The following is a 57,671-nucleotide window of genomic DNA, read 5'->3' as shown; positions in this document are numbered from 1 at the left end:
CGGGGACAGGCCAATGCCCGGGACGATATTGGACGGATCCAGAGCAACCTGCTCAATCTGCGCGAAGAAGTTGCGCGGATTGCGGTTGAGGACGAAGTATCCGACGTCCACCAGCGGGTAGTCCTTCTTGGACCAGGTCTTGGTGAGGTCGAATGGGTTGAAGCGGTAGTCCTCAGCCTCTGCTACCGGCATGATCTGGACCTTGACGTCCCAGACCGGGTAGTTGCCTTCTTCAATGGCGTTGTAGAGGTCCTCGCGGTGGTAGTCAGCGTTCTGGCCGGCGATCTCGCCTGCCTCAGCGTCGGTGAAGTTCTCCACGCCCTGACGGGTCTTGAAGTGATACTTGACCCAGAAAGCGTCGCCCTGCTCGTTGACCCACTGGAAGGTGTGGGAACCATAGCCGTTCTGGTGACGGGTGGTCTTCGGGGTACCGCGGTCACCCATGAGGTAGGTCACCTGGTGGGTGGTCTCCGGGTTACGGGTCCAGAAGTCCCACTGCATATCAGCATCACGCAGGCCGTTGGTGCCCAGACGCTTCTGGGAGTGGATGAAGTCCGGGAACTTGATGCCGTCGCGGATAAAGAACACCGGGGTGTTGTTGCCCACGATGTCGTAGTTGCCCTCTTCGGTGTAGAAGCGGAGTGCAAAGCCGTGGACGTCACGCCAGGTATCCGGGGAGCCCTGCTCACCGGCAACGGTGGAAAAGCGGCCCATCATCGGGGTCACGGTGCCCTTCTGGAAGAGCTTGGCCTTGGTGTATGCGGATACGTCTTCAGTAACGTGCAGCTCACCAAAGGCGCCGTGACCCTTGGCGTGCGGGGTACGCTCCGGCACGCGCTCGCGGTTGAAGTGTGCGAGCTTCTCAATAAGGTGGATGTCATTGAGCACAACTGGGCCGTTCTGGCCCACGGTGATGCTGGTGTTCTCGGTAGCAACCGGCTGACCGGACGGGCGGGTAGTGTTCGGGCCCCCCGGGGCACGCTGGCCCTTGTCCAGAACCTTGTCTGCTGCGGACTCGTTCGAAGCGTCAGTCATTAGGAAAATGCCTCCTGGATTCGCTGATAATTTGGGGTTCATTATCAATCTCGGACGTTTCATAGCCTACCGGCGAAAAATGACCCCCGCAACAGTTTTTAGAATTCCGGCTGGAGCTCACAGCGATAGGTAAGGTGGCCTACCGCTACTGGTAAGTTGTGGGAGGTGAAAGTCCACTCCGAGCGCGATGATGCGCGCGTTACCGACCTCGCCCTCAAGGCGGGACGCGGCGACCGCGCAGCTCTCACGGAGTTCATCAAATCCACCCAAGATGACGTGTGGCGCCTACTTGCTCACCTCGGCGGGGCGGATATCGCAGACGACCTCACCCAAGAGACCTACCTGCGCGTCATCAGCGCGCTTCCCCGCTTTGCCGCGCGTTCCTCCGCGCGCACATGGCTCCTGTCCCTCGCGCGCCGCGTGTGGGTGGATAATATTCGCCACGACATGGCCCGGCCCCGCAAGTCCGCCACCGAGTATGAAGATGCCGCAGCGCTCGCACCCGCCCCGGAGAACGCCAGCACGTGGAGCGAGTGGATCGACGCCCGCTCGCTTATCGACGCCCTCCCGGAGGACCGCCGCGAAGCCCTCATCCTTACCCAAGTGCTGGGCTATACCTATGAGGAGGCCGCTAAGATCGCCGGTGTGCGCGTAGGCACCATTCGCTCTAGGGTGGCCCGCGCTCGAAAAGACCTTATCGATCATCGCGGGTAATCGTTATTGACCCGTTATAATCCGCGGCGCTGAGCATGGGCACCTGCGCAGACATCGGTAACTTTTCAGGGCTGTCACACGCATCACACAGTGCGAACACCGTTTCAGCTGGCAAATACCTGTCGACCACGCCTAATGTTTCACGAGGCACACGTGACAAATCGATAGTCGAACCGGGCCCGCGAAGCTTTCCCAATTGCTCGCACCACACCTTGGGTCGTGATGGCATACCCCCGGCGCGTGTGAGATTGAGAGACCTCTTAACTTTATGTGGAAACGCGCAGTGGCCATTTCCATGGCCTTTATCGGCGTCGTCGTCGGCGCCGGCTTTGCATCCGGCCAGGAAGCGATGCAGTACTTTGTAGCCTTTGGCAACTGGGGCCTGTGGGGCGTTGTGCTTGCTGCCGCCCTCATGCTGATTACCGGTATTTCGATCCTGCAGCTGGGTTCCTACTTCCAGGCCGATGAACACACTGCCGTCTACGACAAGATCAGTGGCCCCATTATTTCCCGCGTTCTGGACTACGGCACTCTAGCAACGCTGTTCTCCATCGGCTTCGTCATGTTCGCCGGTGGCGGCTCCACCATTAGCCAGCAGTTCGAGGGCGTGCCGATTTGGGTCGGCGGCGCAGTGATGCTCGCACTGGTGCTCCTCGTCGGCCTGCTCGACGTGGACAAGGTAACCTCCGTCATCGGCGCGATTACGCCTTTCATTATTATCTTCGTCGTCCTCGCTACCGGCTACACCATCATCACTACGGACGTGGACTGGTCCTCGATCAATACCTACGCCGTGGACAACGTTGAAACCCCCATCCACAACTGGTGGCTCGCCGCGCTGAACTACACCGGCCTCAACGTGATGTGTGCAGTGTCCATGTCCATCGTTATTGGCGGCAATATTTTGGATAACCGCGCCGTGGGCATCGGCGGCTTCTTCGGCGGCATCATTTACTTGATCCTGCTGACCCTTCTCGTAGTCTCGCTGTACATGGTGGCACCTGAGGTCAACGGCCAGGACCTCCCGGTCCTCACGCTGATCAACAACGTGAACCCAGTCTTGGGTTACTTCATGACCTTCATCATCTACGGCATGGTCTTTAACACCGCGATCGGCATGTTCTATGCCATGGGTAAGCGCCTGACCCGTAAGAAGCCAAAGCTCTTCTACCCCGTCTACGCCGGCGCTTGTGTCGTGGGCTTCATCCTCTCCTTCATCGGCTTCAAGCAGCTGGTTTCCAGCGTCTACCCGATTCTGGGTTGGATTGGTCTGCTCATGATTGCCGTCATGGTCATCACCTGGATTACCCAGCGCGACAAGATCACCTCCGAGTCTGACCGTCGTGTGCGCGCCCGCACCTTGGTCAAGCGCCGCCTGGACCCGCGCGAGCACTTCACCAAGAAGAATGAGCGCGAGCTGCGCAAGCTTGCTGCAGCCTCCAATATGGAGACCGAGGAGTTCGTCGACACGGTTGCTGAGGAAATCCATGAAGAGCTTGAGGCAGACGATGAGATTGAATACGACCGCGAGGACCCGGAACCGTCCGTAACCTTCGTGGAGCACACCAAGCCTGAGGTTCCGAAGGACTAGCGCTTCTCGAATTAAGCAGACCGCTCAGCGAGCAGCTGCCCGACGCTGAAACAGGAAAAGTCCGCCGCCAGAGTGATATCTGGGGCGGACTTTTTCTCTGCGGGACACCGTGTGGCGCGTTGAAGCACCACACATGTCGTGCTACTCGCGCTAGACCAGCAGCTCCGCAATCTGAATGGTGTTAAGGGCTGCGCCCTTGCGGAGGTTATCGCCGGACACGACAAAGACAAGGCCCTTGTTGTCCGCGATGGTCTGGTCCTGGCGGATGCGGCCGACCAAGGACAGGTCGATGCCGGCGGCAGCGAGCGGCGTCGGAACGTCTACTACCTTGACGCCCGCGGCATTCGACAGCGCCTCGCGGGCCCGCTCCGGGGTAATCGACTGCTCAAACTCCGCATGCACCACCATGGTGTGGCCAGTAAAGACTGGGATACGCACGCAGGTGCCGGATACCTTGAGCTCTGGCAGGCCCAGAATCTTGCGGGACTCGTTACGCAGCTTCTGCTCCTCATCGGTCTCCTCCGTACCATCGTCCACGAGGTTGCCGGCCAGCGGCACCGCGTTGTAGGCAATCGGGGCAACGTAGGGGCCGAGCTCGTCCGGCTCAACCTCGAGAACGGAGCCATCGTGCGTCAGCTCCACGTTGCGATCACCAATGGACGCCACCTGCTTTACCAGCGTCTCCACGCCTGCCAGACCGGAACCAGATACCGCTTGGTAGGAGGCGACACGCAGGGTGGTGAGCCCGGCGACGTCGTGAAGCGCCTTGGTGACCGGCATAATCGCCATCGTGGTGCAATTGGGGTTCGCAATGATGCCCTTCGTCACCGCGTTCTTGTCCTGCGGGTTCACCTCAGAAACGATGAGGGGGACGTCTGGGTCCTTTCGCCACGCGGAGGAGTTATCCACCACGGTGGCACCCGCCTCAGCGAAGAGCGGTGCGTACTGCGTGGAGGTGGAACCGCCAGCGGAGAACAGCGCGATATCAATACCGGCGAGGCTTTCGACAGTCTGCTCTGCTAAGTCTTCCACTACGACCTTCTCCTCGCGGAAGGTGAGCTCTTGTCCTGCCGAGCGCGCAGAGGCGAAGAAGCGAACCGTGTCAGCCGGGAAGTTGCGCTCTTCCAGAATGGACCGCATCACGTGGCCAACCTGTCCGGTGGCGCCAACTACTGCAACAGTGGTCATGACCTTAACTCCTTAAACTCTAGCGTCCAGTACCAGCATAAACGGTGGCTTCTTCATCGCCACCAAGCTGGAACTTCTCGTGCAGGGCCACAGCGGCCTTCTCCAGGTCTGCCTCGCGCGTCAGCACGGAGATACGGATTTCGGACGTGGAAATGAGCTCCATGTTCACGCCTGCGTCACGCAGCGCCTCGGTAAAGTCCGCGGTCACACCTGGATGGGACTTCATGCCTGCGCCAACGAGGGAGACCTTGCCCACTTGGTCGTCGTACAGCACATTGGTCCAGTGGCCCTCCTCCTTGAGCTTAGCCAGCAGCTCCATCGCGCGCGGCCCATCGGCACGCGGGCAGGTAAAGGTGATATCGGTAGTACCAGACTCCAGGGAGGAGACGTTCTGCAGAACCATGTCGATGTTAATCTCCGCGTCCGCAATAACGCGGAAGACCTTGGCGGCCTCCCCCGGGCGGTCCGGGATACCGAGGACGGTAACCTTGGCCTCAGAGTTATCAGTAGCGATGCCGGTAAGTACTGCTTCTTCCACGGGGATATCCTCCATTGAACCGGCAATAAGTGTGCCGGGGTCGGTTGAATAAGACGAGCGAACTCGCAGGGGTACATTAAACGCGCGGGCGTATTCGACGCTGCGCAGAACCAAAATCTTGGAGCCTACTGCGGCCAGCTCCAGCATCTCCTCAAAGGAGAGCTTCTCTAGCTTCTGGGCATTAGGCACAATGCGGGGGTCGGCGGTGTAGACACCATCAACGTCCGAGTAAATCTCGCACACATCGGCCTTGAGTGCTGCGGCGAGAGCGACCGCGGTGGTATCTGAGCCACCGCGACCCAGGGTGGTGACGTCACGGGATTCTTTATTGACTCCCTGGAATCCAGCAACAATACAAATCTTGCCGTTATCGAGCGCTTCCGTAAGGCGGCCCGGGGTGACGTCGACGATCCGGGCATTACCGTGGCGCTCAGTGGTGAGCACGCCGGCTTGGGAGCCGGTGAAGGATTGAGCCTGCGCACCGAGAGACTCCACCGCCATAGCAACGAGCGCGTTAGAGATGCGCTCACCGGCAGTCAACAGCATGTCCATTTCGCGCTGCGGCGGAACAGGGTTGATCTGGGCGGCGAGGTCAAGGAGCTCATCGGTGGTGTCTCCCATGGCGGAGCACACGACGACCACGTCGTTGCCCTGCTTTTTCGTCGCCACAATTCGCTCCGCGACGGCGCGGATGCGCTCAGCGCTTTCGAGGGAGGATCCCCCGTATTTCTGTACGACTAGGGCCACTGACGGTCCCACCTTTCGTTTTCGCGAGGGCCAATACCTGTCCACCGCCCAATACCTATAGATCGGCAGTCAACTCTTTTTAGAGTACCGCTCTTCCGGCCCGACCGAAACACTGGGCACGCATTAATTCCAGGTAGGGTGGACTCGATGTTTTCTAACGTGGTTGCCGTTGCTTTTGCACTGGCCTCGGCACTGGTCATTGCCTGGGGCACAGTCATACGCCACCGTATCGTTTTGGACGCCAGCTCCACCAGCGTGATGCGCACCGCACTGCGAACCCCTCTCTGGTGGATAGGCACGGCCGCTGCCGTCATCGCCTACGCACTGCAGCTCCTTGCGCTTCACTTCGGCACGTTGCTCATCGTGCAGCCCATCCTCGTCCTTTCCCTCATGTTCACGCTGCCACTCGCGGCCTGGTATTCACGCCGCCGCATGCCCGCTCGTGAGGTTGTGTGGTGTGTGGCATTAACCATTGCTGTGGGCATTCTGGTTGTGTACGGCCGCCCCACTGCTGGCTTGACGACGCCCACGTGGTCCCAATGGTGGCCCGCCTTCGCCGTCGGCGCTCTAGCCCTAGCTGCACTGTTCGTGGCTGCCTTCAACCGCCCCGAAGAGTCAGCTCTGGCGCTAGGCACGGCCTGCGGCATTCTGTATGGCTATGTCGCACTTGTGGCGAAGGCCGTGGTGGACATCTTTGGCAACGAAGGTCCCGTGGCAGCGCTGGGGAGTTGGGAGCTCTATGCGCTGATCGGTCTCGCCGCCGGCGGTACGGTGATCCAGCAATATTCCTTCCACGCCGGCGCTTTGGCGCATTCCTTGCCGGCCATGACCATCATGGAACCAATCGTGGCCTTTGGCTTGGGCTATTGGGTGTTGGGCGAGAAGTTCCAGGTGGAATCCGCAGTGGGGTGGAGCGTTATGGGCGGATCACTCGTCATCATGATCGTCTCCACCATCGTGCTTTCCCGCCTCCCAGTGAACACGGGTACAACGAAGCGCACCGACCAAGCGCCGCGCTAAATGGCCCATTCAAAGACGACGATCATGTAGGCAGAGAACCACGCCGACCACAGCACCCATACTGCAATGCCAGACCAGGCGACGCGGGCAGGAAGCTTTTTGAACGCACGGATTACCCACGGCACAAACAGGAGCGCTGCCGGCAGAAGAAGTCGCGGGCGGGAGTGCAAAATTCCGTCTGAGAGCAACACGTTCGCCATGAGCGCTGCACTAAACCACCACGCCACCGGGTTAGCCTTGCCCCATGACGCCACAAGCAGCACCACAGCTCCGAGGATGACCAAGACGGTCAACAGGTAGCCCACATCGTTGTTCTTCGTCAGGGTGTCCCACACGAACGTCACGGTGGCGGCGCCACCATCAAAGGTCGAGTTCCAATACTTCGTCTGAATCCCGAAATAGCCCCCAACATCTGCCAGGTAACCTTTCGTCCATAGGAGATATCCCGGAAGTGGAAGTGCTGCAACACCAAGGCTCAGCCATGCCCGCCACTCCCGCCGGCCATATATCAGCACCCACAGACCAAACACCGCGAGGAAATCCACCGCAGTCAGGCGCGTAAACGACAGCGCGAAGCCCGCAGCACCAGCCCACCACCATGCGCGCTGATCTAGGGCCACCAACCCCCAGACCACGAGAGCACCGAAAAGCGCCTCGGTATACGGCATAGCGAACACAATGGACATCGGTGCGCTCGTCACCACAATCGCCGCGGCGAGCTGCCCGATGTGGCCTGCACCAAGTCGGCGCGCAAGCACCATAACGCCAGCGGCCATTACCGCAGTGAGTGCGGTGTTGAGAATCAGTGCGGCAAGCCCCAAGTTGAGCCCCGTCCAGCCCACCACGCGCAAGAGCATGGGAAAGCCGGGGAAGAAAGCCATCGTCTTTTCATACACTGGGCCGTCCGCGCTGATATCGGCGTCAAAATAGCCAACGCGTGCAATCTCGAGGTAATACTTGGCATCCCACGCCAAGAGTTGGTCCCACAGCTCACGGTCGTTCACCGAGCTCAAAAGACTCAGCATCCCAATGCGCACCGCTGCCCCTATAACGGCGATGGCAACGGCGCGCACAATGAACGTGCCGAGGGGCTGTGGGGAGGCGTCGTTTAGCGCGGCACCACCCGCAGGGGTGTCGGCAGTATCTGGAGACTTCGGCTCGGTTTTCTTTGAAAGCACGTGGGACATCTTAGCCACCCTCACATGTATCTCAGCATATGAAATTGCTTGCCACAGAATGGGAAGCGTTGTATTGTGGCTCACATGACTTTGCGGCACACCCTTCTCCTTAGTAGCCGCGGCGGGATTTAGGTTCGTGACTCCACGGCCAGCGCCCCGTCGCGGAGCGTAGTGATGCTGACACTGCAGCTGGCCGTCCCCACCACACAGCCACCACCTTTCAAGGAAGAGAACACCTTATGTCCCCCAACGATTCTTTCATCTCCGCTCCGCGTGACATCACTACCCCGAACGGCCCGCGCAACGACAACCAGCCAGCCTGGAATAAGCAGCGCGGCTCCTCCATGCCAGTAAACCGCTACCAGAGCTTTGCTCAGGAAGTAGAACCCGTCACACTGACCGACCGTACTTGGCCGGATAAGACGATCACCGTCGCTCCTCAGTGGTGCGCGGTGGATCTGCGTGACGGCAATCAGGCTCTCATCGATCCGATGAGCCCGGAACGCAAGCACCGCATGTTCGACCTGCTGGTCAAGATGGGCTACAAGGAAATTGAGGTGGGCTTCCCCTCCGCGTCCCAGACGGATTTCAACTTTGTGCGCGAAATCATCGAAGGCGACAAGATCCCCGATGACGTCACCATTCAGGTCCTGGTGCAGGCGCGTGAGCACCTCATCCGCCGAACCTTTGAGGCCTGCGAGGGCGCCAAGAACGTCATAGTTCACTTCTACAACTCGACGTCGAAGCTGCAGCGGCGCGTGGTCTTCCGCAAGGACCGCCCGGCCATCAAGAAGCTGGCAACGGATGCTGCAGAGCTCATCAAGTCCATTGCTCAGGATTACCCGGACACCAATTGGCGGTGGGAGTATTCGCCAGAGTCCTTTACTGGCACCGAGCTGGATTTTGCAGTCGAAGTCTGCAATGCGGTCGTCGACATTATGGAGGCAACCCCGGACAACCCCATGATCATCAACCTGCCGTCCACGGTGGAGATGATTAGCCCGAACGTCTACGCCGACCAGATCGAGTGGATGCACCGCAACTTTGCCAAGCGTGATTCCATCATCATGTCCCTGCACCCACACAATGACCGTGGCGAAGGTGTCGCTGCTGCGGAGCTGGGCTACATGGCCGGTGCGGACCGCATTGAGGGCTGCCTGTTTGGCAATGGTGAGCGCACCGGCAACGTCGACCTCATCACTTTGGGCCTGAACATGCTGACCCAGGGCGTAGATCCACAGATCGATTTCTCCGACCTGCCTAAGATTCGTGAGACGGTGGAATACTGCAACCAGCTGCGCGTCCCCGAGCGTCACCCCTACGGCGGCGAGTTGGTCTTCACGGCATTCTCCGGCTCCCACCAGGACGCCATCAACAAGGGCCTGGACGCCCTGGCCCAGGTTGTGCGCCCCGGCGCGAACAACACCGACGTGTCCTGGGAAGAACTGCGTGAGACCACCTGGGAGGTTCCGTACCTGCCCATCGACCCGAAGGATGTGGGCCGCGATTACCAGGCCGTTATCCGCGTGAACTCGCAATCCGGCAAGGGCGGCGTTGCCTACATCATGAAAACCGACCACGGCATCAACATGCCGCGCGCCATGCAGGCAGAGTTCTCCTCCGTTGTCCAGGCCGTCACTGACGCCGAAGGTGGCGAGGTCAACTCCAAGAACATGTGGGATATCTTTGCCGCCGAGTTCCTCGACCGCACTACCCCGCTGGAACTGGAATCCTTCCACGTTGATAACTCAACGACGGAATCGGAAGACGCCAAGGTGACTGCCTCGATTATCTACAACGGTGAGAAGCACGTCGTCTCCGGTAGCGGCAACGGCCCCATCGCCGCTTATGCCAATGCGCTGGAAAACGTTGGCATCGACTTTGAAGTCATTGACTACTCCCAGCAGTCCCGTACTGCCGGTGACGATGCTGAGGCTGCCTGCTACATCGCCGCAGAGGTCAACGGCACCCAGGTATGGGGCGCTGGCATCGCCGGCTCCACTACCCGTGCCTCCATCAACGCAATCACCTCAGCAATTAATCGCGCCGCCTAGTTCACCCTAAACCAGGCGCACGGTTGAGCCCACGTCCACAACCGCAACTAGTACACACCAATTTCAGCCAGCACCCCCAAAGCCCGTCACACTACCCCACATATCGCGGATTGCGTAACGGGCGTTTTGCCCTTACCACCTTCGCAATCCCCGCACCTAAGCGCATTGTATATACACCCAAACGAGAAAAACGCATGTACACCCGTCAACAATGCAAGATTTTTTGCTAGGTTACTGGGGGAAACATTATGCTGGACACACTAGCTTGTAGCCGCACAATGGGCACTGTAGTCTAAGCACATAGCACGATGGTGCTGCAAACTTTTTTACTATTCTTAAAAGTGAAACTCTCAGGCTAAAGCTCAGTTCGCTCTACCACGCCGATGTACTCTCTTACATCGGCCACGGTGATAGACCTGAGCCAGCCACAAAGGCGAACAATATGACGGTCACCAACTATGTGGTCCCCCACGAGGGCTTTGGTGATCCTCGCCGCCTTAGCGTCAACAACGTTGACCCGGACCTCTTTCTCAGCCTTCTGGATGAAGAAGACGATAATCAGCAGCTCACCGTGACTCTGTGTGGCCACTCCAGCTCCGGTTTCCGCGTTCGCCACGAAGACACTGTGGTGGGAATGATCTCCGCCGAGCAATCGAAAGAATATAGCGAGCTCGATTGGGTAATGAGCTCGGGCTTGAGCCCCCAAGTTACGGCAACGGTGGGCCTTAGCCAGGACGGCGACGACGAAACGACCCCTGTCTTCGAAGTCCTTCTCCCCGAACCAGGTTTGTGCGTTCCCGGCAATAACCCTCCGGCTGAACGCTGGGGACTGCTGGAGGGCGATACTGCCCTGCACATCACCGATTTCGATGCCGCACACGAGGCCCTTCCGGACCAGTCCGCTCACCTGCTCATACGTGTCGATAACAAGCGCGGCCTTGTCCATCGCCACATTGAACTCTCCTTAGATAACGTTCTCATCGCCACGATTCCCCGCGGGGAGGCTAAGTGGTTGGCCGATTCCATCGCCGCTGTTAACGACGACAGTCTTGTCGCCGTGTCGCGCGCGTACTACTCGGTGGAGGGTGACGCACCAACACTTACGATCTTCGCCGGCCACGATGCCCCCACGGGCATTCCCGCTTTGCGCACCGCGGGCATCATCGCGGCAGCTACCACCGCTGGTACTGCCGCGGCTCTGGTTCACTCTGAAGCGCACGGCGCAACGTCCCCCGCCCCGCTCATTGGCGCATCTGCGGCTTCGGATTCTGCTTCCATTTCACTCAGCTCCCTTGATGGTGCCCCACCGAAGGCAGGATTTGGCGCCAAGGTCGCTGGTGCCAGCACCGGATTAAAGCTCGCTTGCGCCGCCAGCGTTGCAGTCATCATTGGCGGCACCGCGAATTTTGCCGCTTCAGTAGTGTCACTCAGCTCTTCCAATGAACTCGTCACTGGCTCTGCCTTGGAGACCTACGAGGACCCGTTTATTAGCCCGCGTGCGGCCGGCGCACAGGACGCCGACGAAGCGGAAGCTACCAACGCTTCTGATGCCTCGGAGTCGCAAGAAAAATACGTCACCCAGGACATGAAGCAAGAACGCGTCTGGGATGCGCCTTCTCCCCTGTTTGACGACGAACCGGACGCTCTGGACGGCTCTAGCGATGCTGGCCCCGCCGCAGCGCTGGCTGACGAAGCCCCTAGTGAGAGCACTGCTACTTCTGGCCGCGCCGACAAAAACCATGAGGCCACTGCGTCACCCAATCAACTGCGACGCGGCGACGCAGCACCTACGCACCGTCCCTCGCCCAGCAACCGCACCCGCTCAACGTCGAATTTTGATTCTTCGCCGCTACGCCCAGCGGAACGCGACACTACCGCTCGTGGCGCGACACCGTCACGCCAGGTTAAGCCGAAACCGCGTCCCACAACTCCGATGGCCACCCCAACGACGCAGAACACAGTCACGCCGCCGCGAACTAAGCACCAGGCTGAGCCCACTCCTGCGAAGCCACCGGCGGAACGTCCGACCTATCTTCCGGACCCGCACCCCAGCTACGAGCCGCGCACACCACGACCCACCCCATCCGACCCTATCGGACAGGATCGTGCAGCCGTCGGCGAAGATAGCTCCCCTATTGGCCAGGATCGCTCCGCAACGGACTACGACCGTGCAGTAGCCGACCAGGAGCGCTCGCCCCGGATTGAAGACCTCATTATCGTTCCCTTCCTGCCGTTCCTTCCGCCTGAGCTATTGGAACCACTACCAGGCACCACGACCGACATCCCGCAAGAACCGACCCCTGAGTCGGAAACGGAAAGCGCGGCACCTCAAGAACCTACTGACCCCGCTCCCGTGACGGAGACAGAACCTTCCGCGACTTCCGAGGCAGAACTTGAACCGGAGGAAGAGCTTGAACCGGAGGCCGAGCTCGAACCAAAGGACGAACTCGCAGCAGAAGACGAGCCGAGCGTGGAACCAAGCGCGTCGCCGAGCGCAGAGCCAAGCGTGGAGCCACTCCCAGAACCGGAAGCGACCGACCCCACCGCGTCCCCTGAACAACAAGATGAATGGGATGAACGGGACGAACGAGAAGAGAACAAGCACAACTCGCACATCCCTCCGGGCCAGCTCAAGAAGATGGAGCGGGAAAACGGGCCAGCACCGGCGCTGCGCAATCGCTAAGAGTGTGCCCTTCCCTGGTTCCTCGGGGCGGGGTACTAAACTGTGAACAATGACGACGACACCCAGCCCCACCGAGCCCACAGCGCAACACAGCGCTGAGGCAGAAGCAGCTGTGACGTCGCCAAGCACAGGCGCCCCCAAGCCCGGCCCACGCCCCGCCACCACCGACACGTCCTCGTCCCCAAAGGACACCAGCGGGGCAAACAACTCCCAGAACACGCGGAATTCCAAACACACTGATTCCAAGCATGCTAGGGACACCGCGCGCGAGGAAGCCCTCGCGGCGTTCCCCTACGTGGCGCTCACCATCCAGACCACCGGCATTCATCCCTCGACGGGCCGCTTGCTCACCGTCGATGCGCTAACGCTGAATGACTCAGGAGACGTCGGCCAAGAATTTCACGCCGTCATCAACCCCGATGGTGACCCAGGCCCGCGTCACCTGCATGGCCTAAGCCCGGAGGAGATCAAGGCTGGCCAAGCCTTTTCCTCCTTGCTCAAGCCGCTGGACAGGCTCATCGATGGCCGCACACTCATCGTCCACGACACCACCTACACCTGGGGATTCATCGTGGCAGAGGCTCGCCGCGCCATGACCGCGGCTGCCCGCCAGAACCGCGCACGCAATCGGAACCGCAACAACAAAGGACGTCGCCGTCGCGTCAAGGTAGGCCACGTGCCGGCCCCGGTCAGCATTATCGATACGCTTGCCACCGCCCGCCGCCAGGGCGTGTGGGGCACCGACATTCGCCTCGCCGCCGTCGCCCGCGATACGGGCCTCGACGCACCTTCCCCCAAGGCCACCGTCGAGCGTGCCCAACGCACGGAAAAGGACACCTCCCGTGAGGCCACCCGCCTCCTCGTAGAGCTCTACCGCGCCCAGCGTGAAGGTACGCTGAGCACAGCCTCCCCGGAGGACCTGCGCGCAGACCGCTTCGGACTGCAGCGCTCTCATGTACGTGTCGATGCCGCCGAGGCTCCCCGCCAGCACCACAACCCCGGCCCATACGTTCCGGGCAAAGAGCTCATCCGCGGCATGGAAATCGTGGTTGCTCCAGAAATCACCGAGGACCCCGACACCATCATCGCGGCACTTACCCGTGAGGAGCTTAACTACTCTGAAAAGCTCACGCGGGAAACCTCCCTGGTGGTCTGCAATATCACCACGGATCTCGTGGGCAAGCCTATGCACGCTCACCGCAAGGACATCCCGCTGATGTCCGATACTGCTTTCCTCGCTGCGCTTGAGCGCATTGAGGACGCTCAGGGACCAGAAGAAACAGACAAGACCAGCGGCTCCAGCGCAGGTAACGGTGGGAATCACGGCAACCATGGCGGTGGCTCTGGCGGGCAGAACAACCGCAACCGCTCCTCCCACAACAAGAATCGCCGCCGCTCTCGCCGGAAATCCTCCCACCACGGTCAAGGCTCAAAGAACAACGCCAACCAGGGCCAGAACCACAAGAACACACAGGACGATTCCGGCAACAACGGATCCCCGAATAAGAACAACGCCAAGGGCGGCTCCAACAAGGGCAGTAACAACAACGGACGTCGGCGCCGGCGCCGCGGTGGACGCGGTCGGCGCGGCAACGGCAACCAGCACCAGCAGAACCAGCAAAACTCGGGACACAACCGCTCCCGCACCACAGATAACTAGCCTCCCCGACTACCCTGGGGAACATGAATTTTAACTTCCGAAACGCGCTGAGCTCGGCGCGTACCGCGGTGGCTACGACTGCCGCCTCGCTGGCCACCACCGCCTCGCGCGCCACTGGCCGCGGCGCCGGCGGAATGATTGGCGGCCTCATCGCAGGTGCCATCGACCCCACCATCATGCAGAACCTGGCCAAGAAGCGCCCGGCCGTCCTGGTGACCGGCACGAACGGTAAATCCACCACGACCCGCATGTTGGCAGCGGCCGTGCGCACTGAGCACAGCGTGGCGACCAACGACGGCGGCGACAACATGGACGCCGGCATTATCTCCGCGCTTCTTGCGGGAAAGGAAGCCTCCCACCTCGTCCTTGAGGTTGACGAACTCCATGTCCCTCACGTCGCCGATAACCTCGACCCCACCGCGCTGGTCTTGCTCAACCTCTCCCGCGACCAGCTGGACCGCGTGGGCGAAATCAACAAGATTGAGCGCGCCCTGCGCGGTGCGGTGGAGGCTCACCCGGACATGCTCGTCATCGCAAACTGCGATGACGTCCTCATGACCTCGGTGGCTTATGACGCGAAGAACGTCATCTGGGTCTCCGCCGGTGCTGGCTGGATGGGCGAGTCCGTGACCTGCCCGCGCACCGGTGGCCACATTGTGCGTGATGGCGAGGACTGGCACGCGGTCAAGCCGCTTGCCGACGGCCGCGCGTTCCGCCGCCCCACCCCCACCTGGGCCGTGACGGAGGAGGGTTTGGTGAGCCCGGGGGGTGTCGATAAGCTGCGCCTTTCCCTCCCCGGCCGTGCCAACCGTGGAAACGCCGCCCAAGCCGTCGCTGCTGCGGTGGAAGCCTTCGGCGTCGACCGCCAGAAGGCCATCGCCGCCGCTGAGGGCGTGGATGATGTGGCCGGGCGCTACTCCACCATCACGCTGGGCAAGCGCACGATTCGCCTGCTGTTGGCCAAGAACCCGGCCGGCTGGCAGGAGGCACTGTCCATGGTGGACCGCGACGCCGATGGCCTGGTCATCGCCACCAATGGCCACGTGGCCGACGGCATCGATATGTCCTGGCTGTGGGACGTGCGCTTTGAGGACTTCGAGGACATCCCGGTCAAAGCCTCCGGTGAGCGCGGGACGGACCTCGCGGTGCGCCTGGTCTATGCGGACATTTCGCATGAGCTTATCGACGACCCCCTCACCGCCATTCAGTCCTGCCCCGAAGGCCACATCGAGGTGCTGGCCAACTACACCGCCTTCCGCGACCTCAAGAAGGCACTCACCGCCGCAGTAAAGGAGCACTCCAATGACTAGCCTGCAGATAGGCCTCATCCTGCCGGACGTGCTGGGCACCTACGGCGATGATGGCAACGCACTCGTATTGCGCCAGCGCGCCCGCATGCGCGGCTACGAAGCAGAAATTGTGCCCATCAAGTTGGGTGAGCCGGTGCCGGATTCGCTCGACATCTACACCCTGGGCGGTGGTGAGGACACCGCGCAGATCCTCGCAGCTGAGCACCTCATTGCTGACGGCGGGCTTACCCGCGCGGCTGCTGCTGGCCGCCCCATCATGGCTATTTGTGCAGGTCTGCAGGTGCTAGGCGAATCTTTCCGGGCATCTGGCCGCGTCGTGGACGGCGTGGGGCTTCTCGACGCCACCACCGCCTCCCTGTCCGAGCGCGCCATCGGCGAAGTGGCCTCCGAGCCCACCAAGGCGGGCATCACCGCCGAGCTCACCGAGCCACTCACCGGTTTTGAGAACCACATGGGCGCGACGATCTTGGGCCCGGCCGCCCAGCCTTTGGGCACCCTAACTCGCGGCACCGGCAATGCTGACACCGCTGCCACCTACGACTTGTCCGACACTACTGCCCAGCGCGCCGCCGAGGGCGCCGTTCAGGGCAGCGTCATCGCCACCTACATGCACGGCCCAGTACTCGCCCGCAATCCACAGCTGGCAGATCTCCTGCTGGCCAAAGCCATGGGCGTTGCCCTCAGTGAGCTCGTACCGCTCGACATCCCCGCCATCGAGCGCCTGCGCACCGAGCGCTTCAACGCCTCCGAGCCGCCGCGCTCGCAGCGCTAAACCGTTAGGCGGCCGCTCAAAGCACGCGAAAGCGTCAGCTCATCAACGAACTCGAGGTCGCCTCCCAACGGCATACCTGAAGCCAATCGCGTGATCTTCAGCCCGGGGAAATCCCGGAGAAGGCGAACGAGATAAGCGGCAGTAGCCTCGCCCTCAGTGTTCGGGTCAGTAGCGAGGATGACCTCGGTGATTTCCGGGGTGTCGTCGTACAGCGGCTCTTCCGGAGTGGAATCCGCAAGCTCGCGGTCCGGCAGCACGCCGCCGAGGCGCTGCAGCAACTGCGAGATATTGAGGTCCTTCGGCCCCACATTCGCCAGCGGGTCCAGCGCACCGCCGAGCACGTGATAGCGACCCTCATACTCGCCAGTGCGCTCGATAACCTGAATGTCCTTCGGTTCTTCCACCACACAGATGGTGGAAGCATCGCGTTGTGAGTTGATACAGATGCGGCACACTTCTTCGCGGGAAATATTGCAGCAGATTCGGCAGAAGGTCACGCCATCGCGCACAGCGCCGAGGGCTTTCTGCAGCCGGTCGATGTCCTCCGGATCCTGATGCAGCACGTGGAAAGCGATGCGCTGTGCTGATTTCGGCCCGATTCCGGGCAGGCGCGAGAACTCATCAATGAGATCCTGCAGTGGTCCTTCAAACACGCGATGCTCCCCTTACTTCATAATCCCGAACCCAGAGTGGGCACGGGTACACAAAAGGCCGCCTTGCTCTCCCCACAAAGGAGAGCAACAACGGCCTTTTAGTGTATCGCGCGACTTACTGGTTGCCGCCGAAGACATCCTGGATGGACGGACCATCGTAGTTCTGCTGGGACTGGCCCATGCCCTGAGACAGCGGGCCGATCTTCTCCTGTGCAAGACGGCCGGCAGCAGCGTGAGCCTCCTTGAAGGCACCCACGATGAGGTCCTGCAGAGTCTCAATGTCTTCTGGGTCCACCACGGACTTATCAATGGTGATGTCCTGCAGCTCAGCGCCACCGGTCATGGTGACCTTCACCAGGCCATTACCTGCGGTGCCCTCCACGGTGGCGGCCAGGATTTCTTCCTGTGCCTTCTGCAGTTCAGCCTGGACACGGGCAGCCTGCGCCAGGATGTCGTTCATGTCGTTGGCCTGCTGCATCGGGTCGTTCTCAGTCATGCTAAAAGTCCTTTCACACGGTTATTTTCACTACGCGACAAGTGTACAGATGCCGCGCTATAGTCGCCGCGCCCCTAGCTCTTGTGCGAGAAGCTCCATGGCAACTTCCGTGGCGTTGCGATGATCCATCTCGCCGGCGTTTTGCGCGGCTTCCATCATGTCGCGTTCCTCGTCAGCGCGCGAGTACTCCGGCTGCGGTTCAGGAGCCTGCTGCGGAGCTTGCTGCGACGGCGTTTCAGGCCTGTGCCCTGCACTTTCCGGCGCTCCATCCGCTCCCGCCGGCGGCGCGTATTCCTCCGGTGGCGCCTCGTACTCACCCTCATCCGGACCTGGCTCCGGCGGCAACGGAACACCGTTTCCGAACTGCGGAACCTTGGCAAACTCCTCATCGCGTTGGGCTGCTACCTGACTCGCTTGAGCAATGCGTGTTCGCCATTGGCTGCCACGGGCCTCCCTCTTTGGGGGCACTGTCGCACCGCGCTGAGGTGTCTCCTGTCGCTGCGGTGTCGGCTCTTGCTGCCGCGGCGTCGGCTGGGTTTGCTCCGCCGTGTCAGACGACGACGGTTCCTGTCCCCCGATGCGGCGCGGTGCGCCCCACGTGTCAGTGGTGGCCGGCTGCTCACTCGCTTCCGCTTGGCCAGAATCAGAGGTTTCGGTGGAGCTAGGCGTCTCCGAACTCTCTGCCTCCTCTTCAGGCTCGGAAGCCTCACGCTGGGGTTGGTTGGGGTTCCACTGAGTACGCTGGACGGGTTTCTCCACAGTGAAGCCGTGGGCCTTGGGGTCAGTACCAATGACACACTCCACCTTGAGCTCGCGGTTGAGCTCCTCCTTGAGGACCGCGACGATGACCTCGTTGGTACCCGGCGAATTGATGCGCTCTGCCAGAGCACCCGTGGTGTGGCCAAGGACGAGGGTGTCGTCGCGCACGCCCAGGACGCGAGCTTCAGCAAGCATAATTTCCGCGACCTTGTTGCGGTGGCCAATGGTGGCACGCAGGTCAGACCAGCGAGAGCGGATGTCACTAGCTGGATCCTGCTGTGCGGTGTCCTGTTGCTGAGCTTGCTGCGGCTGCGTCTGCTGAGGCTGCACTGGCTCACGCTCGGGCTGCTGTACCGGTTGCTGCTCAGCACGCGGCTTCTCGGGGGTGGATTGAGCTGGTGCCTGGTGTGCTTGGTGCTCCTGTGCGGGACCTTGCTGTGGCTGCTGCTGTTCTTGCTGTGGCGGCGACTGCTCGCGCTGTGGCTGTTGCTGTTCCTGCTGCTGAGCGTTCTGCTTCGCTGCCTGGCGGCTGCGGCGCTGCGCAATGATGGCGGCAGCAGCGGCGGCGGGGTCCTGGGCACTGGATACTGCAGACTGCGGGCGCTGGGTCGCTGCAGCGCCCGGGCCTTGGCCCTGAGCTCCGGACTGGCCACCAGTAGCGGGGGCACCGGAGGATGCGCCCAAAGCTGGTTGCGTGGCTGCAGGAACCTGACCGGCAGCGGCGGCGGGTGCTGTGCCCACGATGAGGTGGGCACAGAGAATCTCCAGAAGCAAGCGCGGAGAGGTAGCTCCGCGCAGTGAGGACACGCGTTCATTAACGGTCTCTGCCAAGTAGGCCAACTGCGGGCCGGAGAAACGTTGCGCTTGGGCAGTGAGGATCTCCCCGCGGTCGGTCGGCGCGGACACGAGCCCCTCCTCCAAGGCGGAAGGCACGGCCTGGATGATCATGAGGTCACGCAGGCGATCGAGCAGGTCAATGGCGAAGCGGCGCGGCTCGTGGCCGGCTTCAATGACATCATCGACCAACCTGAACAACCCGGCCTTGTCCTGGTTGGCCAAGGCTTCCACGGTGTTATCGAGCAAGCCAAGGTCCGTCACGCCGAGTAGCGGACGTGCGACGTCGTAGGTCAGGCCATCGGGGCCCGCACCCGCAAGGAGCTGATCCAAAATGGACAAGGTATCACGCGGAGAACCGCCACCAGCCTGGATCACCATAGGGTAGACGGTGTCATCCACGTGGACATTTTCTGAAGCTACGGTACGTTCCAACAGGCCCTTCATAGCCGGCGGAGTCAGCAGGCGGAAAGGATAGTGGTGGGTACGCGAACGGATGGTGCCGATAATCTTTTCCGGCTCCGTCGTGGCGAAGATGAAGATAACATGCTCCGGCGGTTCCTCAACCACCTTCAGCAAGGCATTGGCGCCGGAGGCGGAAATCATGTGCGCCTCATCGATGATGAAGATGCGATAGCGCGATTCGGCTGGTGCATAGTAGGCGCGATCGCGCAGTTCACGCATATCCTCCACACCATTGTGGGAGGCCGCGTCAAGCTCTGTCACGTCCAGGTTGCCGGGGCCGCCAGGGGCTAGGGAAACACAGGAATCGCACACGCCACACGGAGTGGATGTGGGGCCCTGCTCGCAGTTGAGTGAACGGGCCATGATGCGCGCCGACGAGGTCTTTCCGCAGCCACGCGGGCCGGAAAAGAGGTACGCATGGTTAATGCGCCCCGCGTCGAGGGCGGCGGACAACGGCGTGGTGACCTGCTCTTGGCCTACCACTTCCGCGAACGTTGCTGGACGATATTTCCGGTAAAGAGCCACGGTTAGTCAGTCTAGCGCCTTGCCCGGACACGCGGATCACGCATGGAAGACCCACGAGTGGAGGCGATGATTCAGCTCTCTGAGCGCTTCCAGTCCAACAGATCGATGCCCTGCTCCGCCACTGCATGCTGCAGGGCCGGTACACCTTCATCAACCGCGAAGGCATATTCGGCATCAGTCAGCATGAGCAGCTGACACACCAACGTCAGGCGCTTGTCCTCCGCGACTTGTGGGGTCTGCCCGCCCCACAGGTAAGGAGCGATGAGCATGCCGTGGCGCACAGACAGGTGCGCGAAGCGCTCATCGTTCTCACCAAAGAGATTCGGTAACAGGAGGCCCGGCTGCGCCGGCAGCACACCGGCGGCTTTTGTCAGGAGGCTGGACGCGGCACTCACGGCGGCAGCCACCTCCGCTTGGCCGATGCGAGCAACTGCGAGAAGCTCACAGCGCACATCGATACCCTGCTCCGCGTGGGCCAACCCCGTATCCACGTCGGCGAAGTCGCAGGTGACGGCGAGCGATTGATCGTCGTCAAGCACGGCTAAGCCCACACGGTGTCCCTCAATGTTTTTGAATTCGAGGTCAACCGGAATGACGTCATCGAGCCAATAGGCCGTCTCGTCAGCGTTGATGGCCTTATGCCCCCAGCTTCTCCACGGCAGCAAGCAGGACACAGGTAGCCACGCCATCCATCGCGGCCTCTACCTCTTCCTGCGGCGGCAGGGACGGGGCAAGGCGGATGTTGTGGTCCTTGGCATCCTCACCATAGGGGAAGGCGGAGCCTGCCTGGGTCAGGAGAATGCCGGCGTCACGGGCCAGCTCCCACACGCGGGTCGCGGTGCCCTCCATCACGTTGAGGGAGATGAAGTAGCCGCCCTTGGGGTGGGTCCAGTCTGCGATCTCATGGTGGGTGAGGTTCTTATCCAGGATGCGCAGTACGGACTCAAACTTCGGTGCCAACAGTGCAGCGTGACGGCGCATCACCGCACGCACGCCCTCGGCGGAGCCAAAGTACTCGTAGTGCGCCAGCTGGTTGATCTTGTTCGGGCCAATGCCGCGAATACCTGCGTGCTCGAGGTACCACTCAAGGTTGTCCTCGGAGGAGCCGAAGAAGCTCACGCCAGAACCGGCGAAGGTGATCTTCGACGAAGAGGACATGGCCCAGAAGCGGTCCGGGTTTCCTTCCTGCTCCGCAATCTCCAGAATCGGCAGAACCTCTGGGAAGTCCTCGGTGAGAGTGTGCACGGCGTAGGCGTTGTCCCACACGATGCGGAAGTCTGATGCACCCGTCTCCATCGCAGCGAGGCGGCGGGTCTTTTCCTCGGAGATAACAGCACCCGTTGGGTTGGAGAACATCGGAACAACCCACATGCCCTTGACCTGTGGGTCCTTCGCCAGCTCTTCAACGGCGTCAATATCCGGGCCGTCCTCCTCCATCGGCACCGACAGAAGCTCAAAACCAAAGGACTCCGTAATGGTGAAATGGCGGTCATACCCCGGAGTCGGGCAGATCCACTTGATGGTCTCTTCCTTGCTCCACGGCTGCTCAGAGCTGTTGTTGCCAAACGTGTAGGACAGGTGGATCAGGTCATACATGATGTTGAGCGAGGAAGAATCCGCAGCAACAAGCAGTTCCGGATCCATATTGGTGAGCTCACCCCAGAGGTCACGCAGCTCCTTGATGCCCTTCTGGTTGCCGTAGTTGCGCAGGTCATTGCCAGCAGCGTCGGTGTAGTGGCCACGACCTGGCAGCACCAGCAAATCGTTGGACAGGTCCAGCTGTGCCTTGGACGGCTTACCGCGGGTCAAATCGAGGTTGAGACCCTCGGCCTTGAGTGCCTCGTAATCCTTGCGTACTTCAGCAGCAAGCTCCTTGAGCTCGGATGCGTCGAGATTGGAAAGCGACATCCCTCTTCCTTCCGGGACATGTGGCGGACAGATGGCACCTATAGTAACTGCCGCACGCTTCCCCCGTGTGCAAGGCCACATAAAAAAGGGGACCCCGCGCACCCGCCAGAGCCTCCTGACCCTTGCTGCATTCCTGCCCTGGGGGAGTTCAGAGGATGGACGCCACGCGGAATCCTGCGCTCTAGCCTAGCGTGCCGTGCTTGCCGACGCCAAACCGCACCCTCGCCTCCCAGCTCCCACTCTGACTCCCAGCCTGGCTTCCCCCTCTACCGTCTCTCATTCCCAAGTTCTTCGCTCTGACCTGGCGATTTTGCTTCATTAGGGGGCTCATGTAATGTTTTCCAGCGGAGGATTCGACTAGCGGCCTATGTCACACGCCTGGAACGCGTGCGGGAGTCACATCCCTCAGGGGTTCAAATCCCCTATCCTCCGCCACTGGGAAGTCCCGGTTCACCAGCATCGCGCTGTGAACCGGGATTTCTCGCATTCTGCGTCTCTCACTTGCGCCCGTAGTCGGTGTTGACCGCCCGTCAATCCGGGCCTGGCCGGTTCGAGGGCGGGCGAGGCTTGAGCCTTTTGGGCAAAGGAACCAAAGTAAAGGCACCATTTGCGGGGCCTAGGCCGGAAAACCCCAGGTGATTGCATGCGGAGCTTTGCATAAGGTGCCAGTGCTTTGGTTCCTTTGCGGCTGGGCACTCGAGCTGGGCGCCTTCACCGAACGCCCACAGTCGCACACTCCTAATCGAACTTGGGGGCCTCGACACCGTCTTCCTTGAGCCACTCCACGTGCGGCGGGGTGTTCATTCCCCACTCTGTGCGGGCAAGCAGAAAAGCCTCTTCCACCTCGTCCTCGTCAAAGCCGCCATCGCGGAGATACTGGCGGAAGCCGTGGGGACCAGGTTCTTTGATCCACAGCCAGACGTAGTCTTCCAGCGTGTGGTCGCCCAAGATGTCTTCCATACCTTCTGGCAACAACTCACGCTCGGCGCGCACGCGTTTCTCCAAGTCAGCGTCGAAGAAGTCGTAGAGGTAATCCAGGCCGTCTTCCAGCTGGGCGTACTCATAGGCATCCATTGATTCGCTCCTCTCGCCACCATTCTGAGTCACGGATCAGCACTCCCCTCAACTGTGTTTCTTTGCGCCGAGGGACATTCGGTCGACGTCGGCAAGCACTTCGTCCACAATCATGGGGTTGAATTCCCTATCGCGGCGCAGGCGCAGCAACTCTTGCTGGGCGCCGGCGAGTGCGGTCCTCCGTGCCGCGAGGGCCACCTCGCGGGCTTCAATAGCCATGCGCAGACGAGTTGTAGCGTCCTCACCGTCCTCATCCTCACCGAGGCGGTCCTCAAACCATTGAGCAATGTTCGCCGCAGTGTCGGGGTCCAGTTCCTCATACTTCGTGCGCATCGCCGCGATGCCGGCTTTACGCGCACGGGAGGTAATGGTGGCGCGCATTTTGTCCGTGGCTGCCTGCGAATATGTGGTGAGGTCGAGCTGACGCATGAGCCACGGCAGCAGCAGGCCGGGAATCACCATGGTCATGAGCAGCACCACGAGGGCAATAACGGTCAACTCGTTGTAGAAACTCAAGCCACTCGGAACGGACAGAACCAGCGCAAGAGTTACCAAACCGCGCATGCCGGACCACGTCATAAGCAGCACTTCTTGCAGGCGGAGTGGCGCCAATCGTGGCTTCCCGCGGCGCTTGTTAATGCGATAGAAGGCATACATCCACACCAAACGCACGAGAAAGGCGACAAAGGACAGGATGACGCCGACGATGACCGCATGCCAGAGATCCGCGCCCACGGCGTCAATGGCACTGAACACAGTCAAACCAATGAGGCCAAAGGCCACACCCGTGAAAAGAAGCTCGACGGTCTCCCAGAATGACTGGCCGGAGAGGCGATCTTCGGCTTGAATCGGCGCGCGGGAATGCAGTTCTACCGCGGCAATCACCACAGCAATAACACCGGAGGCACCGAGTTCCTCCGCAGCGATATACACGGCAAAAGGAATCACCCACGTCAACGCGTTACGAGCAACAACCTCATGAACCGCGCCGACAAACCACGAAGACACCCTGCCCACCAAGAGGCCAAGGATGGCGGCTACCGCCGCGGAATAGAGGAAACGAGTCACCGCTTCCCCGGCATGCATCTCACCCGAGCTCTTCACGGCTTCCAAGGCAAGATGGAAGGCCACGATGGAAGCAGCATCATTGAACAGGCCTTCAATCTGCAGCACGGAAATGATACGCCGCGGAATACCGGCAGGTTCTGCCACTGCCTCCACAGCCACCGGGTCTGGCGGGGCAATCGCAGCGCCGATGAGGATGGCTGCAGCCAGTCCCAAGCCTGGCATGAAAGCACGAGCAGTAAACCCCACCGCTAGGGTCGTGGCCACCACGAGCAGCACGGACAGTGCCAGAATGGTCATCCACTGTTCACGAATGACGCCCCACGATGTTCTCCTTGCCAGCGCCCACAACAATGGCGGCAAGAAGATGGGAAGAATGAGGTCAGCGGGCACGGAGAATTCAAATGTGCCATTCGAGAATGTGGCGTACACCGAGACCGCCACCGCCGTAAGGATAGTCAGAAGCGCCGGCCAGGGAAGTCCTATTTTGTCCCCCACCGCCATAACAATGACGGTCAACAGCATCAGGCCAATGAGAATGAACAAAACTTCCATACTGTGCTTCTTTCCCCGTTTAGAATTTTTCAGTTCTCAGACTACCGCTATGCAGCTGACTAGGGAGCGGAGCTACACAGTGCCATCCCAGACGAAAGGCTCGCGCGATAGCTTCTCCGGCTGAAACTGTTGGCACAGCTCCTGCACGGAAGAGGCCTCATATCCTAAGGACCGAGCCAAGAGCTTGACGACGTCCCCCACATCCCTCCTGTGCCCCTCGAGAAGCTGACGCAGGGTCACTGCCCCATCGCGCTTGGAAAGGCGCACTCCCTCGGAGTTGAGCACGAGCGGCACGTGGACGAACTCTGGCTCCGGAAAGCCCAGAAGATGTGCGAGATAGGCCTGGCGTGGGGCAGAGGAGAGGAGATCATCGCCGCGCACCACCTGATCCACGCCTTGGAAGGCATCGTCAACGACAACCGCCAGGTTATAGGCCCAATCCATGCCCTGGTTCGGGTCAGCTGGCGGCTGGCCGCCGCGGCGCAAGATGAAGTCATCTACCTCACCGGTGTACTCGCCCACCACGGCATCGTGGATGGTGTACGTTGCCGCCTCAGCGCGCAGGCGAATCGCGGGAACGCGGTTCTGGGCGGCGAGTTCGGCTCGTTTGGTGGCCCGTTCATCGTCGCTAAGCGCCCGGCACGTCCCCGGATATTGACCCGGAATTGCATGCGGTGCGCGGGAGGCTTCCTGGATGTCCTTACGGGAGCAGTAGCACTCGTAGCTGGGCAGCTGCGAAAGCGCCTCCTCGTAGGCGGCATAGCGATCCTGCTGGTAGATGACCTCCCCGTCCCAATCCAGTCCCAACGTTGCGAGATCCTCCAGCTGGCGCCTAGCCGATTCCCGCGAGGAACGCTGCGTATCAATGTCTTCCACGCGAACGAGGAAGCGCCGTCCGCTGCTTCGCGCATAGAGCCAGGCGAGGAGCGCCGTGCGGAGGTTGCCTAGGTGCAAATCACCAGACGGGCTCGGAGCATAGCGGCCGGCGGGAGAAAGAGAATCCATGCAGTCCAGTCTAGGGGCCGCGCGGAGGCGAGTCCTCCACTAGAATCGCCCCCATGGCTTCTGACGCGACCTATCCCCTGCTTGATTCCGCCGACGCCGAGCGCATGCTGGCCTATGCGCGCTCCCAGAGCTCTGGTCTAACACTGCCCACTACGGAGTCAGCGCACATTGACGCGCAAATTAACCGGGTCATCGCGAAGGATTCTTTCCTAGGCAGCATCGAGGATGCGCGTCCCGCTGCTCTCTACCTGGAAGCCCGCGAGACTCTCCGCCAGGCCGCAGGCACCATCGAAGATGCCAACGACTCGTTCGCTATTGCCTCCATCGGCGTGCTGACCGGCCAGCCAGATCTGGTGGCTACCGGCTACGCCCGTGTGGCACGCGCCTGGCTGGATAATGGTTTTAAGGAAGAAGCAGAGAAGTTCGCCGCCAAGGCCGCTGCTGCGGGGGATCGCTCCGTGCTCGATGAGATTGCTGCCGCGCAGACCGCTGCTAGCCACAAGGACTTTTCTGAGGCCGTCACTGCATCAATGTCCCAGCCCGTTGCCGATTCTTCGGCTGTGTCTGCTGCCTCTGGTGGGGATAGCAGCCCGTCCACACTTGCTGAACTGCGCACGCGCCTCGACGCGGCCAAGAACGGCGATGCGAAAGCTCACGCCGCTGAGTTTGTCACCATCAATGACGCGGTGACCTCCGGGAATTTTGATGGATCGGGAACATCGTTTGTGGATGTCCTCACGGTCATCCTTGAATCCGCTGTCGGTGCTCTCTGGGCATCAAACTCGCAGGACGACTGTTCCCGTGTAGCCGCGCAGTCCTTCGCCATCCTGTCGAATGCCCGCCGCGAAGAGGAATACCAGCAGATGCCACCGGCGATGCTGGCGCGCTTCTACAGCGATGCCGCAGCCAACTCAAGCGGGGACACAGCCCAGCGCCTGGCATGTTTGGAGGCAGCCGAGCGGGAGTACGCCCGCATCGGGGATGTCGACAACGAGCTGCAAGCCATCCTCAAGCGGGTAAACCTGCATGTTCTCCCCAATGACCCCCAAGAGGCCTATGACATTCTGGCCTCCCGTTATGTGGATTCTACGAAGCTGAAGAGCCTACCGGTGGCCGCTAAATGGACGGTGCTCTACTCCGAGAGCTTGCGCACGCAGGCCGAGGACATGTTCAAGTCCACGCAGGTTCTGCTTGATTTCTTGGAGAAGCACACCGCCTCCGCAGCCACGACCCCGACCGAGCAAAGCGCCCTAGCGGAAGTAGCCGAACTCCTCGGTGACCGCTATGCCGCCGGCAACGTAGCAGAACGCGCGCGGAACATGTACCACTTCGCCTACAACCTCTTCGACGCCGCCGGCAATACGCGCGCACTAGAGGAGCTGCGTAAGAAAGCCTAAGCCCCACCGAACCACTGACGGTTCACCGGCAGCCACAACAGCACGATAACCACGGCCGAGGCGATGGACACCGGCATGACCGAGCTTACGGGGATGAGCAACACTAGCACTGCGCTGATAGCGGTAAGCGCGATGCGCGCTGACTGCTGTGCATGCAGCACGTAGGTGGTCAGCACACAGACGAACAGCACCAGAACGCCCAACAGCACACCCAGCTCGGTCGACAGCTGTTCCGTGCGAGTCACTGCTTCCGGACTGTTCTCAAAGGCCACGAGCTTGCAGATATTAAACACCGCATAGGAGCAGATGAGCAGCTCAATGACTGCTGCGACTTTCAACGGCCATGGCGCCCACTGGGCCTTCATATCCGCTGCTCGGCGCGATTCCCGGGCAGCATCCGTGACGTGCCCATAGCGATAGTCCTGCGCGGCATTCGGGCCAGCCGGCGTGGGCGCTGGGGCGGGATGCTGGTGCCCCGGCTGCAAAGGCCCAGGCTGCGGGGTACCGAAGGTCATGAGACGTCCTGCGTAAACACGCCACGACGGCTCAACTGCCACCGGATGGGGTCGAGCACGCGGTAGGGCGCAATGCCGCTGCGCGCCAGCTGACGGCCCGTCGGTGCTTCACCGAGAGCAGACACGACGAAGAAGCTTCCCTCACGCGGCGCCGCGGAGTACAGCTTGTTGATGAGATCGTTCGCGCCCAGGAAGCGCAGCAGAGACTCGGCTTCCTGGTGGACCATGTAGCGGTCCGAGTCGTTGAAATTCCAGCCAGTATCGCGCCGGAAGGCCGCACCACGGTTGGACATGAGCTTCTTCCACCGCACATCATCAACCTGTTCAAGCTTCTGCACGGTATCGAACTTGGAAATAGTCACAGCCAGTGGCGGCGGGGTATCCGTATCGAGAAGATCAAGAAGGTTATCCAGCACGCTCAGCGAATCCGCGCCCAATTCACCAATGTTGGGGATAAGACCGTGGATGAAATCCTGAATCTGCTTTACGCGCAGCGGATCGAAAAGGAAAATGACGAGGTCTGCGTGGGAAAAGAACGCGAGATTCTCGCGATCAGCCTCGTTCTCCGGCGGGTTTTCCAGGTCTTCGCCCGCCACATCGCGGAAGACCAGGTAGTTCATGCGCGGTTGTCCCTGCTCATCCGGCCATACACCCAGCTCGTAAATGAGTGGGTCACGCTGGTAGGCATCCGTCGCCACAGCGCTCGGCGTGGGATCCATGGCGCGCATCTCCTCGAAGAGAGGCTTTTCATAGACCTCCGCGTAGCGCTCGCGCGTCGACTCATCCGCTGGCTGCACGGATCTATCGTGCTTGTGGGCCAACTGCTTGAGCTGCTTAATCATCACCGCCGTGTACAGCGACTTGCCGGAGTTTCGGGCACCGGCCATAGCTACGCAATGCGTAACCGCATCGGTCCACCCCTCCGGCAATTCTCGGTTCGTGTACGGGCTCACTGTCACGCCCGCCTCTAGCGGCTTGAACGTCCATGGGCAACGTGCCTGGGTCATGAGTTCCTCTCCTTCAGCATGGCAGTGACTCGGTCGGTGAGCTCGGAAAGCTCGGTATTGGCGCCGCTGTCGAGCTGCTTGACGACGTCCTCATCAATCACCGCATACGCCACCTGGCGTGGCGTGCCATTGATGTGGGCGAGCTCCAGCTCTTGGCGGCCAATAGCACTCGTGATGAGTACGACGGTAGGCACGCCGGTATCCAGCATGGACGCTACCGGGGAGTCGGTAACGTAAATAGCCAGCGACGTCGTGGACACGATGTTCGGCCCGTGCCACGGGCGCTGCCCCACGCGCTCCGCACCGTTTTCAATGACCCCACTGATGAAGCGAGTCAGCTCATCCACCTTGTGGGTCTGGATGCTGTCTTGACCATCGGTGGCGCGGAAGCGCTTGAAAGCATCCGAGAGCGCATCGATGTACTTGGCGGCTGCCTCGACAATCTTTGGTGTGACGTTCACTTGCATGGACGCAGAACCATCGACGATGACAGTGACATCATCCAGACCAGAAACATCGAGCTCGGCGCGCCGCATCTTGGAACGCACCTCACGGGCGGAATCTGTAATACCAGCGCCTTCGGTCGTGCCGAAGGCGTCAAGGCGGTAGCTGCCGGACTCCGGTGTGACTTCGGCGAGGCGCTCGGGGGAGTCCTCGGCAGCGTCGATAAGCACGCGCGGGAAAGTCACCGAATCGCCCGCGTTGCTCACCGTGAGGCGCACCTCACTGCGCTGGCCAAAGGTGCCGCCGCGCTTGGGCTGCACCACGATGGTGGCGCGCTCCGGAAGGGAGTGAACCATCAGGGACAAGTCGTGCACGCGGACAGCATCGACGCCTTCACCGACGATGGCCAACTCCATCGATGCACCACCGCTGCCCATCTCGAAGGCTTCGACGCGCAGGATGCCGTCTGAGCCGATGCGGCGGGACTCGCCGTCCCGCAATGTGTATTTAGCCATGACGCTTCTTACCTTCTTTAATCTTGCCTAGTCGTGTGTTGCCTAACATCCATCGCTTCACAGCCCCGGGCCTCTGCCCTGACCCTGTCCGCGGTTCTGCCAACCTGGTTGGTGCGGTTGGTGCCGCACGGAGCGCTCTGTGAGGAGCTGCGCCACGGCATCGAGCACCGTGGCGACGCGGCCAGTGGCATAACGCTCGCAGTTTTCAAGGTGGAACGCATTCGCAAAATGATCAGCGGTGAGGTGCGCGACGTGTTCAAGGTCGCGGTTCTCCCACGGCCGCAGTGCATCCTCAGCCAACAGAGTGAAATCCCGGGGGAAATAAAAGACCCACGAAGCAATAATCGCTGACATGAGTAGCTTGTCCAGCCCGTCACCCAACGTGGATTTGTCCAGGTACGCCAACTGGATGGAGCGGCCGCGATGGGTATCGAGGTACTCAATCCACCAGCGCGCATCAAAGGTGATGAGCTTCTGGTATTCCTCAGCACTCAAGGCTGGGACGGTCGCGTTCGACCCAAGCTGCGTGCCCGGAGTGACTGTTGCCGTGGCTGGTTCAGGAGCGGGCTCTGCCGGGGTAAAGCTGGGGGCTGCGCTTGTCGACGTCTCCCTATCCGGCCCCGCACTTGCCGACACCATAACCGCGCCAGCTGCCCCAGCTGCGAAAGGATTATCCGATGCTGCGTTCAGTGGTAGCCCATCATCGCTCGGCGAGAGCTGCTCCTCCAGGGGGCGCGAGGCTGCAAGAGGATTCGGCGGAAATGGCGCGGCGGGATCGCCGCCACCAGCAAAAGGCGAGGAACCGAAAGAAGGTGCCCCAAACGGTGCTGCCTCTTGCGCCGCCGGGGCTTCTGGCTCCGCTGCGGTTGCTTCCGTCTCATCAGACGTTCGTTCGTAGGCGCTGACATCAGGGAGGGCCTCACCCAGCACAAACACCACTGGGTTTCCGGAAATGGCGGTGTCTGCCAAGCGCTGCTTTTCGCTCGGTGGGACCACGATCATGGTGGACGTGCTCAATGGGAATTCATTGATAGCTGCGGCCCGTTCAAAAGTAGAGAATCCAAAACCGTCCTCTCCCACCTCGCGGGCAGTGGCGGCAATCCACAATGCTGCTTGATTATCAGGCGCCACGAGGATGACCAGCCCGTTCCGAGAGTTAAGCACCGTGGCCATTGCCGATACCAACTCACGGTTGAACGTGGAATCTGGGTTCGGGGTTACGGACTTAAACGGCGCCGGAAGTTTCTCCGGCTGGCGGAATTCCCCGTCGAGGAACTCGTCGAGCAAAACATCTGAATGCAGCGGACCGCGCGCCGCGATTCCTTCCGGAATCTGCACCTTATCCACCTCATAGATGGAAAAAGGAGCAGGTACATCAGGGGAATAGAGCACCGTAGAGGGAGCCGGCGGATTACCGGTTCGCGTCACGGTCGTGTAAGTGAACACATTGCCGCCGCGCCCAGTGGCATCGAGACCCGCCGGGACTGACACCATGGTTACCCACTTATCCGCTTCCGGAGTCAGCGCGAAAACTGCTGTGCGGCGAACAAGCTCAGCTCGCTGCTGCGCGGAAGGAAAATCCGGGATGGCAGTGCCGTTGTTGAGCGAGGTGGGCACGAAAGACACCAGCTCCGCGAGCTCCTCTTGAGTAAGGTCACCAACTTTCTGGCCCACTCCCCAACCGCCAGCACGGCCTTTGGCGCGGGAGAAAGATGCATAGCTAAATGCGCCGCCCATCGCTACTGGCCTCCTTGGAAGAACTGGTCCTGACCATAATTCTGGCCATAGCTCTGGTCGTAGTACTGCCCGGGCTGCGGCTCGGTGTACTGCTCAGAATACTGCGGGACATCATTCGGGCCAGCGGCGTAGAACATCAAGCGGTTCGCCACATCTCCTTCCACGACCACGGCCTTATCTGATGCGCTCAACGTGGGCGATGCCTCGCTATAGCTCTCAGCGAATCCACTGAAGGCATCATCACCGCCGAAGCTGTCGAAGGAAGAATCAACGTAGGTATCGAACCCTTCCACAGCAAACAAACGAATGAATCCACCGCGCTGTGCATACTGACCGAGCGACACAGTGAAGTCTGGGTACTGCCCACGTGAAGGGCCCAAGCCTTGTGCCACGTGGGTCGTGCTCTGCAGGTTGGTTTCCACAATGCCGAGTGCCTCACCGTCTTCCGGGAAGAGTGGCAGGCGGTCAGCTCGGTACACGACCTGGCAAGAGAACTGACGCTTATCGCCATTGCCCAGGCTCCACAGGTAGACCTTGACCTGGCCTTGGTAGACATCGACGTCAAAGTCATACGTCACGGGGCGCAGCCCCTCATACTGAATGACGCGCTCCTCGCCCTCAGTGCGCTTACCAGCAAACACCGCATAGGGCTTGAGGCGTACGGTATCTCCGTGCTGGTCGAGGTGCAGGCGGATCCCTCCTTGGAGGTCATAATCCTCTTCACGAATCTGGTCATGTTCGCGGTTTGTAGAGTATTCCACCGCGGTAGCGCCCTTCGGCCAATCGAACGTAATGAGCTGACTATCCACACGCTCGATGAGACGGAACTGGTCATCTTCAATGGACTGCACGCGCTGCAACACCTTGGATTCGCCTACCCAGGCATCGGCGTCGTTGAAGTTCACCGGGGTGATGTACACCTCGTACCAGTCCGGTGGCCACGTCATAGTGACGGTCTGGAAAGAACCCGCTTCAGAAATGCCGCGAGTCTCAGTGAATGCGCTCGATAGCGCACTTTCGACGTACGTCTTTGGTACCGCTGAGGTAGTCAGATCTGCTGGTGGAGCAGTGGGAGTGAGATAGATATTCACCTCACCTGACTTCGGTGAATACCAATCCACCTCAATGGAATCATGGCCGTACTCGCTGCGGCGTTCACAGCGCGACAGCTCCAGCTTTTCCAACTCACTGGCCAGCTTCACGGAGCGCTGCACCGCAACCTCATCCTGGCTCTGCTCGGTAGCACCATGGAACTCTGCTTGGCCCAGCAGGGAGATGACGATGGTTTGACCGGATTCTTGGACCGGGATGGTGGCCTTGCGGCCCGAGCTGTCCACGTCCTGCTCAAATCGCGGGGAAAGCAGCTCCTTCTCGCTATCACGGCAGGCATAGACCATGGCGCTGGAATGGCCTGGCAGCAGGTCCCAGGAGACTTGGATGGCCCCCTTGATGGTTGAGACTCGCACGTTGACCGGTGGGAAGACCACAGCGGTATCACCCATGAAGACCGGCTGGCTATTAACCAGTTCACGCAGATCCGTACCTTTATAAGCCCACACGGCGTAGTGCCGCAGTCCTGCTTCTCCCGGGTTGTTATCGCGGTAAGCAGTGCCCTTGGTGTACACAAGAGTATCGCCAGCGTCAGGGGAGGCAACCATCTCGGAATCATCAGCCACCACGCGATAGAACACGACCTCGTTCGGCTCATGCTCAAGCTCCGGCCACCACAGGCGTACCGGGTGGCGCTGGTCGGATTCTTCTTCTGGCTCCGGTTCTACGCCATAACCAAATTCATCACCGGACTCATCCTCGGCCGCGATGGTCTCTGGTACTTCAACCGCAAACTCAATGCCCGGTGCCACCCAGTTGGGGTCTTGGCGGTATTGGTACTCTGCCCGGATACCGAAGCCCGGGATGGTGATGTAGTCCTCTTCGTTGACCTGGGTCTTCTGCTCTTCTTCCGCTTGGAGCTCTGCCCACTCGGCCAAGAAGTCGCGCGGCGCTGAAGCAGCCGGTGCTTCCGACCCCGGCTGCACGTGAGGCTGCGTCTGCTGAACGGCAGCGGCCTGCTGCTCGTGCTGTTGACGCCGTGCTTGCTCTGCCGCTGCGCGTTCGTTGGCTGATTGCTGCGCAACCTTGTGTTCGGTCGCGCGTTCCTGTGCCACCGCTGCGTTGAGGGATTCCGCACTCAGCTCCGGGTGATCTACTTCCTCACCGTTAAATGCAGCGGCAATCTGCTCGGCAAACTGCCTAAACGGGGCGGAGACAGCCTCACGGACATCGTCAGCACTCACACGCTTCAGCTCATGCAATGTTGTGAGCTCGCTAAACGGAACATCCTTGATTGAGGGTTTCGGGGTGTGTGTCATCAACGTTCCTTAGATCAATCTTCCCTAGAAGGTTTCATCGAGGTCCGACAAGTCCGGAGTCCCCGGCTGACCAAACACGGGGTTAGCATTCGAGCCCTGCTGCCACGGCGCACTCTCCTGGGTACCACGGGAGTCGCTTGGCGCATCGGTCTGTGCTGGCGCTCCGAAGCCCATGTGGCTGGTGTCATCCAGCTCATCGAGGGACAAGTCCGCGGTGTTGTCATAGGTATGCGCACCAGGGACGGAATCGGGGATGAGGTACTTGAAATCAGTGATCTTTCCGTACTGCACCACCGTGACCGACCGGGAAAGCTGACTGGTCAGTGCGGTTTGACTATCCACTTCCACAATGCGAGTGCGGGAGCCGTCAATCTCGGTGTAGCCCTCAGCGCCGCCAGCACTGGTCAACGCATTGGGACTGAAGGCCTGCAAAGCGCCCTTTTCCTGATTCATGCCGGCGAGGAACTCGCTCGTGCTCTGGCTCCGGGCGCCCCCTTCCTCACGGAAGGTGACGTGGCCCAAGTACTGCTGCAAGCTGCGCGACATGCGCGGGTCCGTAATGACCTTCTGCCACTCTTGCTGCTTCAAGTCGCGGTCCTTCATATAAGGGTGATCAAGGTTGCGCGAGAGATTATCCAACGCAGTACTCGAACCGAGACCAGCCATTCCCCACATCTCATTGAGCGCCACGGCCGTGTGGCCAGTACGGTTGCGCTCAAAGGTGTTATTCATGTCATCCAACATGGACTTCAGCGATCGGTGCGCCCACTCCGTTTGGAAAATATGGGAACGAATCTCATCCGTCATGCGCACAGCATCGTCACGGTTGAGCACGGCCTGGGCAATACGAGCGTTCTCCGGCAGTCCGGACTGCGGAGTACGCAGGTGATCGCTCGAGGTTTCCTTGCGGCCGAATGGGGCGTAGATAGCACGGCCCAACAAGGCCGACCAGCTCAAGAACTGGTTGTAGGCATTGGAAATGCGCGCGATTTCCGCCGAAGATGTTGCCAGGTTCTGCGCTGCAATCTCTTGGTTTCGAGCAAGAAGCTTGCGGCGCTGTACATAGTCAAAAATATCGCGCTGGGCCTTGGTGAACACCGCCCACGAGCACAAGAGGAAAAGCAGAATCGCCACAATGACGCCCACCACATACCACGGCCAGTCGAACCACTGCAGGTACTCACCGAGCGGCAGATCCTGGTTGTAGCGGCCAGCCACCATGTAGGTCAGAAGCGCAAGGAACACGAAGAGGACAATCCACATCGTGCGTAGCTTGCCGGTTAGAGCTTTGTTTTCTGCGTTGAAGTCGCGTGCCTGGAAGCTGTTGGCCAGCTCCTGTAGCTCGCGGGCCATAGCGTGTGCCTCACGGTATTTCTGCTGAGCATGGCCCAACTTATCCCACAGTCCCTGGCCTACCTTCCATGCGAAGGTGGTGCTGTTCTTCGCACGCCAGGAAGCAAACTCATGCTTCTTGCGGCTGACAGCCTCATTACGGGTCTGCTGACTCGTGTACTCGATGTCGGCGGCGAAGCGCTCTGCACCTACCGGGTCGAAGGGAGCCACCGTTGCCTGCGACTCATGCGTGTACCCCAAGGTACTGGTCATGAGCGGATGGAAACCATAGAAGGAAGCGCTGACATCCTGCACGGACTGGCCACCGTACTGCACGATGTACATGTTGCCCTGGTTATTGCGAAGACCCTGGGTATCAATACTCTCGCGCCAGGAACCATCAACCAGTCCGAGCGCATAATCGTGATAGGCCTCCCAAGTGTGGGACAGCTGCGGCTCTTGGCCCAGCGAAAAGTGCTGTTCCTGTGCCACGCGCATCGTGTGTTCGCTGGCTTGGCGCAGTTCATCAACGCTGGTGGCACCGCTCCCCTTGCCGGAGTGCCCTGCCAGCACAACCTCGACACTGGAATTCTCGCCGTACAGCATCTTCTGGAGGAACGTGGCGGCGTTCTTGTTCATGGCACCGCGCTGGCCCTCGACCCAGTCCTGGGGCTTGCCGACGACCGTTGACCAGTACAGACGCAGATTATCTTTGAGCGCTGCCCAGCCACTGACCTTGTGGGACTGTAGTTCCTCATAGGCGGTAGGCGCGCTCACCAGTGGGGAGATCTGCTGGTCAATGAACATCTTGGCGCACTGATCCGTGAGTTGCTCAGGGTTTGCGTAGTGCACAGCACGGGAAATGTTGTTGACCTGCGGCTGCGGAAGACGCTGAGTGGGGTCAAAGACGGCTTTCTTGACCTTGTCCTCAATGTCACTGGCGTCGATCGTGCGGTGGAAGGCACGCACAAGCCGGAAACGCTGGCGGTCACCGGTTTCGATGACTCGGTGTGTATCGGGGTCCAGCACGGCCGGCTCCGGCATGCCGCGCCACAGGCCGAAGATGCTGGCCACGGCAGGAGCAGCAAACTGTGCGAGCTCGAAACCATCCTTGGTCCGCTTGATGGGGCGAATCCGTGAGGAGGCCGGGGTTCCACCTTCTTCCGGGGAAAGCACGAGGTTGCTCCATCCCTGCAGCGGCATTACCTCAACGTTGTCCATCGGCAAGGCGGACAGCAGCAGACGAACGCGCAGGTTTGAGGCCTGAATCAGGCGCTGGTCGACTGCACTGACCCACTCCGTGAGCTTGTTAGCGTCCTGCGGTTGTTCAGCATCCATCGGATCAATGGTGGCGAGGAGGACGTCACCGGACAAGCCGCGGAGGGCATCATCAAGCGTCGACAAGCGCGCAGTGCCCTCCTCCGTAAAGGAACGCACAACCGCTCCGTTGGTGGGGTGCGCGTAGTCGATCCATACGAAGTCTTGTAGGAGGCCGACGGCACGCAAATCGCTCAACCGCGAGCGGATATCATCCGCAGTCGCGCCGTGCCCGAAGATAATTACGTTCGTCATTAGAAGGTGTCATCCAGATCGTTGAGGTTGAATTCCGGTGAAGTGGTCTGCCCGAAATCTGACTCTGAGGTACGTGCCTGCGGGCTTGGCTGCGCCACGGGATTCTCGGCCACGGTCTTGGCTTGGTCCAGGTAGTTGCGGATAACCGGCACCATGGCGATAACGTCTTCGGCCAAGTCGCGGTAGTACGGCGTCATGGATGCCACCTCGCGGGAGCGAATCTCTGCGAATGGCTTGTTCGCGCGGCCCTGACCTGGCAAGGCGTTGGTGTGGCCCGGAACGAAGTGATCAGCACCGCGTGCGAACTTGTCCAACTCCGCGACGAAGGTTTCGTAGCGATCCTGGATGGACGTGCCCACTGTGCCGCGGTTCGGAACTTCACCGGACGCAAGGAACTGCGCCAAACGGTGGACAACCGGGTGCGTTGATGCGCCGGAGTGAGCGAAGTCGAGTCCATCGTCGAAAAGCCCACGCAGCAACTGGTACGGATACAGCGATGATGCGAAGCCGTGAGGGCCGTTCTCCTGCACCTTGGCGTATGCGATGAAGATGGATTCCAGTACCGAAGACATCCAATCCGACTTCTTGACCATGCGGCGCGGCGAGATGAGCATGGGGTTCGGGAAGTCGACCCAATTGTTCACGCCACCATCAGTGTCATCAAAGATATGGGCCGCGGCGTTGCTGGCGTCTGGGTTGGAGATGTACACGCGCCCAGTGATGCGGCCAATGATCCAACCGGCAACCATGGCCTGGCGCTCGGTCTCCGTGAGCGGCAACGCTGCCGGGAGCGGGCGGGTTCGGCGCTCCGACCACCAAGAACCATCGAAGTTGTCCTGCTTCTCAATGTCCTTGGCGATGTAATTGAACATGGAGGAGAAGACAATCGGCGAGTAGTTCGGGTAGGAGCCGAAAATCTCGATGTGCTGAACATGATCCGACATGTTCAGGGAGTTGCGGAGAGCAACCGAGGACGGGCCGTCAATCTCTGGGCGGTTGAGCACGGACTCCAGCTGCGCAGCGATACCGCTCTCTGCGGAGCCGAGCTCAGCAAATGGGATATCGGAGAATGAGTAGGTGTACTGCACTGACTTGCCATGGATGCGCTGGACCATGTCGTCATTGACAGCCGCCAGCGGGCGGGCATAGCTCAGTGCCAACTGGAAGGCCTCCACGAAGCGGCGCTGGCGCTCTGCGTGCTCGACCTCGTTGATGTCTGGGGTCAGGGTGAGGTAGCGGCGGAGGTCGACCGAGTTGAACTTCTGGAACTCGTAATCACGACGGTTAATCCACTGGCGGGAGCGCTCGAGCAGATCCGTTGGACGAATCTTGGCGTGGTAGTGCGCACGCTGGGATTCACGGGACTCACCAGTCTGCGGGTGACGCGACAGGTACTTAGAAACCCAACCAGCACGGTTGGAATATGCATCGTTCGTGCGCTTCTGCGGTGCCAAAGTGTCATTCGGCGCTTGGGCCGCGTCGAGGGATTCCCACTCACCGCGAATAACGGAACGCACTGCGAAGGGATAAGCCTGCTCATAGTTGGTGACGTCCGCCGTGGACTGCTGGCCCTGGATGGTGCGCAGCATCTGATCCTTGTAGTCAACGATGAAGGAGTTGACGTCCGTGAGCATGATTTCGTTCTCGGCACCCTTGAAGCGGGTTTCGACAACCTCATCAATTTCCGTCGGCCACGCGTTGACTTCATCGGTGCGCACATCCGCAAGCTTGTTGGTTTCAGCGCGCTTGGACACTGCCTTCTCTAGCACGGCGTGGGCATCTGCCAGCTCGCGCTTGAGGTGGAAAAGGTTCTCGTCGGCATAATCCTGGAGAACATCCTTGAGCAGGTGTGCGATGGCCATGAGCGTATAGCTGTAGAACTGGTTGTAATACAAGCCCATGAGTGCATTAACCGTCGGCGTCGGGTCCGTCATCTGGCCCTTACCGGTCAACGGGCTCAGGATGGGATCCGCGCCCTCCGGCTTCGTCAGCACGCGGGTGTTTTGGTAGTAACCGGAGTACTCTCCTAGAACCGGCATGAGGCGGTCAGAGTTCGTCAACACATCCGTAATCTTCGAGAGCATTTCGCGCACATAGGGCACGCCGACGGCCGCCAGCTCGCCCTCGACGGTGGCCAGCACGCTGTCAGTGAAGAAGTTGGCGTAGCGGTAGACAATGTCATACGCAGCGTTGTTCAGTACGGAAGCAATTGCCTGTTCGTTGCGTGGGTCAGCCATGTTGCCTTCGAACTCGTCACGCCACTCGTTGACGTTACGGCCCTGGCCTACCGGGATGTAGTTCTGCAGGTACTTCGTTGCGCTATCCGCAGCCTGCTGAGCCTGGCCACCGAAAACGCTGTTGAGCCAGTTCCAGACGCTGCCGCTATCAATCTGACCGCCGTGCGCCCAGGACGGATCAAGAGTAATGGAGCTAAAGGCGTTGGGCAGGCGCTCCTCGAGCTTCTTGGCAATCTGCATCTCACCGGCTTCGGGGTTCTGCGGATCGAGGTGGCCGTTGAAGAGACGCTCAAAGGCGCTGCGGGCTAAGCGCTGAGAGGAGTACTCGGCGAAACGGTCACGGCCCATGGATACCTGGGCATAACCAAGAGAACCCCAGGGCAAGCGGCCCCACGGAGTACCACCGGTAGGGCTATCCCAACCGAAGAAGCGGCGGCCGCCGTCACCCGCAGGAGTATTGGTCAACGCGTAGGAGACAAGGTTGTCGCTGGCCTTTGTGGATGCCATCAGGCCGGCCAATGCGCGGCCAAGACCACGATAAATGGACATGGCAGAACCATCGCCGAAACGTGCGCTGGTGGTGCCCATCTTGGAGCCAATCGGGAAAATTCGGCCGAAGGTCTGGCCCTCCGGCGGGTTACCCATATCGAAGGCTTCGAAGATGGCACGGTCATGCTTGCTGGAATTACCCATCTGGGCTGCCACGACTTCACCAAACATGGCCAGGGAGTTCGGCCAGGCGCCAGCCATGTCATCGGCCTTGTTATCGGAGAATATCTCCGGGGTGTACATGAAGACGAGGGTGCCCTGCGGATTCACATTCGGAATAGTAGTGAGCACGCGGCACACATCAAGGAACATCGAGGCACCGGCACCGCCCGCCATGGAGGAGACCACGAGGACGACCGGCTGGGAGTCACCAGTGTCAGAATCCAACTTGGTCTGCTTGTAATTCAAGCGGTTGAGTTCTTGGATTGCTTCCTGGGTGAACATTTCATCCACCGCTGCCTTGAGGGACTGGCGAATCTCCTTGAGGTGCGGCAGGGTCAGCATGCGGCCGATTGCGCGGTACTGGCCGGCACCATCAGCAAGCTTGACGTCATTGGACGCCGGGTTTCGGGTAGCCCAGGTGGCAATTTCACCGAGCTTGCCGGAGCGGCCGAGGATGCTGGATACTCCCTCGTCGAAGGTGTTGTAGTTCTGACGCGAACCAATGCCGACGTACTGGCCGCCGTTTTGAGTCACGTTGGGCAGTTTCTGCGGGCCGGCTTCCTCCTCAAGAGGCACGTCGATGTTGACGAACTGCCACGCCTTGGGCAGTTCGGTCATGTCCGGGTCAATGCTGCGCAGCTCCGCTTTGAGCTGATCCATCATGAACGCCAGGGTCTTGGCGCCGGAGCCACCGCAACCGACGACGAGGAACTTCTTCATCTTTAACTACCTTTCGAAGGGGCTTCGCTTCTGTGCTGTTGTGTGGTGCTAAACCGACTTAGTTCCGGGGTCCGAACCCGGGGTTCGGGGGAAAGCCGCCGTTGTTACCAGGGGTACCAGGATTGTTCGGGCGTTGCTGTCCCGGTTGACCGAACCCGGAGCCACCAGGCTGTCCTGGACCGCCTGGCTGATTCGGACGCTGTGGCTGGCCGAAGCCCTGTCCACCACCGAATCCTGGCCCTCCACCAAAGCCAGAGTGGCCGGGCTGATTCGGGCGGCCCGGCTGGCCGTGCTGCGGCGGGGTCTGCGGGGACGGTCCCGCAGGTTGCGAGGAACCAAAGCCACCGCGTTGCGGGGTATGTGGTTGACTGCCCTGGTGCGGAGCTCCTTGTGGTCCAGGCTGTGGGCCACCTTGCGGGCCCCACGGGCCCTGTGGAGCAGATGGTCCTGGCTGACCGGTGGGGCCAGACGGACCACCCGGTTGCTGAGGTGGGGTCTGCTGCCCTGCTGGCGGCGGGGACTGCTCCTTCTCAGCAGGGAACGCTACTTGGTCAAAGAGCGGCAGTGCCTGTCGGCTGATTTCCTTCGACATCTCGTCGTACTGGCTTGCTTGTGCCAGCGTATCGACGGTCAAGACGATCTCACCGGAGTCGCGGTCCTTCTGGTTACCAACAAAGAACCACTCATTCTGAATGGCCAGCGGCAGCACTGCGCGGTAACCGGACTTCTTGCCCTTGCCGGAAATTGTGCCGTCACGCTGAATCTCTACGTGCGCGGCAGTAAAGGGGCTCAGCCCCATCTTCACCTTGGCTTCATTGCGGCCCAGCTGAGCTGAGCGTGCCGAGGTCTCCACCGGTACTGCGCCCTGGAACTCATCCTTGCTCACGTCAAATGGACGGCCATTATCGGTGCGAACCAGGTTGGCCCCGTCGCGCTTGACCGGAATGGTCTTAACAAACATGCGTGGCTTTTCTGGAATACGACCAGAGAACCACTTCATGAAGTACAGGATGGCCAGCGGAATGAGCAGTGCAAGCAGAACTGCAAGAACAAATGCCAAGCCAAATGCGGACTTGCTCAAAGGAGCGCTCATGGAGCCCTGCAAGGTCAGCGGCAACTCCATCTGCTCGTTGTCTTCTGCTGACTGGAGATTAATTACCGGCTCCACGCGCAGCGGACCGTCAGCCATATTCTCCACGCTCAAAGTCACCGGAATGGTGGCTTTCTCGTCCTTGGACAGCTCCAGTGCAGAGTCCTCAGAGTTGTTCTTCGAGGACACAGCGATGGAGGACACTCCTCCAGGCAGCATGGCGTCTTCGGTATTCACTGTCTGGTCTGCAACCCACACCTTGCCCGGGCCGGTCACAGGGACGTCGACGGTAATTTCTTTCTCCGTCATCGTAATGGTCTGCGCCGAGCCAACAGTGGGCATGTTCACCGGAGTAATAGTCAGCGGGGTTTCGGCATTGATGGGATCCAGCTTGGAACCTGGACGATCCTTCGTGCCCTTCGTAGTGATGTCCACGCGAGTGACCAGCTGACCAGAGGCAGCGTTTTCTACTTGATCGAGCGGAATATCGACAGGCTGCCCATCAGTAATCGGGGCGTTGTCCACGAGAGTGACCGGGGAACCTTCCTCCGGTACGAACTCTGCGTGCAGCGTGCCCTCGCCCTCTAGCGTGCGGGCCTCACCTTTGCCGTCCACCAGTTGGCCCTTGAGTACCTGGTCGGAGTTAATTCCTCCTTCAACCTTGGTGCCATCCTCGCGCTTGAGGTCAAGGGTGAGACCGGGGACCATGACGACAGACGCAAGGTACTCGCCATCAGTGCCTTCAGCTACCTTGTAGCCGAAGGTCCATGCGCCAGCCCAGTCATCGCCATCCTTTTCCATAGCGATGTCCACCATGCCCGGTAGCTTATTGTTTTCGGTCACGGAGACCTTCGCGCCGGCCACCTTGGTGGTATCAGTGTGGAGCTCAACCACTTCACCATTGGGGCCGGTCAACGTGGGAATAAGGGTGCCTTCCTCCACCGAATTCTTCGGTACTGCAGACAGGCGCACTGGGGAGACGGAGTCATCCAGAACGAAGTCGAATTGGTCCTTCAGGTTTCCGTCTTTAGTCACACCACCCGAAGTTGGGATGAGATTTCGGAAGGCAGCGAACAGAGCCGCGGGGTCCTCACCAGCATCAAAGAACGCACCGTTCGGGGCACCTTGGCCACAGTCCTCACCTTCTGCCATGCGAGTCAGCTGGCTAATCTGGTCCTGCGCTTCGGCAGCGGGAACCAGGCCGACATTAAAAAGGCGAATGTTCGAGTTGCGGAAAGCAGTTACTGAAGAATTAACCTCACACAGCTTGTCTTGTGCGCCCTTCAGATCATGCGCTTCGGCATCGGTGTAGTACTTGCCATCGGTAAAGAACACGATGGCACGGCAATTGCTGCTCTCATGAGACGCGAATTCCTTGAGCGCACCCGAGTACGCAGCGCCGTAATTGGTTTCCAGATCAGAGACTCGGTCTTCCTTGCGAAACTTCTCCAGCTCGCTGTCCAGGGCATCTTCCTTACCGGAGACGTTGGTCCAGCCGCCGTATTCGGCAGGGTCACTGTAGTACTCAGAACCGAAACCAGCGAGCTTGACGTTGATGTCGGCGCCGTTATCCTCGCCGAGGTTAGCCAGCTGCTTCACAATGTCCGCCGTAGCATCCACGCGGAAAAAGTCAGCATCCGTAGGCGTTGAGCCTTCGTAACCAACGAGCGACGCCGATTGGTCCAGAACAAAAAGCAGGTCCGCGGATTTCTCGCTCGCGATACACGAGCCGAAGTCAGACAGGTTCTTTTGGGAGACTTCAGAAAGCTTGGACTCAGAACCGATACCTTCGCGGTGTTCCTCCGGAGCAGGCTTGTCCTCTGGGTGCTCGTCAGTTTTGTGGTCGCCGTTGTCCTCTGGGTGGTCTTCGGGTTTGTCGTCTGGATTCCCTTCCGGATTATCCGGCGCGGGTGCATCCGGAGCCGGAGGAGCCTCAGGAGCTGGTGCATCCGGAGCCGGCGGGGCATCTTGCGCTACGGCTCCCAAGCTACCGCCGAAACCGGCAATCATCGCTGCTGCGGACAAAGCTAGTGCACGAGTGAACTTCTTCATTAGGCGCCAACCGCCTTTCCTACATAGAAGGCGATTTCCACCGCAGCGACAATGACGAGAAGGAAACTACCGCCCATAATGACGCGGTAGAGCAAGGTTTGTGTGGTGTCCTCAATGTAGAAGGTCTCTGCTTGCCGCTGCGTGTTCTTCAAGGTGTACAGGCCCAAAAGAACAAAGGTAACGATGCCCGCCAGCAGCCATCCAAAGATCGCGAGGCCAAAGTACAGGCCCTGCGTCGGCGAAGCAACGAGGGGCGCCACGATAAGCAAAATCAGCGCAATAACTGCAGACACACCTGCTGCGATGAGCAGTGACCACGGGCCCTTCGTCGGCTCGCTCGGCGTTGCGACCTGGCGGCGGAAGTCCGGGGTTGGGGAGGACTGGCCAAAGCCATCCGACGAGCCCGGCGCGCCAAAGCCCGAACCGGAACCGGAACCAAAGCCGGAACTTGGGCCCGTGCCTGCGCTCTGCACTGAACTGGGGGTAGGGTTCGGGTTCTGCGTCGGATTGGGAACACCAAATCCGCCGGATCCACCGGGCGCACCGAACCCAGAGCCGGCGTTGTGTCCTGCGCCGGGGTTCGGCGTGGGCGCACCTTGTGGAGGGCGCCCGCCAAACTGTGGTGACGAACCTGGGGAACCAAATGTCATAGCGATACCTTCTCTATAACGGTGTTTGCCCCGACCGACCTCCCTCTCCTCCCTGCATAAGTGCGTAGAAGACAAAGAATCAGCCGGAGTGCTGAGAGCATTGAGATATAAGGTAGTCGCAGTCTCGGACACGTTCTTCTCGTGCTGACCTAAAAATTCGAACGCGCCCGAATTTCTTCGAGCGCTCAGCAAGCACAGCAGACAAGAAACGTGCAGGGAACACGACAACACTGCAAGCAAAAGAATGCCATAGTATGGCCACCTTTTCTGCCCAGTTCAGATAACTTTCTGACTAATAACCTCTTAATGGATCCCAAAAACAACCTGCTCATCTGCAGTTTTCGTTCGCGATGACACCACAGGGATTACTCCCCAGTAGTAGCGCTTGATCCACCCCATTTCTAGTTCCCCCATCTTCATGGAAAAATGCTGTGTCATGACAACTCAATCGGCAACCGCAACCACCAAATCCGGTGGCGAGAGCATCCGATTCATCCCGGTACATTCCACTCTGTACCCGTGGCTGGTCACGGTGTTCGTCGTCACGTTCCTCATCTCGAACATCAACGCCACGAAGGGCGTCCAGCTGGGCCCGCTCATTACTGACGGCGCCTTCTTCCTCTTCCCTCTCGCCTACATCGTGGGCGACGTCCTCTCCGAGTGCTATGGCTTCAAGTCCACCCGCCGCGCTGTCTACATTGGCTTCGCCATGGCTATCCTTGCCGCGCTCTCCTTCTACATCGCCATCTGGCTGCCTGCCGCGGACTTCTATGAAGGCCAGGAAGCTTTCGAAGCAACTCTCGGCCTGGTTCCGCAGATTCTTGCCGCCTCCTTGGTCGGCTACGTTGTGGGCCAGCTGCTCAATTCCTTCACCTTGGTGAAGATGAAGGCCCGCTCGGGCGAGAAGGGCCTCATCGCCCGCCTGGTCGCCTCCACCGTCGTCGGCGAGTTCGGCGATACCCTGCTGTTCTGCGCTATCGCCGCACCCGTCATCGGCATCGATTCCTTCAGCGGCTTCCTGAATTACGTCATCGTGGGCTTCTTGTGGAAGACCGCCTGCGAGGTCATCATGCTTCCGCTGACCACGCTGGTTATCTCCTGGGTCAAGCGCCGCGAGGACTACGTGCCTATCAATGAGGCCGAGACCTCTGCGGCAGCGCCATCTAAGTAGCAGCGACCTTCCCGAATTTTCACCCCCTTGGCACGCACTGTGCTGAGGGGTTCTATTTCTCCCTTCCTTTCACCAATCATGCGTAATACGATGCATTCACAATGACTAGGAGGACTTATGGCAGAATCTGAAGGCCACACGCCATCCGAATTTGCCCGTGCAGCGCTTTTGGAACGGGTCGAAGACTACTACGACCTTCAGGAACTGCGCGCAGCAATGGCAGAGGATTCCGGCGAGCGGTTTAGCCTCGATGAGGTCTTAAAGGACATTTACGATGCATAAGCATCTACGAACGTCCCTCCTCCCTTTCCTTGGCCTGACCACGGCCTTAATCCTTGTGGCGTGCTCGGGCGCCGAGGAAGTCACCACGTCGTCTGAAACGACGAGCGGCGCGGCCGCGTCGGAGTCGATGATGGTGAGCAGTGAGACGTCGCCAAGCGCAGCGCCCACCCCACCCCCGCTCAACGAGGGCCCAGAACCCGCCCTGACCGGCACGTTTGAGATGGACGGCCCAGCTACCATCACGGGCGCTACCTACGATTCAATGCCTTTCGTCCTGCCCCTCAACCCCGCCGGACCACAGGAGACCATGGTGCGCTGGGTTCAAGACTGGGGTGAGTCACCCGCCACGGCAGAACAGGGCACCACCTACGTGTTGGGCCATGCCTGGGGCCAGCAGAAACTGGTATTCAACCCTTTCTCTGAGGTGGTCACGGCCAACGTGGACCTCGCTACTCCCACGACGGTAGAGGGCCTCGACGGCGTGGAAGTGCAGCGCTTTGCGACGTCCACCCTCAACGGCTCCCACATCCGCATGACCTCCGAGGGCGGTGCGGGCCGCGAGTGGATCGTGGATAACGCCTTCCTCATCCCCAAGAATCAGCTAGGCAGCGACGCGGACCTCATGAACACCGACGCGCCCGGGCGCATCGTGCTTATCGCCTGTGCGGTAGACGGTGCCTCGGACTTGGAGTACAACGTCATCGTCACCGGTCACTTGGCGTAATAGCGCCCCATAAACTCATCGCGATAAGCCTCGTAATAGCCGCCATCGATGGACTCCCGGATGTTATCCACCAGGCGAATCATGAACTCCAGGTTGTGGATCGTGCACAGCGTGCCGGCCAGGAATTCCTTGGCTTTGAGCAGGTGGTGGATGTAGGCGCGGGAGTAGTTCTGCGAGACGTATCCACCGAATTCCTCATCCACGCCAGCAAAATCCCGTTTGAAACGCGCATTGGTGAGGTTGAGACGTCCGTCGAGGGTGTACACACCACCGCGGCGCGCCAGGCGGGTCGGTGCCACGCAGTCAAAAGTATCGGCACCAGCCTCAACGGCGGTAAAAATATCATCCGGTTCAGAGATACCCAGCAGGTGCCGGGGCTTATCGACGGGCAACTCATCGCATACCCAGCCCACAATCGTGCCCAGGTTCTCCTTCTCCAATGCGCCACCGATGCCGAAGCCACCGAAGCCTCGACGGCCATTTGCCTCGGCTCGATCAGAGAGCTCCACCAACCCGCGCGCGGCCTGGCGGCGCAGGTCCTCATACTGCGCGCCCTGGACCACGCCCCACAGGGACTGGCGCGGCTTCTGTGGGCCGCGGGCAAGCGTCAGGCGGTCGTGCTCATCGAGGCAGCGCTGCGCCCAGCGGCGTGTGCGCTCCACAGATTCCTCCTGGTAGGTGCGGGTATCCACGAGCGTGGTGAGCTCGTCGAAAGCAAACATAATGTCCGCGCCCAGGCCATGCTGGATTTGCATGGAGACCTCCGGGGTGAAGCGATGCGTGGAACCATCGATGAAGGATTTAAAGTCCACGCCGTCCTCATCCACCTGCGCCATGCGCTCTTTCTTGGCCGCACGGATATCGGACTCCGTCAAGTCCGCCACGTCCATGGCGAGGACCTTCTTGAAACCCACGCCGAGCGACATGACCTGGAATCCGCCCGAGTCGGTGTACGTCGGCCCATGCCAATTCTCGAAGGTAGCCACGCCACCGGCCTCATCCACGATGTCGTGGCCCGGCTGCAGGTAGAGGTGATAAGCGTTGGACAAGATGGCCTGCGCGCCGGTGGCCCGGATCTGTTCCGGGGTCAGCGTCTTTACCGTGGCCTTGGTGGCCACCGGGATGAAGGCCGGGGTTTGGATATCTCCATGCGGCGTATGGATAACGCCGGTGCGGCCGTGCTTTCCCGGTTGTGCTGGACCACTTAGGTCCAGCTCCTTCTTCACATCGAAGGACAGGTCGGTCTCAAGCTGCGGCTTAGGGTGGGTCATAGGGAACTATTCTACGGGCTGCGCTGCCTTATCCTCTGCCTCACGAGACGCTGCCGCGTGTTTGCGCTCCCATTCTTCCTCGAGTGCGGTGCCCTCGATATCCAGCTGTGGGATCAGCTTGTCCAGCCACTTCGGCATCCACCAGGTGGTGTGCCCCATGAGGAACATGGTGGCGGGAACGAGGGACATGCGGACTAGGAAGGCGTCGAAAAGCACGCCCGCCGCCAGCGCGAAGCCGAAGATCTGGATGAAGGGCAGCGGCTGGCTGATAAAGGCCACGAAAACGGAAATCATGATGATGGCCGCGGCGGTGACCACGCGGGCACCGGCGGTAAAGCCAGCGATAGTCGCCTCATCGTTGGCGTTGTACTTGCTGTACTTGCCACCGCTGCCCTGCGGGAAGCGGGAGAAGTGCTCGCGCATGCGGGTGACCAGGAAGACCTGATAGTCCATGGCTAGGCCGAAGGTCACGCCGATGAGGAAGATGGGCATGAAGGAAATCAGCGGGCCCGGCGCGGGCACCAGTCCGGTGAAGCCGTCCTGCCACACCAGCACGGTCAGACCGAAGGCACCGCCGACGGAGAGCAGGAAGCCTAAGCCGGCCACCAGCGGGACCAAGATGGAGCGGAATACCGCCAGCAGCAGGAAGATGGCCAGGCCCACCACGATGGCAAGGTATGGCCCCATGGCTTCTTCGAGGCGCTCGGTGATGTCGAGCTGCACCGCGGTCAGGCCCGTCATGCCGATCTCGGCACCGGTGGCATCCTCCAGCTCCGCACCGGCAGTACGCAGGGCGGAGGCGGTGCCAACCGTGGCATCATCCGTCGGCGCCGTGGTAGGGCTGACCATGATCTGCGCGGACTTCATGTCTTTGCTCACCCCCACCAGCTGGGCGTGCTTGACACCGCCCACTTGATTCAGGCGCTGCACGGAATAGATGAAGGAAGAAAGGGCCGCCTTCTTCTGCTCGTCCTCTTCACCCTCCTGGCCCTGGATATAGGGCTGCAAGGCTGCAGAGTCCGGGTTGGCGTTAGCGCCATCCACGATCACCAGGAAGGGGCCGTTGATGCCGGGGCCAAAGCCTTCGGACAGAAGATCCGCCGCCTTGCGCTGGGTGGTATCCGGGTTGGAGGTGGTATCCGCCGGAAGCGCCAGCTCCATGTGCAGAACCGGAGCGGTCAAAGCACCGAGGCCGAGCACCACCAGGGCCATGACCACGCCAGGGACACGCTGCACCGTGCGCACCCAACGGTTGCCCATCGTTGGCTTCGTGCGGCGCGGGCGGCGCTTCGTGGGGTTGCCGGCCACGCCAGGGATGCGCCCAGCGAAGGCCTTATCGCCGAGCAGGCCCAGCATCGCGGGCACCAAGGTCAGCGCCACGAGCACAGCCATGAAGACCGTGCCCGCAGCGGCCAGCCCCATGGCAGTGAGGAAGCTGATGCGCGCCACGAGCAAAGCAAAGAGCGCGATGAAGACCGTCGCGCCGGCAAAGACCACGGAGGAACCCGCCGTACCGACGGCCATGCCGGCGGCGTCTGGTCCGTCCATGCGGGAGCGCTCCTGCCGGTAGCGCGACATGATGAACAGCGCATAATCGATGCCCACGGCCAGGCCAATCATGACGGCCAGCACCGGGGTGAGGTTGTTGAGCTCAATCCAGTGGGTAGCGATCATGACACCCATCGCGCCCAGGCCCACGCCCACGACCGCGGAGATAAGTGGCATGCCCGCGGAGGCCAAGGAACCGAAGGTAATAATGAGGACGATAAACGCTACAGCTAGGCCGATGACCTCAGAAATCGAGTTGACCTGGATTTCATCACCGAAGCCCGCGCCGCCGGCCTCTACTTCCAGACCTGCCGCACGGCCGATATCCATGGCCTCATGCACCACATCTTTATCCGCGGGGTCTACCGAGTAGGGGCTTTCCGCGTCAAAGTCGAAGGTGGTGTAAGCAATCGTCTCATCGGCATTGACCATGGCCAGGTTATCGGCATCCGCCCGCGCGGTCTCCTCCGGCAATCCCATGGAAGTGAATTGCTCGATGACCTGCTGCTGCAGTGCCGGCGATACCTCAAGCGGATTACCCCAACGCTGTTGGCTTCCCTCCGGTATGTCCAGGCCCTCTGCAATGTGGCGCACCACGTCCCCGACTGCCGCTTCATTCTGCGGGTCACTGAGCTTCTGCCCTTCCGGGGCCTTGAAGACGAGGTTGACCGACGGCGCATTGGCCGGGTTACCGTTTTCCGGGAAGAGCTCCACCGCGCGGCGGGTGGCGTCAATAGCGGGCGTACCACTGATGGAGTACTCCGTGGTCATCGGCTTCATCAAGCTCAAGGTCGCTCCGCCCGCGGCCGCCACGATGAAGATCCAGGCGATGATGACCTTCCATCGATTGATGTAAGACCAGCGGCCTAGGTGGTAGAGCAGCTTTGCCACGGAATTTCCCCTTCACATGCGCGATTAATAGTCACGGCAGCTTTGGTGGTGGACACGAATGTGCACCAGTTTAAACTGTAGTGTCACAAGTTTTGCCCCTAGGCTTTTGCCCTGATTTCTATTATTGCCTGTGGCAGGTTCTGCTTCCAAAATTCGGTTTCAACCTCGGACGGGGTTCGAGTTCCCTAGGGGACATCCTCCAATACTTTCGTGACAATCTGGCGCCACCTTGAGCGTCGCATGGCGGGAACACATTCGCAGGGAAATAGTGGAACGCATCCAGGGCCTATGACCTGCGCACAATAACAAGTCTAATGATCTGCCAACGGCGCATGCTTGAGGAGACGTACATCGTAGCGGGTCAGTTTCGAATACTGAGCAACTGCGCTACATTCTCGTTGCTGTTTCGAAAGGTTCCGATTACTACGACCAGGTGAGCCCGAACGCCGCTACGACGTCACTTTTGCTCCGGGGAAGTTTCCTGAAGTCTTTGGCGGTAATAATCGCGATCGGCTTCTTGCATGCGGGCAAATTCCATGAGCAGCCCCGGCCAGGTGGGAAATGAATCTACAAGGTTTTCCGAGAAATTTAACAACGGCGAAAAGGCGATTTCGCCCCATCTGACGCCTATACCTACTCTTTCCGAGTAATCTGTACTGCTTAGGGGACCGACAGTCCATTGGCTTCCTGATGCAGCATTCATCCATGTTCCGGTTACGGCTAGGATGCGAGAGACGGTGTCTTCATAAGTGTGTTTAGACCTTAAAATGTCAAACACGATTTCGAAGGGAAACTCTTTTACGCCATTGGTAACTTGCTCCCGTTGGGAAGGTGTCAGTTCTGAGAGCGTTGTGGGGACTGCTATTGAAAGGAAGTCCTCCAGCCGGTTCCCGAATTGCTGTTGGTATCCGTCAAGCCACATGGTGTCCTTCTAGGTTATATAGAGCGGATGATCCAGGCTCCCGACCCGTTGTTTAAAGCTCTGTCGAAAGAGCAGGTTGCGGAACTAGCCCAGTACCCAGTGTTTTGTTGCGCTCTCAGGAAATCAAGTCGATTCCAGCACTCACTTTCAACAAGAAAGATTTGGCTATTGTGCCCTGAGATTTCAAGATTTGGCTCTACAGGGTGGAGCAGAGACATCGTCGTAGCGAAAAAGGCGAGAAGTGCTAATCCGAGGGATTTTACGAGCGTGGAATTCTTACTGTCTTCAGTAGATTTTAGCATGTGACTACACCATCGATGCGACCGATGTAAGGGGAGATATTTGTACAGGTTCCGGCTACCACGAGCTTGCACACTGAGTCTGTGGTACAGAATGCAGGGACGAAATATTTTTGTGCGGTGGTCATTTTCGGCTCCCCTTTCAGTTAGCGACACAATGTGTGATCGGTGACATATGCGAGTGTGACATACATTGTATATGGGCGCCGGTGTGCATCTTTGAATCCAGCAATCATTGCAAAAGTTTTATTCTCGGCCGTGTCCCGCCTTCCGTTTCAGCGCTGTTAGAGCTTTTCTCCTGCTGGCTCTCTACGCAGTGAAAGAAACCGAAGAACAAAGCACATGGTCACAAGGAAAGTGGCGCCGTCGATAAGCAATACCGTGTTGAAGCCCAAGGTGAGCACTGCCGCTGTACCGATGAGGGGGCCAGCGATAAACAGCACATCACCGAGCATCGACAGGGTCCCATTGACGCGGGTGCGCTGCTCATCGGAAAACAACTGCGACAAGAGGCTAAACCTTGCTGGCCCAAAAAATGACGAGGCACAACCGTACACGCAGCTTGAGAGCGCGAACGCAGCAATGAAATCGCCGCGAGCAACCACCCACGCTACAAGTCCCCACCGTGCCAACATCCGAACGACATCACTACCCAGCATCCAGGTCACTGGCCATTGAGGTGGCGGCAGCTTTCGGACCACCAAAGAACTAACGAAACGGCCCGCCCACAGTGCAATAAGCACCGCCGTCAAGCCGCGGCCCGACGGATCTACTCGGTGCGCCTGAAGCGCAAAAGCAATCGGGATGAGGCCGTCACCCAACCCGGAAACGACAGCGGCTGCAAGGCCGAGCGAGAACGTAGCCTTGAAAAAGGCTATTCATTAGAATCGATATCTTATAGTGTTATGAATCATAGTATTCCACTATAGAGCGACAGGACACGCGCACCCCCCTGTCCAGTCAAAGTTTTAACCGCTGAAGTGCTCTAGGAGACCCCATGTCTACTTTCGTCATCATCGCCGTCGCGGCCATCCTTATCATTGCCATCCCAGCAGGCATGATGAGCCGGCGGATTCACAAGCGCACTGAAGACCACGACCCCGAGGCGCGCCAAGCCGCGCTGGATTTCCAAAGAGATGTTGATAGAGGGCGGGCTGGCTTCTAAAACATAAAAAGTCCGGCACCCCAGAGCTAGGAACTGGAGTGCCGGATATGGCGGTGGCATCGGTGTCTGCGTTGACGACATATTTGACGCGCTAGCAGTCTTGATGCTCAGCTGGTGAGTTGATACTAGCTTGGAAAGCTCGCTTCAGACCGAGTTTTATGACCGTAGGAAGTGGCCAACCCGTGATGAGGCCAGGAAGGCTGTGGCTCGCTGGATTGAGATTGTCTACAACCTGCGCCGCCGGCATTCGTCCATCGGGATGATCGGCCCTGTCGGTTTCGAGACCCGGATCGCTAAGCAAAATGCTAAAAAGAAATCCGCTGCTTAACCACGTGTCCACGATTTGCGGGCAACCCCAGGCAAGGTAGTCTAACAGGTAGGTAACCAATATGTTAGCGTCGATAGCTTTTCTAAATCGCCTCCCGGTATTCCCAATTATGCTCGAGGAGACTCAATACAGTTTGGGTAAGCGGTAGGCCCCAAGACGGCATGGCCGTTAGGAAATAAAGAAGGAACTGCCGGAAATCGCAGATACCATAGAATTTACAATCTGCCGAACAGCCTTGATCGCATATTCATTGGACGGCGCAAAGTGGTTTCTTCCCAGCTCTCGCACACGCGCGTTGACGTCACGAAAAGTAATACCATCGAGCTCTTTGTAAAATTCTACCTTAATGTTTCCAACTTCACCTAGGATTATCAGAGTCAGGGCTTCCTGTGTAGTCGCCTCCGTTCTTCCTTTAAGGATTTCGGCGAGACGCCGACGGAGGGATTCTTCGGGCCGCTTATCAACGGTCGGAAATTTTTCCCAGCTAATCCCCAGAAACTTATTGCTGTCAATTGTAACTACACCCTGATTAGCGAGCGAATACGCGATTTCATTCTTCTGGGCGAACCAAGGAGCACGTAGAAGCTTTTCCAATGTGATACCGGGGTTCTCTATCAGAGATTGGTATCCGGAGACAATCAACTCTGGATCGGCATCAACACTCGGAGGCATCTTGAGTGCTTTGATGGTGGAGTTCTGAACTTTATTAGATTCTTCTATCTCGATAAATCCGGCTAAGACAAGATCACTAAATAGGCCAGCAGATAGAGCAATGTCCTGGTGAGAAATCCCGGCATTGGCCCAACCATTGTCGCGGGTAAGAAGGAGGAAAAGTTTTTCTACGACGAGCATAGCTGACATCCTTATCTAGGGATATATTGAGGAAGAGCGGATAGTAGCTAGCCCCAACTATTGTTTATCTGAGGCTTTATACAAGGAGACATGCCGAAGCGAGTTGACAGTGAACGGTGAACTCTCCCAGTCACCGAAACGGGCAACAACGTTAAGCCCCTGGGACAGTGCCATCATGTCCATTTCTGTAGGAAACACATAGCGGATAATTTCCTTGGCATATTCGTAACCGCTTTCTGGTCCGATGGTTACATGGTCCACGACAAGGAGCTGACGGATGCGGTCAACGACCGTTGTGTTGATCTGAAGGCGGCCGTCAGCCAGCGGAAGCGTTTCGGTTTTCGGTCCTTGCTGTGCATGGAATTCTGCGGGGTCGAAGCCTTCAAGGACGATCGTCCCACCTGGTTTCAACTGTTCCTTCATTAGCTTCATGACGTTTAGCTGGGCAGAGGGGGTAGTCGCGGCAAACAGAGTAGACAACGGAATAGCCACAACGTCGAACTTGCGTCCAGTTGATCTGGTGATGAAATCAAGTTTTTCGGTGGTGATAGTCGTCTCTGGATACTTTTCGTGAAATTTGTCTAGCATCGCCTGGGACGCATCGACCCCATGGACCGTGACACCGTGTGATGCAGTGTGAATTGCGATGCGCCCAGTACCAATACCCAGCTCTAAAACCGAGCCTTTCGGGCCAGCCAGATTGGCCAGGAATTTACCCGCAGCGTGGGCATCTGGGGTATCTGGGTACATCAAGTCGTAGACACCGGCGAGACCTTCGCCGTAGGTTTCTGTGTTGTAATCGCTGAGCATGCAGTTTCCTTCGAATATCAAATGACGGTGTGTAGTTAAAACGTGGCTTGGATCGGGTTAGTGTGGATCACGAACTGCGTTGAAAGCAAGGTTGTAGGGGTCAATGCCAGCGGCTCGGAATCTATCGATGAGCACCTCCGTGATGTCGCTTTGTGGCTGAAGGGCATAGCGAACAGCTGCTTCGGCGAGTGCATGAGAACGATGCTCTCCGAAGCTCACTGAACGCATATTGGAGCGAGGGTCGTTAGGCTCGTCGGCCAGCGCCACTCCAGGCCCTATCCGATAGGCGAAGGAAGAAGTAGAGCTTTCAAGTAGTCCCGAGCCTAAGAGGCGTTCCAAGAAAAGTTCGGCGACTTTCTCAGCCGTGTTGACCGGAAGGTAGAACACAATTGCATCACGCCGCGGGTATTCTTGTCGTTGAGAGAGAGCTTTGGTGCGGTACGGTATATCTAGATTGTTTAGTATCGGCAGAACTTCTTTCCATACGTAGGCCGCCCTGTCTGGGGAGGCGATGTGAAGGTAAACACGCCGAATTGGCTCGCCATTCAGCTGACTGAGCGGACGCGGCCCATCGATCATACAGAAGCCCTGCGAAAGTGCTGGTCGAGCTGAAGGTACACGCACTTCCACCGGAAAGCCGGGTTCTATGGGAGAAGACAGGATCCTGTCACAGGGGATTGCAATCCGGACTCCGTCGAATTCGACAACTGCGATCGTACGATTAGTAAGCCATTTGATGAATACGCCAGATGCTTCCGTTACTTTATGGGGAACGGTGGACCTTAAGTGCCGCTCTATGTACGGGTCACGTGTCAGCCGAGGGCTATCGGACACATTGTTTTTGTTCGAAAAGATACTTCCAGAGTGGAACTTCGCATATAAGGCATAGGTCAGCTGATGGATCAAGGAGCGGGTGGAGTCAGCCTCAACGGGGGATTCTCCAGGAAGCGTGGCATGATAGATACTGCTTTCCGGGTCTATGGCAACCTGAATACTCCGACAAATGGACAGGGCCTCGTCAGATATCTTCGCTCTGCCCGGGCTGGCGCTGCTGTCTGTAAGTATGGAAACGGTTTCATGTGTCATGGTGGTTAGTTTTCCTCCGTATCAGTCTTGACGCGACTGTCTCGGTATATAGCGGGCGCTAAGTGCGGTTCATAGTGATCCAGTGAGGCCTAGATTTTTTGCAGCTTCAGCCGGATTAAGGAGGATATTTCGGCCGATGCCTGCAGCAGCCCAAGAGAGCGCTGAAACGCGTGGGGCAAGTTCTGATGCAGCAAGCAGCCGGTCATAGAGATGCCACCCTGCAAATGCTGCAGTAATCGTAGCCAGTTCTTGGGTGTTCTGAATGGTCGTGTTCTGCCCCAAATAACTATTCCACAGTGCAGATATGTTTGGCATCACTCTATTGAGCGCTTCCTGCCCACGGGCTACGATTTCCTCGTGAGTAAGTTCCTCATCGTATACGGGTTGGGGAACGTGTTCTACATTATGAGACACTGCAGTTTCACCTAGTAGTGAGCTGAACGCGATATGCAACCATTCCCCGATCAAGCCACCGAGGTCGCGGCCGGGATGCCCCAGACGGAATTCTTCCCAATCAATTAGCCATAGATCTTCGTCGTCATCAAACAGAAACTGATCAAATCGGAGATCGCCATGAATAGGGACCTTCACATCTGTGTTCTCCATCTCTCTGAGGGATACAACTGCGTGGTACAGTTCCTTGTCTTTCTGAAGCCTCCCCCACACTTGAAGGGACGCAGCTGAGAAGGACTCGAAAGATGACCAAGGTAGCTGCTCAAAGTGGCTGATCGGGGGAAGGGGGCTTGGCTCCTCATTAAGATCATCCGCATTAGTCAGTGACTCGTGCACCTGTCGTAATCCTGCACCAATATTGTCCATCAGGCGGAGCACCTGCTCATCGTCCTGAGTGTTCTCATGAAGGATTGTTGCCAAGTTGTCGGCTTTCGGAACGCCTTCGAAGATCAAGATCTTCCCATTCGTAGAAGAATCAATCAGTCGTGGCGTGCGAAAAGAACCTTGCCCCGCACTGCCTAGATCTTGCAAAATAAGATTAGCTGCCTGCATCGACGCCTTGAATTGGTCGTTGCCGATGACACGTTTGGCGAAACAGGTACCGAAATCTGTAGTAGTGAAGGTGCAGCTCAAATTGCGCCCTCGCTTTACGGATAGAGATTCCCGATTGATAATACCCACATTATGTTCCGCCAGCACTTCGTCGATAGCATCCGCTAAGTCAGACAATGTCGATTCATGAGGATTTGTACCAATGACGTCTATAGGCATAAAGTATACTTCCAAGGATTCGTTTAGTCGTATTTTTCACAGTAGCGTTGACAGTTTTATAAAACAATTAGCCCTAATGGAGCAATAATTGAACTAAGCTTGTCTCTCGCCCGAGGGGTTGGGAGACAAGCTTAGGACTACGTTCTTTTAGTGAACTCCGATTGCGATATAGCGGAGTATGCTTAGCAACCGGTGTCGATAGTTGCGGTCACAGTCATGCTAATGGTAGTAATGCATGCCTGCGAAGAGGTGGTGACTGTGGCAGTCGGTGAGATTGCCGGGCATCCTCGGAAACTGCGGTGGAGACTGCGGACGGGGTTGTGTAGTTGGCATAGCCACTGATTAGCGCCTGAGTGGTCACTGCGTATACTTCCTTTCGGATTAGTAAAACAAGAGTGTTACAAAATGCTCCACCGCCGGAGCAGAAGTTTTCTGCTGAGTTGGTCTTGGTGGTGCGGTACTTACTATAACCTAAAAGATGTAAACTGGCACCGTTTTTTCAGAAGACTGAAATGGTAGCGGTGTGGTGAGTATCTGGTAGCGCCTGAGTGAGTATCCGGTAGCGGTGTCTCACTCAGGCGTTGTTGGTGGTCAGGCGCATGTTTGGTCCTTCGAGTGTGATGATCTCGGCGCCGGAGACGAGTCGGTTGAGGATTGACTCGGAGATCACGGCGTCGGGGATGGACTTGTACCACTCTTGCGGGGTGAATTGTTAGGTCACAATCGTTGACACTTTGCCTTCACGCCCGGCGAGGATGTTGAGAATTTGGTGCGCGGTTGCGGCATCAATAGGTGTGGTGAGGAAGTCATCTAGGACCAGGACGTCGACGTCGTGAAGGTGTTGGATGAACTTCAGCCGTATGGGGTCATCGGGTTGCATGACTGCTAGTTCGGCGGCGAGCATGTCGGTGCGGTAGAACC

General features: G+C 59.3%; 44 protein-coding genes, 1 tRNA gene and 1 other RNA gene (1 of these 46 running past the window's edge). 15 read left to right on the top strand and 31 right to left on the bottom strand.

What is annotated here, in order from left to right; translation table 11 throughout:
- A protein-coding gene (locus HMPREF2875_RS06705; protein WP_070671470.1) for a catalase crosses the window boundary here: on the bottom strand, positions 1-1,035 show its 5' portion. It extends 522 nt beyond the left edge of the window; 1,035 of the gene's 1,557 nt are visible here — the first part of the coding sequence; it begins with the start codon at positions 1,033-1,035; its stop codon lies off the left edge, out of view.
- Between the two features lie 165 nt (positions 1,036-1,200).
- Between HMPREF2875_RS06705 and HMPREF2875_RS06700 the strand changes: the two genes are divergently transcribed.
- Positions 1,201-1,749, top strand: coding sequence for an RNA polymerase sigma factor (locus HMPREF2875_RS06700; protein ID WP_070671468.1), 549 nt, complete (start codon positions 1,201-1,203; stop codon positions 1,747-1,749).
- A 268-nt stretch (positions 1,750-2,017) separates the two neighbouring features.
- Positions 2,018-3,340 carry a YkvI family membrane protein gene (locus tag HMPREF2875_RS06695; protein ID WP_070671466.1) on the top strand — a complete coding sequence of 441 codons (1,323 nt, stop codon included), beginning with the start codon at positions 2,018-2,020 and terminating at the stop codon, positions 3,338-3,340.
- 150 nt (positions 3,341-3,490) lie between these two features.
- Here HMPREF2875_RS06695 and HMPREF2875_RS06690 read toward each other — a convergent pair whose 3' ends face one another.
- Complete coding sequence (locus HMPREF2875_RS06690; protein ID WP_070671464.1) at positions 3,491-4,528, bottom strand: aspartate-semialdehyde dehydrogenase; 1,038 nt, start codon at positions 4,526-4,528, stop codon at positions 3,491-3,493.
- A gap of 19 nt (positions 4,529-4,547) precedes the next feature.
- Positions 4,548-5,813 carry an aspartate kinase gene (locus tag HMPREF2875_RS06685; protein ID WP_070671462.1) on the bottom strand — a complete coding sequence of 422 codons (1,266 nt, stop codon included), beginning with the start codon at positions 5,811-5,813 and terminating at the stop codon, positions 4,548-4,550.
- 147 nt (positions 5,814-5,960) lie between these two features.
- Here HMPREF2875_RS06685 and HMPREF2875_RS06680 point away from each other — a divergent pair, with 147 nt between their 5' ends.
- The gene (locus HMPREF2875_RS06680; protein WP_070671460.1) at positions 5,961-6,833 is read left to right on the top strand and encodes a DMT family transporter; all 873 of its coding nucleotides are present in this window, start codon (positions 5,961-5,963) and stop codon (positions 6,831-6,833) included.
- Here HMPREF2875_RS06680 and HMPREF2875_RS06675 read toward each other — a convergent pair.
- Entirely contained in the window at positions 6,830-8,011 is a 1,182-nt protein-coding gene (locus HMPREF2875_RS06675) for a mannosyltransferase family protein (protein WP_246817052.1), read from the bottom strand. The two genes, HMPREF2875_RS06680 and HMPREF2875_RS06675, sit on opposite strands and share 4 nt — an antisense overlap.
- 239 nt (positions 8,012-8,250) lie before the next feature.
- Here HMPREF2875_RS06675 and leuA point away from each other — a divergent pair, with 239 nt between their 5' ends.
- The 5 genes from leuA to HMPREF2875_RS06650 all read left to right on the top strand — a co-directional run bounded on the left by leuA (position 8,251) and on the right by HMPREF2875_RS06650 (position 16,490).
- Positions 8,251-10,065 (top strand): 2-isopropylmalate synthase, encoded by a 1,815-nt coding sequence (gene leuA / locus HMPREF2875_RS06670; protein ID WP_070671455.1) that lies wholly within the window; start codon positions 8,251-8,253, stop codon positions 10,063-10,065.
- A gap of 442 nt (positions 10,066-10,507) precedes the next feature.
- Positions 10,508-12,748, top strand: a complete 2,241-nt coding sequence (locus HMPREF2875_RS06665) for a hypothetical protein (RefSeq protein ID WP_070671453.1) — start codon at positions 10,508-10,510, stop codon at positions 12,746-12,748.
- 49 nt (positions 12,749-12,797) lie between these two features.
- Positions 12,798-14,408: a DNA polymerase III subunit epsilon gene (locus tag HMPREF2875_RS06660; RefSeq protein WP_070671451.1), complete on the top strand. Its 1,611-nt coding sequence runs from the start codon at positions 12,798-12,800 to the stop codon at positions 14,406-14,408.
- 23 nt (positions 14,409-14,431) lie between these two features.
- Positions 14,432-15,718: a Mur ligase family protein gene (locus HMPREF2875_RS06655; protein ID WP_070671450.1), complete on the top strand. Its 1,287-nt coding sequence runs from the start codon at positions 14,432-14,434 to the stop codon at positions 15,716-15,718.
- The gene (locus tag HMPREF2875_RS06650; RefSeq protein WP_070671448.1) at positions 15,711-16,490 is read left to right on the top strand and encodes a type 1 glutamine amidotransferase; all 780 of its coding nucleotides are present in this window, start codon (positions 15,711-15,713) and stop codon (positions 16,488-16,490) included. The genes HMPREF2875_RS06655 and HMPREF2875_RS06650 overlap by 8 nt, the downstream gene beginning before the upstream one ends.
- On the opposite strand, the gene recR is transcribed toward HMPREF2875_RS06650, so the two are convergent.
- From recR to ffs, 6 genes are all read right to left on the bottom strand, one after another.
- A complete protein-coding gene (gene recR, locus HMPREF2875_RS06645; protein ID WP_039673215.1) occupies positions 16,487-17,143 on the bottom strand; it encodes a recombination mediator RecR in 657 nt (218 codons plus the stop codon). The genes HMPREF2875_RS06650 and recR overlap by 4 nt on opposite strands.
- Before the next feature lie 115 nt (positions 17,144-17,258).
- Positions 17,259-17,639, bottom strand: a complete 381-nt coding sequence (locus HMPREF2875_RS06640; RefSeq protein ID WP_039673213.1) for a YbaB/EbfC family nucleoid-associated protein — start codon at positions 17,637-17,639, stop codon at positions 17,259-17,261.
- A gap of 57 nt (positions 17,640-17,696) precedes the next feature.
- On the bottom strand, positions 17,697-20,222 hold the full coding sequence (locus tag HMPREF2875_RS06635) for a DNA polymerase III subunit gamma and tau (protein WP_070671447.1): 2,526 nt from the start codon (positions 20,220-20,222) through the stop codon (positions 17,697-17,699).
- Between the two features lie 71 nt (positions 20,223-20,293).
- Entirely contained in the window at positions 20,294-20,911 is a 618-nt protein-coding gene (locus HMPREF2875_RS06630; protein WP_141754590.1) for a suppressor of fused domain protein, read from the bottom strand.
- Positions 20,859-22,130 carry an aspartate aminotransferase type Ic gene (locus tag HMPREF2875_RS06625; RefSeq protein WP_070671446.1) on the bottom strand — a complete coding sequence of 424 codons (1,272 nt, stop codon included), beginning with the start codon at positions 22,128-22,130 and terminating at the stop codon, positions 20,859-20,861. The genes HMPREF2875_RS06630 and HMPREF2875_RS06625 overlap by 53 nt, the downstream gene beginning before the upstream one ends.
- An 80-nt stretch (positions 22,131-22,210) precedes the next feature.
- An RNA gene (ffs, locus tag HMPREF2875_RS06620) (signal recognition particle sRNA small type) lies at positions 22,211-22,309 on the bottom strand.
- Positions 22,310-22,476: 167 nt separating this feature from the next.
- On the opposite strand from ffs, the gene HMPREF2875_RS06615 reads away from it, so the two are divergent.
- A tRNA-Ser gene (locus HMPREF2875_RS06615) sits at positions 22,477-22,565 on the top strand.
- Positions 22,566-22,868: 303 nt separating this feature from the next.
- On the opposite strand, the gene HMPREF2875_RS06610 is transcribed toward HMPREF2875_RS06615, so the two are convergent.
- The 3 genes from HMPREF2875_RS06610 to gluQRS form a co-directional block, all read right to left on the bottom strand.
- Positions 22,869-23,204 carry a hypothetical protein gene (locus HMPREF2875_RS06610; protein WP_070671444.1) on the bottom strand — a complete coding sequence of 112 codons (336 nt, stop codon included), beginning with the start codon at positions 23,202-23,204 and terminating at the stop codon, positions 22,869-22,871.
- Between the two features lie 48 nt (positions 23,205-23,252).
- Positions 23,253-24,824: a cation:proton antiporter gene (locus tag HMPREF2875_RS06605; RefSeq protein ID WP_070671442.1), complete on the bottom strand. Its 1,572-nt coding sequence runs from the start codon at positions 24,822-24,824 to the stop codon at positions 23,253-23,255.
- Between the two features lie 72 nt (positions 24,825-24,896).
- On the bottom strand, positions 24,897-25,829 hold the full coding sequence (gene gluQRS / locus HMPREF2875_RS06600) for a tRNA glutamyl-Q(34) synthetase GluQRS (RefSeq protein WP_070671440.1): 933 nt from the start codon (positions 25,827-25,829) through the stop codon (positions 24,897-24,899).
- A gap of 53 nt (positions 25,830-25,882) precedes the next feature.
- Between gluQRS and HMPREF2875_RS06595 the strand changes: the two genes are divergently transcribed.
- Positions 25,883-27,226 (top strand): hypothetical protein, encoded by a 1,344-nt coding sequence (locus HMPREF2875_RS06595; protein ID WP_070671438.1) that lies wholly within the window; start codon positions 25,883-25,885, stop codon positions 27,224-27,226.
- Here HMPREF2875_RS06595 and HMPREF2875_RS06590 read toward each other — a convergent pair.
- Genes HMPREF2875_RS06590 through HMPREF2875_RS13955 form a run of 9 tightly spaced genes read right to left on the bottom strand, consistent with a single transcriptional unit; the run spans position 27,223 to position 44,177 of the window.
- Positions 27,223-27,741 carry a hypothetical protein gene (locus HMPREF2875_RS06590; RefSeq protein WP_070671436.1) on the bottom strand — a complete coding sequence of 173 codons (519 nt, stop codon included), beginning with the start codon at positions 27,739-27,741 and terminating at the stop codon, positions 27,223-27,225. The two genes, HMPREF2875_RS06595 and HMPREF2875_RS06590, sit on opposite strands and share 4 nt — an antisense overlap.
- Positions 27,738-28,748, bottom strand: coding sequence for a TRAFAC clade GTPase domain-containing protein (locus tag HMPREF2875_RS06585; protein ID WP_070671433.1), 1,011 nt, complete (start codon positions 28,746-28,748; stop codon positions 27,738-27,740). The genes HMPREF2875_RS06590 and HMPREF2875_RS06585 overlap by 4 nt, the downstream gene beginning before the upstream one ends.
- The gene (locus HMPREF2875_RS06580) at positions 28,745-29,707 is read right to left on the bottom strand and encodes a hypothetical protein (RefSeq protein WP_070671431.1); all 963 of its coding nucleotides are present in this window, start codon (positions 29,705-29,707) and stop codon (positions 28,745-28,747) included. The genes HMPREF2875_RS06585 and HMPREF2875_RS06580 overlap by 4 nt, the downstream gene beginning before the upstream one ends.
- 57 nt (positions 29,708-29,764) lie before the next feature.
- Entirely contained in the window at positions 29,765-31,444 is a 1,680-nt protein-coding gene (locus tag HMPREF2875_RS06575; protein ID WP_070671429.1) for a GAP1-N2 domain-containing protein, read from the bottom strand.
- 2 nt (positions 31,445-31,446) lie between these two features.
- Positions 31,447-33,813, bottom strand: a complete 2,367-nt coding sequence (locus tag HMPREF2875_RS06570; RefSeq protein ID WP_070671427.1) for a SaeA-related protein — start codon at positions 33,811-33,813, stop codon at positions 31,447-31,449.
- Positions 33,814-33,837: 24 nt separating this feature from the next.
- Positions 33,838-36,717: a hypothetical protein gene (locus HMPREF2875_RS06565; protein ID WP_070671425.1), complete on the bottom strand. Its 2,880-nt coding sequence runs from the start codon at positions 36,715-36,717 to the stop codon at positions 33,838-33,840.
- Positions 36,717-40,385 (bottom strand): tubulin-like doman-containing protein, encoded by a 3,669-nt coding sequence (locus HMPREF2875_RS06560; RefSeq protein ID WP_070671423.1) that lies wholly within the window; start codon positions 40,383-40,385, stop codon positions 36,717-36,719. Before HMPREF2875_RS06560 ends, HMPREF2875_RS06565 begins: the two co-directional genes overlap by 1 nt.
- Before the next feature lie 58 nt (positions 40,386-40,443).
- Positions 40,444-43,527, bottom strand: coding sequence for a VWA domain-containing protein (locus tag HMPREF2875_RS06555; RefSeq protein ID WP_070671421.1), 3,084 nt, complete (start codon positions 43,525-43,527; stop codon positions 40,444-40,446).
- Positions 43,527-44,177 (bottom strand): hypothetical protein, encoded by a 651-nt coding sequence (locus HMPREF2875_RS13955; protein WP_246817051.1) that lies wholly within the window; start codon positions 44,175-44,177, stop codon positions 43,527-43,529. Before HMPREF2875_RS13955 ends, HMPREF2875_RS06555 begins: the two co-directional genes overlap by 1 nt.
- 436 nt (positions 44,178-44,613) lie before the next feature.
- Between HMPREF2875_RS13955 and HMPREF2875_RS06545 the strand changes: the two genes are divergently transcribed.
- From HMPREF2875_RS06545 to HMPREF2875_RS06535, 3 genes are all read left to right on the top strand, one after another.
- Positions 44,614-45,348: a queuosine precursor transporter gene (locus tag HMPREF2875_RS06545; RefSeq protein WP_070671419.1), complete on the top strand. Its 735-nt coding sequence runs from the start codon at positions 44,614-44,616 to the stop codon at positions 45,346-45,348.
- A 117-nt stretch (positions 45,349-45,465) separates the two neighbouring features.
- Positions 45,466-45,630, top strand: a complete 165-nt coding sequence (locus HMPREF2875_RS13710) for a DUF6290 family protein (protein ID WP_168165572.1) — start codon at positions 45,466-45,468, stop codon at positions 45,628-45,630.
- Positions 45,623-46,354: a sortase family protein gene (locus HMPREF2875_RS06535; RefSeq protein ID WP_070671417.1), complete on the top strand. Its 732-nt coding sequence runs from the start codon at positions 45,623-45,625 to the stop codon at positions 46,352-46,354. The genes HMPREF2875_RS13710 and HMPREF2875_RS06535 overlap by 8 nt, the downstream gene beginning before the upstream one ends.
- On the opposite strand, the gene tgt is transcribed toward HMPREF2875_RS06535, so the two are convergent.
- From tgt to HMPREF2875_RS14145, 4 genes are all read right to left on the bottom strand, one after another.
- Positions 46,342-47,625: a tRNA guanosine(34) transglycosylase Tgt gene (gene tgt, locus HMPREF2875_RS06530; protein ID WP_070671415.1), complete on the bottom strand. Its 1,284-nt coding sequence runs from the start codon at positions 47,623-47,625 to the stop codon at positions 46,342-46,344. The genes HMPREF2875_RS06535 and tgt overlap by 13 nt on opposite strands.
- A 6-nt stretch (positions 47,626-47,631) precedes the next feature.
- Complete coding sequence (locus tag HMPREF2875_RS06525) at positions 47,632-50,064, bottom strand: MMPL family transporter (RefSeq protein WP_070671413.1); 2,433 nt, start codon at positions 50,062-50,064, stop codon at positions 47,632-47,634.
- Positions 50,065-50,521: 457 nt separating this feature from the next.
- Complete coding sequence (locus tag HMPREF2875_RS06520; RefSeq protein ID WP_070671411.1) at positions 50,522-50,986, bottom strand: hypothetical protein; 465 nt, start codon at positions 50,984-50,986, stop codon at positions 50,522-50,524.
- 583 nt (positions 50,987-51,569) lie between these two features.
- Positions 51,570-51,920: an MFS transporter gene (locus HMPREF2875_RS14145; protein WP_371327559.1), complete on the bottom strand. Its 351-nt coding sequence runs from the start codon at positions 51,918-51,920 to the stop codon at positions 51,570-51,572.
- Between the two features lie 362 nt (positions 51,921-52,282).
- On the opposite strand from HMPREF2875_RS14145, the gene HMPREF2875_RS13705 reads away from it, so the two are divergent.
- Together HMPREF2875_RS13705 and HMPREF2875_RS06510 are read left to right on the top strand one after the other, a co-directional pair.
- Entirely contained in the window at positions 52,283-52,450 is a 168-nt protein-coding gene (locus HMPREF2875_RS13705; RefSeq protein WP_168165571.1) for a hypothetical protein, read from the top strand.
- 130 nt (positions 52,451-52,580) lie between these two features.
- Positions 52,581-52,778, top strand: coding sequence for an integrase core domain-containing protein (locus HMPREF2875_RS06510; protein ID WP_070671406.1), 198 nt, complete (start codon positions 52,581-52,583; stop codon positions 52,776-52,778).
- Between the two features lie 168 nt (positions 52,779-52,946).
- On the opposite strand, the gene HMPREF2875_RS06505 is transcribed toward HMPREF2875_RS06510, so the two are convergent.
- The 5 genes from HMPREF2875_RS06505 to HMPREF2875_RS13950 form a co-directional block, all read right to left on the bottom strand.
- Positions 52,947-53,630 carry a GOLPH3/VPS74 family protein gene (locus tag HMPREF2875_RS06505; protein ID WP_070671405.1) on the bottom strand — a complete coding sequence of 228 codons (684 nt, stop codon included), beginning with the start codon at positions 53,628-53,630 and terminating at the stop codon, positions 52,947-52,949.
- Positions 53,631-53,687: 57 nt separating this feature from the next.
- Positions 53,688-54,440 (bottom strand): class I SAM-dependent methyltransferase, encoded by a 753-nt coding sequence (locus HMPREF2875_RS06500; protein WP_070671403.1) that lies wholly within the window; start codon positions 54,438-54,440, stop codon positions 53,688-53,690.
- 57 nt (positions 54,441-54,497) lie between these two features.
- A complete protein-coding gene (locus HMPREF2875_RS13485; protein WP_141754588.1) occupies positions 54,498-55,526 on the bottom strand; it encodes a T3SS effector HopA1 family protein in 1,029 nt (342 codons plus the stop codon).
- Between the two features lie 69 nt (positions 55,527-55,595).
- On the bottom strand, positions 55,596-56,750 hold the full coding sequence (lxmK, locus tag HMPREF2875_RS06490; RefSeq protein ID WP_070671401.1) for a class V lanthionine synthetase subunit LxmK: 1,155 nt from the start codon (positions 56,748-56,750) through the stop codon (positions 55,596-55,598).
- Positions 56,751-57,462: 712 nt separating this feature from the next.
- On the bottom strand, positions 57,463-57,671 hold a 209-nt coding region (locus HMPREF2875_RS13950), incomplete at its 5' end, for an ATP-binding protein (RefSeq protein WP_246817050.1).

This window comes from Corynebacterium sp. HMSC078H07 (genome assembly GCF_001812805.1).
Lineage (GTDB): Bacteria > Actinomycetota > Actinomycetes > Mycobacteriales > Mycobacteriaceae > Corynebacterium.
The sequence above is the reverse complement of the archived record's forward strand: the minus strand, read 5'-3'. Positions and strand labels throughout refer to the sequence as shown.

Bases quoted from the DNA above. Each gene is read 5' to 3' on its own strand.
- gluQRS (WP_070671440.1), bottom strand. From the start codon at position 25,829: ATGGATTCTCTTTCTCCCGCCGGCCGCTATGCTCCGAGCCCGTCTGGT.
- HMPREF2875_RS06570 (WP_070671427.1), bottom strand. From the start codon at position 33,813: ATGACACACACCCCGAAACCCTCAATCAAGGATGTTCCGTTTAGCGAG.
- HMPREF2875_RS06565 (WP_070671425.1), bottom strand. From the start codon at position 36,717: ATGACGAACGTAATTATCTTCGGGCACGGCGCGACTGCGGATGATATC.
- HMPREF2875_RS06520 (WP_070671411.1), bottom strand. From the start codon at position 50,986: ATGTGGCTTGACGGATACCAACAGCAATTCGGGAACCGGCTGGAGGAC.
- HMPREF2875_RS06650 (WP_070671448.1), top strand. From the start codon at position 15,711: ATGACTAGCCTGCAGATAGGCCTCATCCTGCCGGACGTGCTGGGCACC.
- HMPREF2875_RS06655 (WP_070671450.1), top strand. From the start codon at position 14,432: ATGAATTTTAACTTCCGAAACGCGCTGAGCTCGGCGCGTACCGCGGTG.
- HMPREF2875_RS06580 (WP_070671431.1), bottom strand. From the start codon at position 29,707: ATGGCTAAATACACATTGCGGGACGGCGAGTCCCGCCGCATCGGCTCA.
- HMPREF2875_RS14145 (WP_371327559.1), bottom strand. From the start codon at position 51,920: ATGTTGGCACGGTGGGGACTTGTAGCGTGGGTGGTTGCTCGCGGCGAT.
- HMPREF2875_RS06640 (WP_039673213.1), bottom strand. From the start codon at position 17,639: ATGACTGAGAACGACCCGATGCAGCAGGCCAACGACATGAACGACATC.
- HMPREF2875_RS06665 (WP_070671453.1), top strand. From the start codon at position 10,508: ATGACGGTCACCAACTATGTGGTCCCCCACGAGGGCTTTGGTGATCCT.
- HMPREF2875_RS06595 (WP_070671438.1), top strand. From the start codon at position 25,883: ATGGCTTCTGACGCGACCTATCCCCTGCTTGATTCCGCCGACGCCGAG.
- HMPREF2875_RS06535 (WP_070671417.1), top strand. From the start codon at position 45,623: ATGCATAAGCATCTACGAACGTCCCTCCTCCCTTTCCTTGGCCTGACC.
- HMPREF2875_RS06585 (WP_070671433.1), bottom strand. From the start codon at position 28,748: ATGACCCAGGCACGTTGCCCATGGACGTTCAAGCCGCTAGAGGCGGGC.
- HMPREF2875_RS06695 (WP_070671466.1), top strand. From the start codon at position 2,018: ATGTGGAAACGCGCAGTGGCCATTTCCATGGCCTTTATCGGCGTCGTC.
- HMPREF2875_RS06625 (WP_070671446.1), bottom strand. From the start codon at position 22,130: ATGTCGCTTTCCAATCTCGACGCATCCGAGCTCAAGGAGCTTGCTGCT.
- HMPREF2875_RS13955 (WP_246817051.1), bottom strand. From the start codon at position 44,177: ATGACATTTGGTTCCCCAGGTTCGTCACCACAGTTTGGCGGGCGCCCT.
- HMPREF2875_RS06500 (WP_070671403.1), bottom strand. From the start codon at position 54,440: ATGCTCAGCGATTACAACACAGAAACCTACGGCGAAGGTCTCGCCGGT.
- tgt (WP_070671415.1), bottom strand. From the start codon at position 47,625: ATGACCCACCCTAAGCCGCAGCTTGAGACCGACCTGTCCTTCGATGTG.
- HMPREF2875_RS06610 (WP_070671444.1), bottom strand. From the start codon at position 23,204: ATGGATGCCTATGAGTACGCCCAGCTGGAAGACGGCCTGGATTACCTC.
- HMPREF2875_RS06560 (WP_070671423.1), bottom strand. From the start codon at position 40,385: ATGAAGAAGTTCCTCGTCGTCGGTTGCGGTGGCTCCGGCGCCAAGACC.
- leuA (WP_070671455.1), top strand. From the start codon at position 8,251: ATGTCCCCCAACGATTCTTTCATCTCCGCTCCGCGTGACATCACTACC.
- HMPREF2875_RS06660 (WP_070671451.1), top strand. From the start codon at position 12,798: ATGACGACGACACCCAGCCCCACCGAGCCCACAGCGCAACACAGCGCT.
- HMPREF2875_RS06630 (WP_141754590.1), bottom strand. From the start codon at position 20,911: ATGGCGTGGCTACCTGTGTCCTGCTTGCTGCCGTGGAGAAGCTGGGGG.
- HMPREF2875_RS06505 (WP_070671405.1), bottom strand. From the start codon at position 53,630: ATGCTCGTCGTAGAAAAACTTTTCCTCCTTCTTACCCGCGACAATGGT.
- HMPREF2875_RS06690 (WP_070671464.1), bottom strand. From the start codon at position 4,528: ATGACCACTGTTGCAGTAGTTGGCGCCACCGGACAGGTTGGCCACGTG.
- HMPREF2875_RS06575 (WP_070671429.1), bottom strand. From the start codon at position 31,444: ATGGGCGGCGCATTTAGCTATGCATCTTTCTCCCGCGCCAAAGGCCGT.
- HMPREF2875_RS13485 (WP_141754588.1), bottom strand. From the start codon at position 55,526: ATGACACATGAAACCGTTTCCATACTTACAGACAGCAGCGCCAGCCCG.
- HMPREF2875_RS06590 (WP_070671436.1), bottom strand. From the start codon at position 27,741: ATGACCTTCGGTACCCCGCAGCCTGGGCCTTTGCAGCCGGGGCACCAG.
- HMPREF2875_RS06555 (WP_070671421.1), bottom strand. From the start codon at position 43,527: ATGAAGAAGTTCACTCGTGCACTAGCTTTGTCCGCAGCAGCGATGATT.
- HMPREF2875_RS06605 (WP_070671442.1), bottom strand. From the start codon at position 24,824: ATGGAAGTTTTGTTCATTCTCATTGGCCTGATGCTGTTGACCGTCATT.
- HMPREF2875_RS13705 (WP_168165571.1), top strand. From the start codon at position 52,283: ATGTCTACTTTCGTCATCATCGCCGTCGCGGCCATCCTTATCATTGCC.
- HMPREF2875_RS06680 (WP_070671460.1), top strand. From the start codon at position 5,961: ATGTTTTCTAACGTGGTTGCCGTTGCTTTTGCACTGGCCTCGGCACTG.
- HMPREF2875_RS06545 (WP_070671419.1), top strand. From the start codon at position 44,614: ATGACAACTCAATCGGCAACCGCAACCACCAAATCCGGTGGCGAGAGC.
- lxmK (WP_070671401.1), bottom strand. From the start codon at position 56,750: ATGCCTATAGACGTCATTGGTACAAATCCTCATGAATCGACATTGTCT.
- HMPREF2875_RS13710 (WP_168165572.1), top strand. From the start codon at position 45,466: ATGGCAGAATCTGAAGGCCACACGCCATCCGAATTTGCCCGTGCAGCG.